The 55,690-nt window shown below is 74.1% G+C and carries 56 protein-coding genes and 1 pseudogene (2 of these 57 only partly in view); 12 read left to right on the top strand and 45 right to left on the bottom strand.

The annotated features are described in order from the left end of the window. Together CFP66_RS20915 and CFP66_RS20910 are read right to left on the bottom strand one after the other, a co-directional pair. Window positions 1–285 carry the 5' portion of a response regulator transcription factor gene (locus CFP66_RS20915; protein WP_094926845.1) on the bottom strand. The gene continues 372 nt to the left of window position 1, outside the view, so only the first 285 of its 657 coding nucleotides appear in the window; the start codon lies at window positions 283–285; its stop codon lies beyond the left edge, outside the window. A gap of 14 nt (window positions 286–299) precedes the next feature. Further along, on the bottom strand, window positions 300–1,754 hold the full coding sequence (locus CFP66_RS20910) for an ATP-binding protein (protein WP_094926803.1): 1,455 nt from the start codon (window positions 1,752–1,754) through the stop codon (window positions 300–302). A 57-nt stretch (window positions 1,755–1,811) separates the two neighbouring features. On the opposite strand from CFP66_RS20910, the gene CFP66_RS47290 reads away from it, so the two are divergent. Together CFP66_RS47290 and CFP66_RS20895 are read left to right on the top strand one after the other, a co-directional pair. Next, window positions 1,812–3,017, top strand: a complete 1,206-nt coding sequence (locus CFP66_RS47290; protein WP_158228160.1) for a PspC domain-containing protein — start codon at window positions 1,812–1,814, stop codon at window positions 3,015–3,017. After that, a complete protein-coding gene (locus CFP66_RS20895; protein WP_094926801.1) occupies window positions 3,010–3,222 on the top strand; it encodes a hypothetical protein in 213 nt (70 codons plus the stop codon). The genes CFP66_RS47290 and CFP66_RS20895 overlap by 8 nt, the downstream gene beginning before the upstream one ends. Before the next feature lie 119 nt (window positions 3,223–3,341). Here CFP66_RS20895 and guaA read toward each other — a convergent pair whose 3' ends face one another. Both guaA and CFP66_RS47285 read right to left on the bottom strand, forming a co-directional pair. Further along, on the bottom strand, window positions 3,342–4,892 hold the full coding sequence (gene guaA / locus CFP66_RS20890; RefSeq protein WP_094926800.1) for a glutamine-hydrolyzing GMP synthase: 1,551 nt from the start codon (window positions 4,890–4,892) through the stop codon (window positions 3,342–3,344). Window positions 4,893–4,999: 107 nt separating this feature from the next. After that, a complete protein-coding gene (locus CFP66_RS47285) occupies window positions 5,000–5,308 on the bottom strand; it encodes a hypothetical protein (RefSeq protein ID WP_143517324.1) in 309 nt (102 codons plus the stop codon). 96 nt (window positions 5,309–5,404) lie between these two features. Between CFP66_RS47285 and CFP66_RS20885 the strand changes: the two genes are divergently transcribed. Then, a complete protein-coding gene (locus CFP66_RS20885) occupies window positions 5,405–6,283 on the top strand; it encodes a DUF559 domain-containing protein (RefSeq protein ID WP_143517323.1) in 879 nt (292 codons plus the stop codon). A 568-nt stretch (window positions 6,284–6,851) separates the two neighbouring features. On the opposite strand, the gene CFP66_RS20880 is transcribed toward CFP66_RS20885, so the two are convergent. Both CFP66_RS20880 and guaB read right to left on the bottom strand, forming a co-directional pair. Continuing rightward, entirely contained in the window at window positions 6,852–7,976 is a 1,125-nt protein-coding gene (locus CFP66_RS20880; protein WP_094926798.1) for a GuaB3 family IMP dehydrogenase-related protein, read from the bottom strand. A 36-nt stretch (window positions 7,977–8,012) separates the two neighbouring features. Next, window positions 8,013–9,521: an IMP dehydrogenase gene (gene guaB / locus CFP66_RS20875; RefSeq protein WP_094926797.1), complete on the bottom strand. Its 1,509-nt coding sequence runs from the start codon at window positions 9,519–9,521 to the stop codon at window positions 8,013–8,015. A 167-nt stretch (window positions 9,522–9,688) separates the two neighbouring features. Between guaB and CFP66_RS20870 the strand changes: the two genes are divergently transcribed. Then, a complete protein-coding gene (locus CFP66_RS20870) occupies window positions 9,689–10,114 on the top strand; it encodes a DUF5319 domain-containing protein (protein ID WP_094926796.1) in 426 nt (141 codons plus the stop codon). A gap of 71 nt (window positions 10,115–10,185) precedes the next feature. Here CFP66_RS20870 and CFP66_RS20865 read toward each other — a convergent pair whose 3' ends face one another. The 6 genes from CFP66_RS20865 to CFP66_RS20840 all read right to left on the bottom strand — a co-directional run bounded on the left by CFP66_RS20865 (window position 10,186) and on the right by CFP66_RS20840 (window position 17,133). Next, window positions 10,186–11,379: an anti-sigma-D factor RsdA gene (locus tag CFP66_RS20865; RefSeq protein ID WP_094926795.1), complete on the bottom strand. Its 1,194-nt coding sequence runs from the start codon at window positions 11,377–11,379 to the stop codon at window positions 10,186–10,188. Then, on the bottom strand, window positions 11,380–11,952 hold the full coding sequence (locus CFP66_RS20860) for a sigma-70 family RNA polymerase sigma factor (RefSeq protein ID WP_094926794.1): 573 nt from the start codon (window positions 11,950–11,952) through the stop codon (window positions 11,380–11,382). It abuts the gene before it with no gap. Window positions 11,953–12,716: 764 nt separating this feature from the next. Next, window positions 12,717–13,313 carry a response regulator transcription factor gene (locus tag CFP66_RS20855; protein ID WP_075942692.1) on the bottom strand — a complete coding sequence of 199 codons (597 nt, stop codon included), beginning with the start codon at window positions 13,311–13,313 and terminating at the stop codon, window positions 12,717–12,719. A 489-nt stretch (window positions 13,314–13,802) separates the two neighbouring features. Further along, window positions 13,803–15,422, bottom strand: coding sequence for a chaperonin GroEL (gene groL, locus CFP66_RS20850; protein WP_094926793.1), 1,620 nt, complete (start codon window positions 15,420–15,422; stop codon window positions 13,803–13,805). A gap of 89 nt (window positions 15,423–15,511) precedes the next feature. Next, window positions 15,512–15,802: a co-chaperone GroES gene (groES, locus tag CFP66_RS20845; RefSeq protein ID WP_013677399.1), complete on the bottom strand. Its 291-nt coding sequence runs from the start codon at window positions 15,800–15,802 to the stop codon at window positions 15,512–15,514. 152 nt (window positions 15,803–15,954) lie between these two features. Beyond that, window positions 15,955–17,133: a macrolide family glycosyltransferase gene (locus CFP66_RS20840; RefSeq protein ID WP_094926792.1), complete on the bottom strand. Its 1,179-nt coding sequence runs from the start codon at window positions 17,131–17,133 to the stop codon at window positions 15,955–15,957. A gap of 112 nt (window positions 17,134–17,245) precedes the next feature. Here CFP66_RS20840 and CFP66_RS20835 point away from each other — a divergent pair, with 112 nt between their 5' ends. Then, window positions 17,246–17,827 carry a TetR/AcrR family transcriptional regulator gene (locus CFP66_RS20835; protein ID WP_094926791.1) on the top strand — a complete coding sequence of 194 codons (582 nt, stop codon included), beginning with the start codon at window positions 17,246–17,248 and terminating at the stop codon, window positions 17,825–17,827. 11 nt (window positions 17,828–17,838) lie between these two features. Then, window positions 17,839–18,771, top strand: a complete 933-nt coding sequence (locus CFP66_RS20830) for an aldo/keto reductase (protein ID WP_094926790.1) — start codon at window positions 17,839–17,841, stop codon at window positions 18,769–18,771. Between the two features lie 139 nt (window positions 18,772–18,910). Here CFP66_RS20830 and CFP66_RS20825 read toward each other — a convergent pair whose 3' ends face one another. The 9 genes from CFP66_RS20825 to CFP66_RS20785 form a co-directional block, all read right to left on the bottom strand. Next, a complete protein-coding gene (locus CFP66_RS20825; protein WP_094926789.1) occupies window positions 18,911–19,219 on the bottom strand; it encodes a hypothetical protein in 309 nt (102 codons plus the stop codon). A gap of 384 nt (window positions 19,220–19,603) precedes the next feature. Beyond that, on the bottom strand, window positions 19,604–20,644 hold the full coding sequence (gene tsaD, locus CFP66_RS20820; protein WP_094926788.1) for a tRNA (adenosine(37)-N6)-threonylcarbamoyltransferase complex transferase subunit TsaD: 1,041 nt from the start codon (window positions 20,642–20,644) through the stop codon (window positions 19,604–19,606). Continuing rightward, window positions 20,641–21,105, bottom strand: coding sequence for a ribosomal protein S18-alanine N-acetyltransferase (gene rimI, locus CFP66_RS20815; protein WP_198961568.1), 465 nt, complete (start codon window positions 21,103–21,105; stop codon window positions 20,641–20,643). The genes tsaD and rimI overlap by 4 nt, the downstream gene beginning before the upstream one ends. Beyond that, the gene (gene tsaB, locus CFP66_RS20810; RefSeq protein ID WP_094926787.1) at window positions 21,105–21,767 is read right to left on the bottom strand and encodes a tRNA (adenosine(37)-N6)-threonylcarbamoyltransferase complex dimerization subunit type 1 TsaB; all 663 of its coding nucleotides are present in this window, start codon (window positions 21,765–21,767) and stop codon (window positions 21,105–21,107) included. Before tsaB ends, rimI begins: the two co-directional genes overlap by 1 nt. 23 nt (window positions 21,768–21,790) lie before the next feature. Next, window positions 21,791–22,513, bottom strand: coding sequence for an HAD family hydrolase (locus tag CFP66_RS20805; RefSeq protein WP_094926786.1), 723 nt, complete (start codon window positions 22,511–22,513; stop codon window positions 21,791–21,793). After that, window positions 22,510–22,983, bottom strand: coding sequence for a tRNA (adenosine(37)-N6)-threonylcarbamoyltransferase complex ATPase subunit type 1 TsaE (gene tsaE / locus CFP66_RS20800; RefSeq protein ID WP_094926785.1), 474 nt, complete (start codon window positions 22,981–22,983; stop codon window positions 22,510–22,512). The genes CFP66_RS20805 and tsaE overlap by 4 nt, the downstream gene beginning before the upstream one ends. Continuing rightward, window positions 22,980–24,080, bottom strand: coding sequence for an alpha/beta fold hydrolase (locus CFP66_RS20795; protein ID WP_094926784.1), 1,101 nt, complete (start codon window positions 24,078–24,080; stop codon window positions 22,980–22,982). The genes tsaE and CFP66_RS20795 overlap by 4 nt, the downstream gene beginning before the upstream one ends. Beyond that, the gene (gene alr / locus CFP66_RS20790; RefSeq protein WP_094926843.1) at window positions 24,077–25,237 is read right to left on the bottom strand and encodes an alanine racemase; all 1,161 of its coding nucleotides are present in this window, start codon (window positions 25,235–25,237) and stop codon (window positions 24,077–24,079) included. Before alr ends, CFP66_RS20795 begins: the two co-directional genes overlap by 4 nt. Window positions 25,238–25,291: 54 nt before the next feature. Next, window positions 25,292–26,752 carry an NAD(P)H-hydrate epimerase gene (locus CFP66_RS20785; RefSeq protein ID WP_094926783.1) on the bottom strand — a complete coding sequence of 487 codons (1,461 nt, stop codon included), beginning with the start codon at window positions 26,750–26,752 and terminating at the stop codon, window positions 25,292–25,294. A gap of 211 nt (window positions 26,753–26,963) precedes the next feature. Between CFP66_RS20785 and CFP66_RS20780 the strand changes: the two genes are divergently transcribed. Next, entirely contained in the window at window positions 26,964–27,791 is an 828-nt protein-coding gene (locus CFP66_RS20780) for a dienelactone hydrolase family protein (RefSeq protein ID WP_094926782.1), read from the top strand. Between the two features lie 122 nt (window positions 27,792–27,913). On the opposite strand, the gene CFP66_RS20775 is transcribed toward CFP66_RS20780, so the two are convergent. The 9 genes from CFP66_RS20775 to eccCa all read right to left on the bottom strand — a co-directional run bounded on the left by CFP66_RS20775 (window position 27,914) and on the right by eccCa (window position 37,950). Beyond that, the gene (locus CFP66_RS20775; RefSeq protein WP_094926781.1) at window positions 27,914–28,312 is read right to left on the bottom strand and encodes a hypothetical protein; all 399 of its coding nucleotides are present in this window, start codon (window positions 28,310–28,312) and stop codon (window positions 27,914–27,916) included. Continuing rightward, window positions 28,309–28,584 (bottom strand): hypothetical protein, encoded by a 276-nt coding sequence (locus CFP66_RS20770; protein WP_143517322.1) that lies wholly within the window; start codon window positions 28,582–28,584, stop codon window positions 28,309–28,311. Before CFP66_RS20770 ends, CFP66_RS20775 begins: the two co-directional genes overlap by 4 nt. Before the next feature lie 619 nt (window positions 28,585–29,203). After that, window positions 29,204–30,547 carry a phosphoglucosamine mutase gene (gene glmM / locus CFP66_RS20765; protein WP_094926779.1) on the bottom strand — a complete coding sequence of 448 codons (1,344 nt, stop codon included), beginning with the start codon at window positions 30,545–30,547 and terminating at the stop codon, window positions 29,204–29,206. 4 nt (window positions 30,548–30,551) lie between these two features. Then, on the bottom strand, window positions 30,552–31,193 hold the full coding sequence (gene rpsI, locus CFP66_RS49275; protein WP_233159573.1) for a 30S ribosomal protein S9: 642 nt from the start codon (window positions 31,191–31,193) through the stop codon (window positions 30,552–30,554). Between the two features lie 23 nt (window positions 31,194–31,216). Beyond that, entirely contained in the window at window positions 31,217–31,660 is a 444-nt protein-coding gene (gene rplM, locus CFP66_RS20755; RefSeq protein WP_094926778.1) for a 50S ribosomal protein L13, read from the bottom strand. 245 nt (window positions 31,661–31,905) lie between these two features. Then, on the bottom strand, window positions 31,906–32,193 hold the full coding sequence (locus CFP66_RS20750) for a WXG100 family type VII secretion target (protein WP_094926777.1): 288 nt from the start codon (window positions 32,191–32,193) through the stop codon (window positions 31,906–31,908). 9 nt (window positions 32,194–32,202) lie between these two features. Next, on the bottom strand, window positions 32,203–32,514 hold the full coding sequence (locus CFP66_RS20745) for a WXG100 family type VII secretion target (RefSeq protein ID WP_198961567.1): 312 nt from the start codon (window positions 32,512–32,514) through the stop codon (window positions 32,203–32,205). Window positions 32,515–32,640: 126 nt separating this feature from the next. Continuing rightward, window positions 32,641–34,035 (bottom strand): type VII secretion-associated protein, encoded by a 1,395-nt coding sequence (locus CFP66_RS20740; protein ID WP_143517321.1) that lies wholly within the window; start codon window positions 34,033–34,035, stop codon window positions 32,641–32,643. Window positions 34,036–34,068: 33 nt separating this feature from the next. Then, complete coding sequence (eccCa, locus tag CFP66_RS20735; protein WP_094926774.1) at window positions 34,069–37,950, bottom strand: type VII secretion protein EccCa; 3,882 nt, start codon at window positions 37,948–37,950, stop codon at window positions 34,069–34,071. A gap of 149 nt (window positions 37,951–38,099) precedes the next feature. Between eccCa and eccD the strand changes: the two genes are divergently transcribed. Further along, window positions 38,100–39,479, top strand: coding sequence for a type VII secretion integral membrane protein EccD (eccD, locus tag CFP66_RS20730; protein WP_094926772.1), 1,380 nt, complete (start codon window positions 38,100–38,102; stop codon window positions 39,477–39,479). 76 nt (window positions 39,480–39,555) lie between these two features. Continuing rightward, the gene (gene mycP / locus CFP66_RS20725; protein ID WP_143517320.1) at window positions 39,556–40,965 is read left to right on the top strand and encodes a type VII secretion-associated serine protease mycosin; all 1,410 of its coding nucleotides are present in this window, start codon (window positions 39,556–39,558) and stop codon (window positions 40,963–40,965) included. Window positions 40,966–40,997: 32 nt separating this feature from the next. Here the strand turns inward: mycP and eccB are convergent, their stop codons facing one another. From eccB to infA, 13 genes and pseudogenes are all read right to left on the bottom strand, one after another. Continuing rightward, window positions 40,998–42,419, bottom strand: coding sequence for a type VII secretion protein EccB (gene eccB / locus CFP66_RS20720; RefSeq protein ID WP_158228159.1), 1,422 nt, complete (start codon window positions 42,417–42,419; stop codon window positions 40,998–41,000). A gap of 160 nt (window positions 42,420–42,579) precedes the next feature. Continuing rightward, window positions 42,580–43,533: an isopenicillin N synthase family oxygenase gene (locus CFP66_RS20715; protein ID WP_094926766.1), complete on the bottom strand. Its 954-nt coding sequence runs from the start codon at window positions 43,531–43,533 to the stop codon at window positions 42,580–42,582. Continuing rightward, window positions 43,530–43,991 carry a nucleoside deaminase gene (locus CFP66_RS20710; RefSeq protein ID WP_094926840.1) on the bottom strand — a complete coding sequence of 154 codons (462 nt, stop codon included), beginning with the start codon at window positions 43,989–43,991 and terminating at the stop codon, window positions 43,530–43,532. The genes CFP66_RS20715 and CFP66_RS20710 overlap by 4 nt, the downstream gene beginning before the upstream one ends. Beyond that, a complete protein-coding gene (locus tag CFP66_RS20705) occupies window positions 43,991–45,424 on the bottom strand; it encodes a cytosine permease (RefSeq protein WP_233159572.1) in 1,434 nt (477 codons plus the stop codon). Before CFP66_RS20705 ends, CFP66_RS20710 begins: the two co-directional genes overlap by 1 nt. Window positions 45,425–45,476: 52 nt before the next feature. Continuing rightward, window positions 45,477–45,731 (bottom strand): hypothetical protein, encoded by a 255-nt coding sequence (locus CFP66_RS49270; protein ID WP_233159571.1) that lies wholly within the window; start codon window positions 45,729–45,731, stop codon window positions 45,477–45,479. Window positions 45,732–45,904: 173 nt separating this feature from the next. Continuing rightward, window positions 45,905–46,684 carry a tRNA pseudouridine(38-40) synthase TruA gene (gene truA, locus CFP66_RS20700; protein ID WP_233159589.1) on the bottom strand — a complete coding sequence of 260 codons (780 nt, stop codon included), beginning with the start codon at window positions 46,682–46,684 and terminating at the stop codon, window positions 45,905–45,907. A gap of 386 nt (window positions 46,685–47,070) precedes the next feature. Further along, window positions 47,071–47,610 (bottom strand): annotated as a pseudogene (gene rplQ / locus CFP66_RS48585) (50S ribosomal protein L17); the annotation flags it as partial. A 2-nt stretch (window positions 47,611–47,612) separates the two neighbouring features. Beyond that, window positions 47,613–48,656, bottom strand: a complete 1,044-nt coding sequence (locus CFP66_RS20690; RefSeq protein WP_094926757.1) for a DNA-directed RNA polymerase subunit alpha — start codon at window positions 48,654–48,656, stop codon at window positions 47,613–47,615. 99 nt (window positions 48,657–48,755) lie between these two features. Next, window positions 48,756–49,361 (bottom strand): 30S ribosomal protein S4, encoded by a 606-nt coding sequence (gene rpsD, locus CFP66_RS20685; protein ID WP_094926755.1) that lies wholly within the window; start codon window positions 49,359–49,361, stop codon window positions 48,756–48,758. 19 nt (window positions 49,362–49,380) lie between these two features. Beyond that, window positions 49,381–49,788 carry a 30S ribosomal protein S11 gene (gene rpsK / locus CFP66_RS20680; RefSeq protein ID WP_094926753.1) on the bottom strand — a complete coding sequence of 136 codons (408 nt, stop codon included), beginning with the start codon at window positions 49,786–49,788 and terminating at the stop codon, window positions 49,381–49,383. After that, entirely contained in the window at window positions 49,788–50,168 is a 381-nt protein-coding gene (gene rpsM / locus CFP66_RS20675; protein ID WP_094926751.1) for a 30S ribosomal protein S13, read from the bottom strand. Before rpsM ends, rpsK begins: the two co-directional genes overlap by 1 nt. Window positions 50,169–50,353: 185 nt before the next feature. Then, a complete protein-coding gene (gene rpmJ, locus CFP66_RS20670) occupies window positions 50,354–50,467 on the bottom strand; it encodes a 50S ribosomal protein L36 (protein ID WP_010148647.1) in 114 nt (37 codons plus the stop codon). 34 nt (window positions 50,468–50,501) lie between these two features. After that, complete coding sequence (gene infA / locus CFP66_RS20665) at window positions 50,502–50,723, bottom strand: translation initiation factor IF-1 (RefSeq protein ID WP_028929190.1); 222 nt, start codon at window positions 50,721–50,723, stop codon at window positions 50,502–50,504. Between the two features lie 302 nt (window positions 50,724–51,025). Here infA and CFP66_RS20660 point away from each other — a divergent pair, with 302 nt between their 5' ends. Then, on the top strand, window positions 51,026–51,793 hold the full coding sequence (locus CFP66_RS20660) for a tetratricopeptide repeat protein (protein ID WP_094926749.1): 768 nt from the start codon (window positions 51,026–51,028) through the stop codon (window positions 51,791–51,793). A gap of 84 nt (window positions 51,794–51,877) precedes the next feature. Beyond that, a complete protein-coding gene (locus tag CFP66_RS20655; protein WP_094926747.1) occupies window positions 51,878–53,182 on the top strand; it encodes an MFS transporter in 1,305 nt (434 codons plus the stop codon). A gap of 717 nt (window positions 53,183–53,899) precedes the next feature. On the opposite strand, the gene CFP66_RS20650 is transcribed toward CFP66_RS20655, so the two are convergent. Then, window positions 53,900–54,829 (bottom strand): VOC family protein, encoded by a 930-nt coding sequence (locus tag CFP66_RS20650; protein ID WP_094926745.1) that lies wholly within the window; start codon window positions 54,827–54,829, stop codon window positions 53,900–53,902. A 30-nt stretch (window positions 54,830–54,859) separates the two neighbouring features. Between CFP66_RS20650 and CFP66_RS20645 the strand changes: the two genes are divergently transcribed. Continuing rightward, window positions 54,860–55,471, top strand: coding sequence for a TetR/AcrR family transcriptional regulator (locus CFP66_RS20645; RefSeq protein WP_094926743.1), 612 nt, complete (start codon window positions 54,860–54,862; stop codon window positions 55,469–55,471). A gap of 18 nt (window positions 55,472–55,489) precedes the next feature. Here the strand turns inward: CFP66_RS20645 and CFP66_RS20640 are convergent, their stop codons facing one another. Continuing rightward, window positions 55,490–55,690, bottom strand: partial view of a hypothetical protein gene (locus tag CFP66_RS20640; RefSeq protein WP_094926740.1) — the 3' portion only. 87 nt of this gene lie beyond the right edge of the window; 201 of the gene's 288 nt are visible here — the last part of the coding sequence; its start codon lies beyond the right edge, outside the window; the stop codon is at window positions 55,490–55,492.

Below are 55,690 nucleotides of genomic sequence, written 5' to 3'. Positions count from 1 at the left end.
GATCACGTCCTCGGCGGCGTCGGACACCGACAGCGCCAGGAACACCACGTCGGGCAGCTCGGGCCGCAGCTGCCGCAGCACTTCCGCGCCGCCCCCGTCGGGCATGTGGACGTCGAGCAGCACGACGTCGGGGCGCAGGTGCCGGATCGCGGCCACCGCCTCGTCGACGGACCCGGCCTCGCCCACCACCGTGACGTCCGGGACGTGCCGGTCCAGCTCGGCGCGCACACCGGACCGGAACAGCCCATGGTCGTCCACGAGGAAGACGCGGATCGGCGCTTCCATCGGCTCGCTGCTGTTCACTTCGCCTCCGCTTCGCTCCGGCGTGCGCGCGGGCCTTCTCGGCGCCGCCCTGCTCCTCCGGTGCTCGCTTCCTCCTGCGCCCGTTGCTCGGGCTCGTCCTGCTCGGCGGGACCTGCCGCCCGCCCGTCCACCGGCATCGTCAGGTGCACCTCGGTGCCCTCTCCCGGTGTGCTGCGCAGCCGCACGGAACCGCCGTGCCGGTCCATCCTGCCGTGCACCGAGTCGGCGAGGCCGTGCCGGTCGGTGGGAACCGCATCCGGCTCGAAGCCGACGCCGCGGTCCCGCACGAACACGTGCACCTCTTCCGGCTCCACCTCGGTGTAGACGCTGACCTCGCCCACCTGCGCGTGCTTGGCCGCGTTGACCATCGACTCGCGGGCGGCGAGCACGAGGGCGCGCAGCCCGTCGTCGAGCGGGCGGTCGCCCACCACGACCGGGCGCACGTCGATCGCGTAGGTGTCCTCCACCTCGGCCGCGGCGCTCGTGATCGCGTCGGCCAGTCCCGCGTCGAGCGCCGGGTCGCCGGACGCGCGCCCGGAGCGGCCGTACCCGGCGGGGCCGTACAACCAGTGGCGCAGCTCGCGCTCCTGGCCCCGCGCGAGCCTCAGCACCTCGCGAGGCTGGTCGGACTGGCGCTGGATGAGCGCCAGCGTCTGGAGCACGGAGTCGTGCAGGTGCGCGGCGATCTCGGCGCGCTCGGTCTCGACGATGCGCTCGCGGCGCTCCTCGCCCAGCTCGCGCATCAGGCGCACCCACCAGGGGATGGTGAGCACGCCGACCCCGAGCAGCGTGGCGAGCACCGCCAGCAGCCCGAACTGCACTTGCGAGAGGTCCAGGTTGCCCAACAGGAACACCCCGATCCCGGTGGCGACGAAGAGCGCGCCCGCGAGCACCCGCCACAGGGCCGCCCGGCCGGTGCCCGTGACGCCGGTGACGCCCGAACGCGCGCCGGCCGTCCAGCGCCTGCGCTGCGACTCGTCGGCCTCCCGCCAGACGACCGCGGCGCCCACCGCCGCCACGCCGAGCGGACCGACGATCCAGCCGACGACCGTGTTGCCCAGCGCGGCCGCCGCGAGACCCGCTCCGATGCCGAGCGCGGCGAGGCCGAGGGCCTGCTGGCGCTCGGTGCGCCCGAGCGCGCGCGGGACCTCCGTGGGCTCCAGGCGCACGAAGATCCAGAGCAGCCCGTAGGCGATCACTCCGGCCCCGTTCACCGCGGCCAGCACGACGAACGCCGCGCGCACCCACAGGACATTGACGCCGAGGTGGTCGGCCACGCCCCCCGCGACGCCGGCCACGAGCCGGCCGCCCCGCCTGCGCGCGAGCGGCGGTGTGCCCGACGGCGACACCGCGGGCGGCGGGACGGTGGCAGGAGCTGCGATCACACACCCATGGTCACACGCGGGGGAAGTGCGGACATCGGGGAAACCTCCGGGGCTTCTCGGGGCCATCCCCCATGCTCGGGGCGCGCCACGGCGGGCAGGCTGTGTTGCAGTGGAGGTGGGGACATGACTCGGACGGACGTCCAGGACACGCTGCGGGAGATGTGGGAGACGCGGCCCGCACGGCCTCGGAGCGACCGCCAGGTGGCAGGGGTGGCAGCGGGGATCGCGCGCCGCTACGACCTCGACCCGGTGCTGGTGCGGGTCGGGTTCGTGGTGGCGGCGTTCTCCGGGATCGGCGCGGCGCTCTACATCGCGGGCTGGATACTGCTGCCGGACGAGCCCGCCGGTTCTGCGGCACCGGCCCGTACCCGGCTCAGCAAGTTCCTCGTGGTCGGCTTCGCGATCGCCGCGGCCATCACGGTCGGCTCGCTGTTCGGGGGCAACGGCTCCGACGTGGTGCTCCCGCTGCTCGTCGTGGCCGGCCTGCTCTACCTGCTGCACCGCAGCCGGGGCAAGCTCGGCACCGGGGCCACGGCCTCCGAGGCGCCCACCGTGGCGACGCCGGCTACGGCCGGTGGCCCCTCGCTGGTCAAGGACCAGGCCTCCCCGCCCGCGTGGGACCCGCTCGGCGCGGCGCCGTTCGCCTGGGATCTCCCCGAGCCGTCGCCCGCACCCGCGCCCCCGCCACCGCGGCGGCTGCCGGTCACGTCGGTGACGCTGGGCCTCGCGCTGATCGCGGGCAGCGCCACCGCGGTGATCATGCTGTTGGCCGGCGTGCTCACACCGGCGAACCTGGGGGTGCTGCTGGGGGTCGTGCTCTCCGTGCTGGGCGCAGGGCTGGTCGTCGGGGCCTTCCTGCGGACCGGGCGCGGTCTCATCCCGTTCGCCCTGGTGCTCGCCGCCCTCACCTGGGCGGTCGTCGCCGCGCCGCTGGACCGCTGGCGGGGCGACGGCTGGGGCGAGCTGAGCGCCGCGCCCACCACCGTCGCCGCGCTGCAGCCGAGCTACCAGCGCACGGCCGGTGAGATCGACCTCGACCTGCGCAACCTGGACCTGAGCGTGCCGCCCGACGGCAACACCTCCCCGGTGCGTACGCGGGTCGAGCTGGGCGCCGGCGACGTCCTGGTCCAGGTGCCCCACACCGCGGACCTCACCCTGACCGGCAGGCTCGGTCTGGGCGACCTGTCCTTCGGGCCGCGGAGCGAGGAGGGGCCCGACGCGCACCTGCAGGTGATCGACGACCTCGGCAGCGACGGGGTCCGCAACGGAAGGCCGCTCGTCCTCGAGATCGAGGCGGGCGCGGGCGATGTGGAGGTGCGCCGTGGCTGACGGCACGGGTCAGGAGGTCCGCAGGCGCGGGCCGGACGTGATCACCCTGATCGTGGGGGTGCTCACGCTGGGCATGGCCACCAGCGCGTTCGTCGGCCAGGTGCCGACGCTCGCCGGCATCGACGCCCGGTGGCTGCTGGCGGCGGGGGCCGCCGCGGTCGGGCTGCTCCTGCTGGTCGGCAGCCTGCGGGGGCGCAGGCGTTAGACGACCGTGGCCGGTGCTGGGGAGCACCGGCCACGGTCACGGGCCGCTGCTGGGGAGCGAGCGGCCGGGAGGGCGGCACCGGGATCCGGTGCCGCCCTCCCGCACGTCCGACGGTCCCGTTACTCCCACTCGATGGTGCCGGGCGGCTTGCTCGTGACGTCCAGGACGACGCGGTTGACCTCGGCCACCTCGTTCGTGATACGCGTGGAGATCCGCTCGAGCAGGTCGTAGGGCAGCCGGGTCCAGTCGGCCGTCATCGCGTCCTCGCTGGACACCGGCCGCAGCACCACCGGGTGGCCGTACGTGCGGCCGTCACCCTGCACGCCCACGCTGCGGACGTCGGCCAGCAGCACGACCGGGCACTGCCAGATGTCGCGGTCCAGCCCGGCGTAGGTGAGCTCCTCGCGGACGATCGCGTCGGCGTCGCGCAGGGTGGCCAGCCGCTCGGCGGTGATCTCCCCGATGATCCGGATCCCGAGGCCGGGACCGGGGAACGGCTGGCGGTGCACGATGGTCTCGGGAAGGCCGAGCTCGGCGCCGACCCGGCGCACCTCGTCCTTGAACAGCGCCCGCAGCGGCTCGACCAGGGCGAACTCGAGGTCCTCCGGCAGCCCACCCACGTTGTGGTGGCTCTTGATCGTGGCCGTGCCCGACCCGCCGCCGGACTCGACGACGTCCGGGTAGAGGGTGCCCTGGACGAGGAAACCGACGTGTTCCTGCTCGGCGACCTCGGTGGTGGCCGCCTCGAACACCCGGATGAACTCGCGGCCGATGACCTTACGCTTCTCCTCGGGATCGGTGATCCCGGCGAGCGCGCCGAGGAAGCGTTCACGGGCGTCGACGGTGTGCAGCTTCGCACCGGTCGCCGCCACGAAGTCGCGTTCGACCTGCTCGCGCTCGCCCGAGCGCAGCAGACCGTGGTCGACGAAGACGCACGTCAGCTGGTTGCCGATCGCCCGCTGCACGAGCGCGGCGGCGACGGCGGAATCCACGCCGCCGGACAGGCCGCAGATCGCGCGGCCCTCGCCCACCTGCGCCCGCACCGCGTCGATCGTGTCGTCGATGATCGACGCCGTGGTCCAGCCGGGTGTGATGCCCGCGACGTCGTGCAGGAACCGGCGCAGCACCTCCTGGCCGTGCGGCGAGTGCCCGACCTCGGGGTGGTACTGCACCCCGGCGAGGCGCCGCACCGGGTCCTCGAACGCCGCAACAGCGGCGCGCTCCGAGGACGCCGTGACCGTGAAGCCCTCCGGCGCCTGCACGACCGAGTCGCCGTGGCTCATCCACACCGGGTGCCGCGCGGGCAACCCGTCGTGCAGCGTGCTCCCGCCACCGCAGAGCGTCAGCTCGGTGCGGCCGTACTCCCGCGTGCCGTCCGGGGCCACCTCGCCCCCGAGCGCCCGCGCCATCGCCTGGAACCCGTAGCACAGCCCCAGCACCGGGATGCCGGTCCGGAACAGCTCGGGGTCGACGCTCGGCGCGTCCGGCGCGTACACGCTCGACGGTCCGCCGGAAAGGATCAGCGCCGCCGGCTTGCGCGCGACGATCTCCGACACGGGCATGTCACCCGGCACGATCTCCGAGTACACCTGCGCCTCCCGCACCCGGCGGGCGATCAGCTGGGCGTACTGCGCGCCGTAGTCGACGACGAGGACGGTGGGAGGCTGCACCGCACCAGGGTAATCACCGCTCCCGCCGCGGGCCGCCGCCCGCCCGAGATCGCGGTGAGAAGCACACCACCGCTGTGCGGAGGACCACGACGTACGCCTCGCACCGATCACCGCCCGATGATCGAACCGAGCCGCACACCACCGCCGCCGAACGACACGGACGTGCGCCTCGCACCGATCACCGGCTGCCGATCGATCCGGGAAGCACACCACTGCGCGAGCACGACGCTGGCGCGCTTCTCGTACGGATCATGGCCGGTTGATCGGTTCGAGAAGCACACCAACGGGCCGGCTTCAGCGCACGTGTGCGGCTCGGACTGATCAGCCGCGGTGCCCGGCCGAACCAGCGGTCTCGTGGCGGCAGCATTGATGTACGGGTCGAGCCGATCAACCCCCACCTCGGGGCCCGAAACCACAGCGATGGTGCGCGAATCGGAACGATCATGTGTGCGAGTGCGAACGTTCCGGCCGGATCGGGAACCGCGGCGGCCGCGCTGCCGTCCATGCAGGCCATGAACCTCACCCAGCCCTTCCGCGGCTCCGAGGCCGTCGCCGCCGGCCTGCTCACCCACGCGATGCTGCGCGGCCCGCGCTTCCGCCGCCTGTTCCCCGACATCTACGCCCCCGCCGACGCCGAGGTCGACCTCGAGCTGCTTTCCCGGGCCGCCTACCTCCTCGTCGCAGGCCGCGGCGCGCTCGGCGGGTACTCGGCGGCCGAGCTGCTCGCGGCGTCCTGCGGGCCGCTCGGCGCGCCGGCGGAGGTCGTGGCGCCCCATCGCATGCGGTCGCGCCCGGGGCTGCTGGTCCGCCAGGACGAGCTCCCGCCCGACGAGATCGAGGAGGTCGGCGGCGTCCTGGTCACCACGCCCCAGCGCACGGCGTACGACCTGGGCCGTCGCGGCACGCTCCTCGAGGCGGTCATCGCCGTCGACGCGCTGAGCAACGTCCACGGGTTCGACCCCGCCGAGGTGCTGCTCCTGGCCCGCCGCCACCTGGGAGGGCGGGGCAGCAGGCGGCTGCCCCGCGTGGTCGAGCTGTCCGACCGCCGCTCCGGCTCCCCGATGGAGACACGCCTCCGTCTCGCCCTCGAGTTCGGCGGACTGCCGGAGCCGGAGCTGCAGCATCCGGTCGGCCCGTACCAGCTCGACCTCGCCTACCCGGCCGTGCGCATCGCCGTCGAGTACAACGGCGGCGACCACCTGGACCCGGACCGCGCGCTGCACGACCTGCAGCGCGAGGCGTACCTCACGGCTGCCGGGTGGGTCGTCATCCGGTTCGGCGCGTACATCGTCATCCGCCGACCGGATTGGGTTGCGGACAGGGTCCGCACGCGCCTCGTCGCGGCCGCGGCGTCCGCCGGCCTGCCCCTGGAGGCGCTCGGTGCGGCCTGATCGCCGCGAGTCGCACACCGGCAACCCCCAGCCGCACCCCTGATCGACGCGAGCCGCACGTCAGCGCTGCCACCGCCACGCTGAGGTGCGGCTCGGCACGGTCACCACACGTGATCTGTCCGAGCCGCACACCATCCCGGCCGCAACGACACTGCCGTATGTCTCGACACCATCAACCGGCTCGATCCATCCGACCCGTACACCAGCGCGGCGGCCGCCACCCGGACGTGCCTCTCACAACGATCAAGGCGGCGGCATCGGCCCGCCACCCGATCGATCCGAGCCGCACCCCGGGGCGGTGACGACCACCCTCGCGTACGGCTCGCCGTGATCACCAGCCGTGATCCGTCCGAGCCGCGCACCACAGCTGCCGCGACCGCCACGCCGTACGTCTCACGACGATCACAGCGGCGGGCGGTTGATCGATGCGAACCGCACCTCTGCGCGGTGACGACCACCCTCACGTACGCCTCGAACCGATCAACCACCGTGATCGGTCCGAGGCGCACGCCACGGCGGCCGCGACCGCCGCGTCGTGCGTCTCGGAAGGATCTTCTGGGTCGGCCGATCAGCCGCGGACCGTCAGGCCCACGCGCTGGAACTCCTTCAGGTCCGAGTAGCCCGTCTTGGCCATGGCCCGCCGCAGCGCGCCGAAGAGGTTCACCGTGCCGTAGGGGCTGGTGGCCGGGCCGAAGAGGACGGTCTCCAGGTTGCGCTCGCCGGGGGCGAATCCGGTGACCTCCGAGCGGGGCAGGGACGGGTGGGCCACCGAGGAGGTCCAGTACAGGCCCTGACCCGGAGCCTCGGCCGCCTCGGCGAGCTGCTCGCCGAGCATCACCGCGTCGGCGCCGCAGGCGATGGCCTTGGCCATGTCGCCCGAGCCGGCCATGCCGCCGTCGGCGAGCACGTGGACGTAGCGGCCGCCCGTCTCGTCGAGGTAGTCGCGGCGGGCGGCGGCGGCGTCGACGATCGCGGTGGCCATGGGCACGCCGATGCCGAGCACGTCGTCGGTGGTGGTGGCCGAGGACTCGCCGTACCCGACGATCACGCCGGCCGCGCCCGTGCGCATCAGGTGCATCGCGGTGCGGTAGTCGCCGCAACCCCCCGCCACGACCGGGACGTCGAGGGAGTTGATGAACTCCTTGAGGTTCAGCGGCTCCCCGTCGGACACGTGCTCGGCCGAGATGATGGTGCCCTGCACGAACAGGATCTCGACGCCACCGGCGAGCAGGTCGGGGGTGAGCTCCCGGGCGCGCTGCGGGCTCACGCGCACGGCCACCGTCACACCGGCGTCGCGGACGGTCTTCAGCGCCTCGGTGAGCAGGTCGGGCTGGATCGGCGCCGAGTGCAGCTCCTGCAGCAGCCGGACGGCCGCGGACGGGTCGTCGTCGGTGGCCGCGTCCAGGACGCGCTCCAGGGCGCCGTCCGCGTCGGCGTGACGCGCCCACAGCCCTTCGGCGTTGAGCACCGGCAGACCGCCGAGCTGCCCGATGCGCACCGCACTCGCCGGCGACACGATCGCGTCGGTGGGGTGGGTCACGAGCGGGATCTCGAACGGGTACGCGTCGAGCTGCCAGGCGGTCGAGACCGCCTGCGAGCTCCGCGTCCGCCGGGACGGAACGATCTCGACCTGCGACAGGTCGTAGCTGCGACGGGCCTCTCGGCCCATCCCGATCTCCACGAGGTCACGCACGGGTGACCACAGTAGAGAGCCTGCCCGGGGCCCTTGTTAACGGGCCGAGTAGTTGGGCGCCTCCACCGTCATGGTGATGTCGTGGGGGTGGCTCTCCTTGAGCCCCGCGGCGGTGATCCGCACGAGCTGCGCCTGCTGCAGCTCCTCGATCGTCTGCGCCCCGGCGTAGCCCATCCCGGAGCGCAGACCGCCCGCGAGCTGGTGCACGACCTGCGACAACGGCCCGCGGAACGGGATGCGGCCCTCGATGCCCTCGGGCACGAGCTTGTCCTCGCTGAGCACGTCGTCCTGGGCGTAGCGGTCCTTGGAGTAGGACTTCGAGTCGCCGCGCGAGCGCATCGCGCCGAGCGAGCCCATGCCGCGGTAGGTCTTGAACTGCTTGCCGCCGACCAGGATGAGCTCGCCGGGCGATTCCGCCGTGCCCGCGAGCAGGCTCCCGAGCATGACGGTGGACGCGCCCGCCACGATCGCCTTGGTGACGTCACCGGAGTACTGGATCCCGCCGTCACCGATCACCGGGACGCCGGCGGCGGCGCACGCCTGGGCCGCCTCGTAGATGGCGGTGATCTGCGGCGCACCGACGCCGGCCACGACGCGGGTGGTGCAGATCGATCCCGGGCCCACACCGACCTTCACCGCGTCGGCCCCGGCCTCGACGAGCGCCGCGGCCCCTGCCCGCGTGGCGACGTTCCCGCCGACGACGTCGACGCTGTGCCCCACCTCGGCCTTCAGCTTCGCGACGGTCTCGAGCACCCGGCGCGAGTGCCCGTGCGCGGTGTCGACGATGACCACGTCGACGCCGGCGTCGACCAGCGTCATCGCGCGCGCGTAGCCGTCGTCGCCGACGCCCACCGCGGCCGCGACGACGAGGCGTCCGTCCGGGTCCTTCGTGGCGAGCGGGTACTTCTCGGTCTTGTTGAAGTCCTTGATGGTGATGAGCCCACGCAGGATGCCGTCACCGTCGATGATCGGCAGCTTCTCCAGCTTGTGCCGGCGCAGCAGGCCGAGTGCGGCCTCCGCGGTGACGCCGACGCGCGCGGTGATCAGCGGCGTCGGTGTCATGACCTCGTGGACGGGGCGGGAGTGGTCCATCTCGAACCGCATGTCGCGGTTGGTGATGATCCCGACGAGGTGCCCGCCCGCGTCGGTGACCGGCACGCCGGAGATGCGGAACTTGGCGCAGAGCGCGTCGACGTCCGCGAGGTCGTCCTCCGGGGAGCACGTGACCGGGTCGGTGACCATCCCGGCCTCGGACCGTTTGACGACCTCGGCCTGCGCGGCCTGCTCCTCCGGGGAGAGGTTGCGGTGCAGCACACCGAGACCACCCGCACGCGCCATCGCGATCGCCATCCGCGACTCGGTGACGGTGTCCATCGGCGACGACACGATCGGCACCCGCAGCCGCACGCGGCGGGTGACCTGGGTGCTCGTGTCCACCGAGCTCGGCACGACGTCGGACTCCGCCGGGAGCAGGAGCACGTCGTCGAAGGTCAGGCCCACCATCGCGAACTTGGGGGGCAGTTGCGTTGCGGCCTCGGTCGTCATAGCCACCATCCTGTCTCTACCCGCACGCCCGGATTGCCCGCACGCCCGGATCGCCTGCACGACCGGATCCGCTGCAGAGACCCGTTCACCCATCGTATCGGCGGGCGAGCCTGCGACCGCGGGGTGAGGGGGAGGTCGTCACCACACCGATCCGGTGCCGACTCGCCATGCGCTCGCTCCGACCGGTCTCACGTGCGGGTATCGTGAGGTTCGTGTCACGTGATGCGCTGCCGCCGGACCCGTTCGCCGGGGATCCGCAGGACCCCGCGCTGTCGCTCGACGGCGGCCCCGAAATCGTCGACCAGGACGTGTTGAGCGAGGCCGAGCGCGACGAAGTGGTGGCCGACCTCGCCGACCTGGCCGTCTACCAGGCGTTGCTGGAGGCACGCGGAGTGCGCGGCATCGTCGTCGACTGCGGCGACTGCGGCGAGCAGCACTTCCACGAGTGGAGCCTCCTGCGCGCCAGCCTCCAGCAGCTGCTCGACGAGGGCCAGATGCGCCCGCACGAGCCGGCGTTCGACCCGGATCCCGCGAGCTACGTCACCTGGGAGTACTGCCGCGGCTACGCCGACGCGGTGCTCTCCGACTCCTGACGCCGCCCACCACGACGCGAAACGGCCCCCGATCCGCGGATCGGGGGCCGTTCTGCGTTGCGAGGCCGGACTCAGCCGCCGGCGGGCGGCGGCTCCGAGCCCGACGCCGTGGGCCGGTCGCCAGGAGCCGCGCCCCCGCCGCCTTCCGCCGGAGGAGGAGGCGGCGGCGTGGTCGTGGTGGTGGGGTCGGGACGGCCCTCGTTCGTGGCGCTGGGCCGGGTGCTGTCGGTGGGGTCGTCCGGTTCGCCTTCGCCGTGCCCGTCGGGCTGCGGACGACTGGTGGTGGTGCCGGCGTCGCTCTCGGGAGCGCCTTGGGCGCGGCGCGGGTCGTTGGTGGGCCGGGTGGAGCTGTCCGGCGCGGTGGTGTCGCCGTCGGGGGTGCCGGCGACGTCGGGCCCGCGGTCGGACTCCGGACGCGAGGTACCGCTCGTCGCGTCCTCGTCCTCCGGGGAGGTCGAGGTGTCGGACTCGGACGGCTCCGCGGGGTCGCGCGCGCCCTGGGGCACCGGCCGCGACGGATGCGTGGACAGCGGGCTGGCCGGGTCCGCGGACTGCCCCGGCGGGGTCTCGGCCGCCTTGGCCTCGAGGAAGTCCTGGGTCTCGGCGAGGTCGTCCTGGCCCTCCTGGGGGCGGACGGTCTGGAGGTCCTCCTGCGCCCGGGCGAGCTCCTGGGCGGCGAGCATCGGCTGCCCGGCGACGAGTGCCGCCTTCGCGGCCGCGATGCGGTCCTCCACCCGGGACGCCGCCACCACCGACTCGGCACGCTCGGAGTAGAGGACCTTCGACACCCCCCACAGGGCGTCGTCGGGCTGGGCGTTGTACGAGGTGACGGAGACGCCGCCGATGACCAGCACGAGGAACGCGGCGGCTGCGGCCACCGGCACCAGGTGGCGGGCGCGTGAGGACGGCGGGCGCGCGGCGACGACCGTGGAGACCGCCGTGTCGACGTCGACGAGCTCCGGGATCGGCTCGGCGTCCACGTCCGCCTTCCAGGCGGCCAGGATCGCGGCGACCCGGTCATCGGCGTCGTATCCGCCCAGCCCCGGGGAGGACACCGACATCCCTGCGGCCAGAGCGTTGATGAGCTCGTCGTCGGCCTGGACGGCGACCAGGTCGACGGGCTCGGCGAGGTCGTCGAACGGGACCGGCTGCGCGGACCTGCCGGAGGGCCGGACGCCGTTCGTACCGTTGTGAGGACGGCCGTCGTGAGGACGGCGGCCGCCGTCGAAGGGGCCGCTACCGGCCCCGAACGTCCTGTCAGGCACTCAGACCACCTCCTCCTCTGGCATCGACTTGCGCAGGCGGGCGAGCGCCCGGTGCTGGGCCACGCGCACGGCTCCCGGGGTGGAGCCGACGGCTTCGGCCGTCTCCTCTGCGGAGAGACCGACGACCACGCGCAGCACGAGGATCTCCCGTTGCTTGTCGGGGAGTGTGTCGAGCAGCTTGCCCATCTCGCCCGACAGCTCGACCCGGAGCGCACGCTGCTCGGGCCCGTCGGCGACCTCGATCGCGTCGGGGACGTCGGCGACCGGCTCCGACCGGTTCCTCGTGGCCGCCCGGTGCGCGTCGATCACCTTGTGAGAGGCGATGCCGTACACGAACGCCAGGAACGGTCGTCCCTGGACGCGGTACCCCGGCAGTGCAGTGAGCACGGCCAAGCACACCTCCTGCGCAACGTCGTCGGCCGAGACCGACGACCGGTCCACCCGGCCGAGCCGCGCCCTGCAGTAGCGCACGACCATGGGCCGGATGATGGCGATCACGGCCCCGACGGCCTGGGGGTCGCCCGTCATGGCGCGGGCCACCAGTTCGTCGGGTACCTCTGTCGTTTCACTCATCGCAGACCGTGGTGCGGGCGTTACGGAACATGTTCGGCATCATCCGTTCGTGAGGCTGCTCACGGAGAGTGCTCAACCGTGCCCTCATTCCGGACCACCGTAGCGAAGACGCGCGACGGTCCGGGACGGGCTCCTCCTCGGATGGGAAGACGAACGGGAGCGGGGTTCCGTTGCCGGGTCAGCCTGACGACCACCCGATCGGGGGCCTCTTCCGGGCCTCTATCGGGTGGTGCGGTCACCGTGGGGAGTGGACACCGCGGTGACGCGGGTGTGCGAGGTCGAGCAGGGTGAGGGGCCCGCCCGAACGGGTGTGCTGCCTGCCCGGGGCCGGAACCGGGACCACGGCGGGTGACGCACGGGGGCGCCGGTACCGTCGGGCGGTGGCTCCGCGGCGACGCGGATCCCCGTCCGGACCGGGCGCCCCGTGGCCGGCGGGAGCGGAAGGGCACGAGGCGACCACCGACAGCGACGACAGCCGCAGGCGCAGCACCTGCGCCGCACGCTCGGCATGCGGGTCGTCGCGGTGGTGTCCGCGGCCGGCCTGCCCCGACGTGCGGGGACCAGGCGGCCGCGATCCGCCGACGGATCGAGGGGCACCGATCCCTGGCGCCGCAGCGCCTGAGGTGGATCGGTCCGACGAGCCGGCGGACCGCCCACAGGGGCGAGATCGGTTGGTGTCCCGAGCCGGAAGTCCGGTGCACGGATCGGCGGATCCAGGGGAGCTGGGCCGTCGATCTATGTGGTGGACCTTCGGTTCGCCGACCCTAGGACACGAGCCCGCGGCGGAAGCCGTGGGCGACGGCCTGGGCCCGGTCGCGCACGCCGAGCTTGCGGAACAGCCGGCGGGCGTGGGTCTTGACCGTGTCCTCCGACAGGTAGAGCTCGCGGCCGATCTGGCCGTTGCTCTTGCCCTGGCTCATGCCGCGCAGCACCTGGAGCTCGCGCTCGGTGAGCTGCACGCCGGGATCCGTGGGCGCGCGGGGCGTGGGCACCGCCGTGCTCGCGAGCGTGTGCGCGAGCGCTGCCACCAGTTCGGGACGCGAAGCGTCCCACCGGAGGTAGCCACGCGCACCGCCTGCGATCGCGGCGGCAATGCTGCCCGCGTCGTCGGGGGCGCCGAAGACGATGACGTTGGCCTGCGGGTGGGCGGCGACGAGCCGCCGCGTGGCCTCGACTCCCGTGGGCACCGCCCGCTGGGTACCGACGAGAACCACGTCCACAGGCTGACGGGAGAACCTTGCCAACAGCTCGTCCCCGTGCGCAACGCAATCGATCCGGTGCACCCCCGGCACCGCGGACATCACGCGGGTCAGGCCTTCGCGGACGCTACGACGATCGTCGCAGATGAGTACCGTCGTCACGACGATTCCTTCCTGCAGCTTCCTGCAGCCGGGTGATGTGTCACCCCCCATATCGGCGGGTGACAGGTTCACCTTGACACGATCAGGGCCGTTTTGTGCCCTCCATTCGGGAGTGTTGCGCCGAGTGGCACTCGTCATGTGGGTGACGTAAGACCGAATGGCTTAACGAGGTTACCGGGAGCTGAGCGGAGGCACCCCCACCCTCCCTCATCGGGTGCCTCCCGACAGGGTCATGACGAGCAACGATGACGCTCACCGTGGCGATGGCGGCGTGTCGTCGGCGTGGCGCGTCGCTCGTCCATTCGTTCGCCGATCGCTGCGCCATCCGGGGAGCGTGCTCGTTTGCGCCAGGACCACCCTCCGAGGAGGGTTGCCACGCGGCGGTGCGCCGATCGCCGCGGTGCGGTGGAAGCCCCTCGACGAACGAACGGCGCCCCCGTCGGCTGGTGCCGACGAGAGCGCCGTTCGGAACTGCGGAGATGCGCTCGCTCAGTGGCCGTGACCGTGGCCGTGACCGCCTGCGGCGGGTGCCGCGGGCGGCTCGGGCTTGTCGACGACCGCGCTCTCGGTGGTGAGCACCATGCGGGCGATCGACGCAGCGTTCACCACGGCGGACCGGGTGACCTTGACCGGGTCGATGACGCCGTCGGCCAGCAGGTCGCCGTAGGTGAGGGTGGCGGCGTTGTAGCCCTGCCCCCACACCTGCTCGGTGACCCGGCCGACCACGACCGCGCCTTCCTGGCCGCCGTTGGCGGCGATCCAGAAGAGCGGCGCGCTCAGCGCGCGGCGCACGATGGCGACGCCCGTGGCCTCGTCACCGGTCAGGCCGAGGCCGTCCTCCAGGGCGTTGGCCGCCTGCACCAGCGCGGAACCGCCGCCGGGGACGATGCCCTCCTCGACCGCGGCCCGGGTGGCCGACACCGCGTCCTCGATGCGGTGCTTGCGCTCCTTGAGCGCGGTCTCGGTGGCGGCGCCGACCTTGATGACGGCGACGCCGCCGGAGAGCTTGGCCAGCCGCTCCTGCAGCTTCTCGCGGTCCCAGTCCGAGTCCGAGGCCTCGACCTCGGCCTTGAGCTGCGCGATCCGCCCGTCGATGGCGTCCTTGGTGCCGGCGCCCTCGACCAGGGTGGTGACGTCCTTCGTGACGACGACGCGACGCACCTTGCCGAGCAGGTCGAGCCCGGACTCGGACAGCTTCAGGCCGACCTCGGGCTTGATCACCGTGCCGCCGGTGGCGATCGCGAGGTCGTCCATGAACGCCTTGCGGCGGTCGCCGAAGAACGGCGACTTGACCGCGGCGACCTTGACGGTCTTGCGGATCGAGTTGACCACGAGGGTGGACAGCGCCTCGCCCTCGAGGTCCTCGGCCACGATCAGCAGCGGCTTGCCCTCGCCGAGGACCTTCTCCAGCAGCGGGAGCAGGTCGGCGATCGCGCCGATCTTCTCCTGGTGCAGCAGGACGTAGGCGTCCTCGAGCACCGCCTCCATCGACTCGGCGTCGGTGACGAAGTACGGCGAGAGGTAGCCCTTGTCGAACTGCAGGCCCTCGGTGATCTCCAGCTCGGTGGCGAGCGTGGAGCCCTCCTCGACGGTGATGACGCCGTCGGCGCCCACCTTGTCCATGGCCTCGCTGATCAGGGCGCCGATCTCCTCCTCGCGGGAGGCGATGGTGCCGACCTGGGCGATGGCCTTGCCCTCGACGGGGGTGGCCTTCTCCGCGAGGAAGGCGGAGACCTTGTCCGCGGCCGCGGAGATGCCCGCGCCGAGCGCGGACGGGTTGGCGCCCGCCGCGACGTTGCGCAGGCCGGCCGAGACCATGGCCTGTGCGAGCACGGTGGCCGTGGTGGTGCCGTCGCCGGCCACGTCGTTGGTCTTGGTGGCGACGGTCTTCGCGAGCTGGGCACCCAGGTTCTCGAACGGGTCTTCCAGGTCGATCTCACGGGCGATGGTGACGCCGTCGTTGGTGACGGTCGGCCCACCGAACTTCTTGTCCAGCACGACGTGGCGGCCACGCGGGCCCAGGGTGACCTTGACCGCGTCGGCCAGCTGGTTCACCCCGCGCTCCAGCGCACGGCGCGCCGTCTCGTCGAAGCTGATCTGCTTCGGCATGCCTGCCTCTCTCGTTCAGCGGAAACGACGCCGCCCCGGCGGCCCACTCGGTCGAGGGACCACCGGGGCGGCGGCGTGACGGGACAGCGTCAGTTGACGACCGCGAGCACGTCGCGGGCGGAGAGGATGAGGTACTCCTCGCCGTTGTACTTGACCTCGGTGCCGCCGTACTTCGAGTAGATGACGACGTCTCCGACGGCCACGTCCAGGGGGACGCGGTTGCCGTTGTCGTCGATCCGCCCCGGGCCGACCGCGAGGACCTTGCCCTCCTGCGGCTTCTCCTTCGCCGTGTCGGGGATGACGATCCCGGACGCGGTGGTGGTCTCGGCCTCGCTGGCCTGAACGACGATCTTGTCCTCGAGCGGCTTGATGTTCGCCACTTGATGACCTCCCCTTCCTGGGGTGCGTGCACTCGCCTGATGGGTTCTGCGGTGATGTGTACTGGTGGACAGCGCGCGGGCGCCCCGTCGTCGCGGGTGCCGGAACGTCCGGGCCGTGCCGATTGGCACTCTACCCATGAGAGTGCCAGCGCTCAAACAGTGGTCACGCGCAGCGCGTCCTCGATGAGTTCGGCTGCGCGCACGCGGCCGCCGTCCTCACGCAGCTCGCTGCGGATCGTCGCGCTCCGCTGCGTGACCTCGGCCGATCCGGTGAGCCCGAGCAGCGCGTCCCGCAGCCCCTCGGCCGTCACCGTCGCCGAGTCCACGCGGCGCGCCACACCCGCGGCGACCAGGGCGTCGGCGTTGCCGAACTGATCGACCGCCTGCGGTGCGGCGATCATCGGCGTGCCCGTGAACAGCCCCTCGACGGAACCACCCATGCCCGCGTGGGTGAGGAACGCGTCCGCCTGCTCGAGGATGGCCAGCTGCGGGACCCACCGGTGGACCTCGACCGACGCCGGCACCTCACCGAGCACGGCCGGGTCGACGAAGGACCCGATCTGCAGCACGACGTGCCATCCGGGCAGGTCGCCGAACGCCTCGATGCAGCGCCGGTAGAAGTCGGGGTGGTCGGTGTAGGCCGACCCCAGCGAGACGAGCAGGACCTTCTCGGCCTCGACGGGCCGCGCCCACCCGCCCTGCTCGGGACGCTCGGCGAGGCACGGGCCGACGAACGTGAAGTGCGGACCCACGCGGTCGGCGTGCGGCTGCAGGACGCGCGGCACGAGGACGAGCCCGCGCTCGGGCCGACCCATCCACACCTCGTCCACGGGAACGCCGTTGCCGGCCAGCCAGTCGTGCAGCTTGCGGTAGTAGTCCGCGCCCCGCGGGTCGGCCTTCATCTCGGCGACCGACTCGGCCATCTCCTCCTCGTAGCCCTCCCACGCCACGAACGTGGGCGAGAGCTGGACGGCCGGGATGCCCCACTGGGCGGCGAGGATCCGGGCCGCTCCGCCGGCGATGTCGTAGAGGAACAGGTCGGGTCGGTCGTCGTCGTAGGCCGCCCTGAGCGTCGGCAGCATCGCGATGGCGTCGTCGAGGAACAGGGTGAGCGCGTCGATCGCGTCGCCGGTGAACGACTCCTCCGTGTGGAACGGCAGCGTCGACACGCAGGGCACGAACTCGACCCCGAGGCCCCGCACGGTGTCGGCGTAGCTCGGGTCGTTGGCGTAGGTGACGCGGTGGCCGCGCTCGACGAGGGTCCGGATCACCTCGAGGCTCGGGTTGACGTGGCCCGGCGCCGGAATGCTGACCATGGCGATGTGCGCCATCGGAACTCCTCTCCTTCGCGAGACGAACCGTCTCGGCTCGGCATACTAAGCATCCCGGCACCTCCCTTGTCAAGACGGTTCGTCTCGTCTCGTTTGCGGTAAGGTGCCTGCCATGCCCGACGCCACCCGCCGCAGCGAACGCTCCCGCGACGCGATCCTCACCGCGGCGCACGAGCTCGTCGGCGAGGTCGGTTACCGGAAGCTGACGATCGAGGCCATCGCCGCGCGGGCGGGCGTGGGGAAGCAGACGATCTACCGGTGGTGGCCGTCCAAGGGCGCGGTGGTCCTCGACGCGATGCTCGCCGCGGTGAGCGACCCCGCCGCACTCGCCCTGCCCGACACCGGTGACGTCCACGCGGACCTGCGGGGAGTGGTGCGCGCGATCGTCGAGGAGCTCGCCGACCCGACGCTCTCGGGCACCAGCCGGGCACTCATGATCGAGATCCAGGAGGACCCCGAGCTCGCCGAGTCCATGGTCGAACGCCTCCTCGGGCCGAACCTCGCCGCGATCGCCGACCGCCTCCGCGCCGGTCAGGAGGCCGGTCAGCTACGCCGCGACCTCGACCTGCCCGTGGCCGTCGAGATGATCGTCGGACCGCTCTACCACCGGTGGCTGCTGCGCACCGCGCCGCTGACCCCGGCCTACGCCGACACCGTCACCGACCTCGCGATGCGCGCGCTGGCGCCCGGATAGGGTTGCGCCCCATGGTGAAGATCGGCTCGAGTGATCTCGACGTCTCCCGGCTCTGCCTCGGCGGCAACGTGTTCGGCTGGACGGCCGACCCGGACACCTCGTTCGCCGTGCTCGACGCGTACGTCGCTGCGGGCGGCAACTTCGTCGACACGGCCGACTCGTACTTCTGGCGCAAGCCGGGCAACTCCGGCGGGGAGTCCGAGGCGATCATCGGCGACTGGATGGCCTCGCGTGGCAACCGGGACGCGGTCGTGGTCGCCACGAAGGTGGGGTCGTGGCCGGAGCGGCCGGGGCTGTCCGCTGCGAACATCACCGCGGCGGTGGAGGACTCGCTGCGCCGGCTGCGGACCGACCGGATCGACCTCTATTACGCCCACAGGGACGACCCCGACACCGCCCAGGAGGAGACGGCCGACGCGTTCGACCGGCTCGTGCGGGCGGGCAAGGTGCGCGCGATCGGCGCGTCCAACTTCACCGCGGAGCGGCTGCGATCGGCGCTGGAGATCTCCGCGCGCGGCGGTCTCGCGTCCTACGTCGCGCTGCAGCCGCACTACAACCTCATGGAGCGCGACGAGTACGAGAGCTCCCTCGCCCCGCTGCTGGCGAGCGAGGGCCTGGCCGGGTTCCCCTACTACGCGCTGGCGAAGGGCTTCCTGACCGGCAAGTACCGGCCGGACACCGCGGTGGACAGCGTGCGGTCCGAAGGTGCGCTGGCCTACCTCGACGACCGCGGCCGCAGCGTCCTGGCCGCGCTCGACGAGATCGCCGCCGGGCACGAGGTGCCGGTGGCGGCGGTGGCTCTCGCCTGGCTCATCGCCCAGCCGACGGTGACCGCGCCGATCGCGAGCGCGCGCACCGTCGAACAGCTGGAAGACCTGCTCCCGGCGCTGGATCTGCAGCTGACGGACGACGAGCGCCGCCTGCTGGCCTACCTGTCGGCCTGACCCGTCCGGGAACGGCTCATCGCCCGGTCGCGGCCTGGAGAACCTCCCGCGCGCTCGCACACCGATCGTGGCGCTCACGCACCGACTGCAGTCGGTGTGCCGACGCAGAGATCGGTGTACGAGCGCGAGTTCGGGGGCGTCAGCGGCGCGGCAACCGCGGTCCGATCGCGGCGCCTACGGCGACGACCACCTGCCCGGCGAGCACCGTCCAGCAGCCTGCTTCCAGCTCGAACAGGTCACCGTAGAACGACTTGTTGATCATCAGCGCATGACCGACCGCCACCAGCAGCGCGTATCCCGCCATCAGCGCGCGCATCGGTCCGAGCCGTCCGGCCGCGACGCTCCTGCCGGGTGTGCTGAGGATCAGCTTGGCGGAGGTCCTGCCTCGCACCCCACCCGCGGTCCACCCGAGCACGTAGGCACTCCACACCAGGATGAAGGCGATCATGCCCCAGGTGACGTAGTGCTGGATCAGGACGTTGCCGATCAGCGAGCGGATCGTCCCATCCCCGAGGGCGAGGGCGTGTGCCTCCGAGTAGGCCAGCAGCGGCCCAGTTCATCGCCGTCGCACCCGCCAGCGAGAGGAGGGTGCCCAGCACCACGGGCACCGTTCCCCACCCGGCCCGGGTCCACGGCCGCTGCTCGCCGGACGAAAGCTGTCCGGCCTGTGGCGGCGGACCGTACGAGGAAGGGTGCGGCGGCGCCTGCGGAGGCCCCCCGGCCGGGCCCCGCGCCTGGTTGGGGTAGTTCACCCGGCGGAGTGTATGAGATCGATTTCAAGCCCGGGAGGCTGCTCGATCCGACGACCTGATCGCCCGGCTCGGCCGTCCGATCAGCCGACCAGCACCTCGGTGACCGGCAGCGACGAGTCGGCCGGCAGGTCCCCCGGGCTCGGCGTCGCCCCGCCCGCGAGCAGGTGCGCGCCCAGCGCGGCGACCATCGCCCCGTTGTCGGTGCACAGCCCCGGGCGCGGCACGCGCAGCCGGATCCCCGCGGCGTCGCAGCGCTCCTGGGCCAGGACGCGCAGCCTCGAGTTGGCCGCGACGCCCCCACCGAGCAGCAGGGTGTCCATGCCGCGCTCCCGGGCCGCACGCACGGCCTTCGCCGTGAGCACGTCGACCACGGCTTCCTGGAAGGAGGCCGCGACGTCGGCCACCGGGACCGGTGTGCCCGCCCGCTCCAGCGCCTCGACGTGGCGCGCGACCGCCGTCTTGAGCCCGGAGAAGGAGAAGTCGAACGGCGCGTCCCGCGGCCCGGTGAGGCCCCGGGGGAACGCGATCGCGGCGGGGTCGCCCTCGCGGGCCTCGCGGTCGATGTGCGGGCCGCCCGGGAACGGCAGGCCGAGCAAGCGCGCGACCTTGTCGAACGCCTCACCCGCCGCGTCGTCGATGGTGGCGCCCAGGGGCGTGACCGGCCCGGCCAGGTCCGGCACGTCCAGCAGGCTGGAGTGCCCCCCGGACACGAGCAGCGCGAGGCACGGCGGCAACGCACCGTGCTGCAGCGTGTCGACGGCCACGTGCGCGGCCAGGTGGTTCACCCCGTAGAGCGGCACGTCCCACGCGGCGGCGTAGGCCTTCGCGGCGGCGACCCCGACGAGCAGTGCGCCCGTGAGCCCGGGCCCCGCGGTGACGGCGACGGCCTCGACGTCGCTACCCGTGACGCCGGCCGCGGCCAGCGCGCGGTGCACGGCCGGCACCATCGCCTGCAGGTGCGCCCGCGACGCCACCTCGGGAACTACCCCGCCGAAGCGCGCGTGCTCCTCCACCGAGGACGCGACCTCGTTGGCCAGCAGCGTCGCCGTGCCGTCCGGCTCCCACCGGACGATCCCGACGCCGGTCTCGTCGCAGGACGTCTCGATCCCCAGCACGATCATTGTTTCGGCTCCCGCCGCATCGTGTGCGCATCCGCGCCGCTGGGCTGGTAATAGCGCTTACGCAGGCCGACGACCGCGAAGCCCTCGGCTTCGTAGAGCGCGCGGGCGGCGTCGTTGTCCGTGCGGACCTCGAGGAACACGGTGGCCGTCACCTCGTCGGCCACCGCGAGCAGCCCGCGCAGCAGCGCGCGCCCGATCCCCCGGCGCTGGTGGGCCGGGTCGACGCCGATCGTGTGGATCTCCGCCTCGGCCTGCGGCGGGCCGGCCACGAATCCGAGCCCGCCGTACCCGACGAGCAGCTCCCCGTCACGTGCGGCAACGTAGGGATGCCCCGCCCGCAGCTCGTCGAGGAAGGCCCGCTCGCTCCACGGGTCGTCCCCGGGGAACAGCAGCCGCTCCAGCTCGGCGCAGCGCGCCGCGTCCGGCTCCCGCAGCGCGTCGATCTGCACGGTGGACCGCATCAGACGTTCACCCGCTTGCGCGCCCCGGGCTCGGTGGCGTCGGGCCGGCGCAGGTAGAGCGGCTCGAGCGGGCCCGGGGCCGCGCCCGCGCGCAGGGCGCCCGCCGCCACCGTGACCAGGCCTGCCGGTGAGGGCGACTCCGGCGGGCGTGCGGGCAGCCCGACCAGGCCCGCCGACGCACCGGCCGCGGCGGCCACACCCAGCTCGGCGGCGCGGGCGGCGACCTCGGCGGGCGCCTGCACGTGCGGCCCGTCCACCCGGCGGCGCGCGGAGTCGTAGGCGGCCCAGTACACCTCGCGGCGCCGGGCGTCGGTGACGACGAGCAGCGGGCCGTCCCCTTCCGCGTCCGCGGCGATCGCGTCCAGCGAGCAGACCCCGTGCACCGGCACGCCCAGCGCGTCGCCGAGTGCTGCGGCGGTGACCATGCCGACGCGCAGCCCGGTGAACGGGCCCGGCCCGGTGCCGACGACCACGGCGTCGACGCCCGCCAACGGGGTGCCGGCATCGGCGCAGACGGCCTGCACCGCGGGCATCAGCAGCTCGGCGTGCTTGCGCGCGTCGTGCTCCACGCGGGCGGAGCGCAGCAGGACCGCATCGCCGGTCACCTCGACGAGCCCCGCGGTGACGGCGGGCGTCGCGGTGTCGATGGCCAGTACGAGCACGCCCCGAGCCTACGAGCGCGCGCTCACCAGCCCGCGATGAGGTCCGGCAGGTCGGCCAGGCGGTGGAGCACGGCGTCGGGATGCACGTCCACCGGCACCTGCTGGACCGCGGGGATGTCGGAGTGCGGCACGAGCACCGCCCGCATGCCCACACCCTTGGCGCCGCTGATGTCGTCGTAGGGGCGGTCACCGACGTACACGCAGCGGGCGGGGTCCGTGACGTCGATGGCGTCCATGGCCGCCCGGAACGCCGACGGGTGCGGCTTGGTCCACGCCAGGTCGCTGGACCACACGCAGCCGTCGAACAGGTCCAGCACCCCGTCCTCGCGGAAGCGGTCCTCGTGCCACTCCCGCGGCCACGACGTGGACGACAGGACCCCCAGGCGCAGCCCGCGCTCGCGCAGGGTCGTGAGCATCGGCCCGGCCTCGGGATCGGTGGGCAGCTGCCCGGTCCAGAACGCCCGGTGCGCCTCGAGGGCCGCTTCGTGCACATCCGCCGCCACCTCGGCCGGCTGGTGCGCCGCGGCGTCGGCCAGCACCTGTGCGACGGTGAACGCCCGGTGCTCCTCGCGCGCGGCGGCCCAGCGGGCGTCCTCGGCGGCCAGCAGGGCGTCGGCGAGCGCGGCGGCGCGCTCGGTGTCGCCCGCGTGCACCACGTCGGCGAACAGGCGCCAGCCCGCGAGGTTGTCCATGGCCTTCCACGGGCTGAGCGTGCCGCCCCAGTCGAAGATCACCGCCTCGATCACGACGCCTCCTCGATCCGCTGGACGGTGGCCGTGCGCACGTCGTCGGGGCGGCGGTGCAGGCGCACCAGCAGGTGCCGGCCCGACAACCGCTCCGCCACTCCCTCACCCCACTCGACGGCCACCACGGCCTCGCCGAGGTCGGTGTCCAGGTCGAGGTCGTCCAGCTCGGCGGCACCGCCGAGGCGGTACGCGTCGACGTGCACGAGCGGCACCCCCCGGCCCCCGGGCAGCGGCCGGTGCTCGCGGGCGATGACGAACGTCGGCGACGTCACCGGCCCGGCCACGCCCAGCCCGCGGGCGAGGCCCTTCACGAACACCGTCTTGCCCGCCCCCAGCGGCCCCGACAGCACCACGAGGTCACCCGGCCCCAGCGACGCGGCCAGCCGCTCGCCGAGCGCCTCGGTGTCGGCCGGCCCCGGCAGCTCCAGCTCCGGCGCACCGGTCGTGCCCACTCCGGCTCGGTCGGTCATGCACGCCGCCGGATCCGGCGCGGGGAACGGGCCGCGCTGCGGCGGATGAGGTCGACGAGCGCCTCGTCCATCCGCGCGGACTGCTCCAGCATCGGCAGGTGCCCCACCCCGGGGAACCGGAGCAGCGTGGCGTCGGGCAACTCGCCCGCGATGACGTCGCTGTGGGTCACCGGGATGACGCGATCGGCGTCACCGGCAGCCACGAGCACCTCGCAGGAGGCGAGCGCCGGCAGCGCGGCGATGCGGTCGTGGCTGTTCACGGTGTCGGTGAAGTCGATCAAGGCGTCCACGGCGTTGACGCCGATCATCGTGTCGACGAGGTCGACGAGCCACGGGGCGACGTTGCGGTCGCCGTAGGCGAAGCTGCGGGTGAGCGACCAGAGCACGTCGCCGAGCGCACGTCGCGCGGTCTCCACGAGCGTCGGCTGCAGCCTGGCGAGCAATCCGACGGTGCGGGTGAGCGGGTTGTGCCGCGACAGCAGCGTGCCGGGCAGCCCGGCGCTCGCGACCTCGCCCGCCGAGGTGGACACCAGCGCCACACCGGTCACGCGGTCGGTGAACAGCTCCGGGTGCTGCTCCGCGAGCGCCATGATCGTCATACCGCCCATGGAGTGCCCGACGAGCACGAGCGGACCCTCCGGGGCGAGCGCGCGGATCACCGCGTCGAGGTCGTGGCCGAGCTGCTCGATGGTGCAGCTCTCCCGAGGGGCGCGCTCGGAGCGGCCGTGGCTGCGCTGGTCGTAGAGCACCACCCGGATCGACGGGTCGGTCAGCGCGGGCAGCGACTGGCGCTGGAAGTGCCAGGTCCGCCGGTCCAGCGCGAAACCGTGCACGAGGACCACCGTGAGCGCCGGCCTGCCGTCCCTGGCCTCGATCTCCTCGCACGACAGGCGCACGCCGTCGTCTGCTGTGACGGAGGACGGCTCGCTCTCGGGCAGCCCCGCGAGCTGCGGCGGTTCCTCCGACAACTGCGCGGTGAGGCGCCCGCGCTCCGCCACGACCCGCGAGTGCTTCCGCGCGGCCACCCCGACGACGACCCCGCCGACCGCCGCCCCCGCGGCCCCGGCCACCGCTCCCCAGATCTGCCCGCGCTTCACCCGGCCGCCCCGGTGTACGTGCGCGGGACGCGCCTGTCGCTGACGCCGGTCACGATCTCGTAGTGGATCGTCCCGAGCTCGTCCGCCCAGTCCTGGGCAGACGGCTCACCGCCCTCGCCCGACCCGAAGAACACCGCAGTGTCACCTTCCTGGACGGTCGCGCCGTCCCCGCAGTCGACCACGACCTGGTCCATGCACACCCGCCCGACGACCGGACGCAGCGCGCCGCCCAGCAGCACCCGCATCCGCCCCGCCCGCCCGAGGCGGCGCGGCACCCCGTCGGCGTAGCCCAGCGGCACGAGGGCGAGCGTGGTGTCGCGCGGGGTGGTCCACTCGTGGCCGTAGGACACGCCTTCACCGGCCGCGACCCGCTTGACCAGCGCCACCCGGGCGCGCAGCGTCATCGCCGGCCGCAGCGGGGAGACGGCGGGCTGCCGGTCGAGCGGGTCCAGCCCGTACACCGCGATGCCCGGCCGGACGAGGTCGAAGTGCAGGTCGGGACGGGTGAGGGTGGCCGCCGAGTTGGCCAGGTGACGGATCGGGGACAGCCCGCGCTCCCGCGCGGCCTGCCATGCCGTGGTGAGGCGGGCGGCCTGCAGGTCCAGCGTGGGGTGCTGCGGCGAATCGGCTTGCGCGAGGTGCGACCAGACCGCCACGACCTGCGCGCACCCGTCGGCCACCGCCTTCGACGCGCCGTCGAGCAGGGCGCTCCAGTCGGCGGGCGACGCACCGTTGCGGCTCAAACCGGTGTCGATCTTCAGATGCAGCCGGGCGGGACGGTCGGCCCGCCGGGCGCCGTCGAGCACGGCCGCGAGGTGGCGCACCGACGACACCGAGAGGTCCACGCCGGTGGCCACGGCCTCGGTGAAGTCCTCGTCGGGGAGGTGCAACCACGACAGCAGCGGGGCGGTGATGCCGGCCCCGCGCAACTCCCGGGCCTCCTCGAGCGTGCAGACGCCCAGCCAGGACGCGCCCGCCTCGAGCGCCGCCCTGGCCACCGGGACGGCACCGTGGCCGTACCCGTCCGCCTTCAGGACGACCATCACGGCCGTGCCGTGCGCCGCCTGCCGGAGCACACCGACGTTCTGCCGCACCGCCGCCAGGTCGACGACGGCCTCGGCCCGCAGCCTGCCCGACGGTTGCACCACGGGGGTCATCATCGCATCCGCGCGCGGACACCCGACCGACGAGCGGCGCTCCGCCCGCCAGGTTCAGCGCCCGTTCGTCGGCCCCGTCCGCCCCCGCACCGCGCGGACGGCCTCCGGGATCGCGGCCTGCAGCAGTGACGCGGGGGCGGGCGCGCCCTTCGCGGCGATGCCGGCGGCGATGTCGTGCACGTAGGTGGCGCAGGCCGCGGCCCACCAGGGCTCCAGACCGGCAGCGAGGAGCGCGCCGGTCATGCCCGTCAGGACGTCACCGGAACCGGCCGTCGCCGCCCACGACGACGACGCGGGATGCACCAGGACCCGACCGCCGGGATCGGCGACGACCGTGGCGTTGCCCTTGAGCAGCACGGTCACGCCCAGGGCGGTAGCGGCCCGGCGCGCGGCACCGATCCGGTCCGGACCGACCTCGCCCGCCACCCGCGCGAACTCGCGGTCGTGCGGCGTGATCACCACCGGTCGGCCGTGCAGGGCCGCGCGCAGGTCGGCGTGCCGGGCCAGCAGCGTGATCGCGTCGGCGTCCACGCACAGCGGCACGTCCCGCGCGATCACCTCGGCGAGCACCCCGCGACCCGCGTCGTCGACGCCGATGCCCGGCCCGACCGCCCACGCCTGTACCTGCCCGGCGTCCTGCACGGACCCGGTGGTCACGACCTCCGACCAGTGGTCGCGCACCCCGGGTGCGGCACTGCCCGCGAAGCGGACCATGCCGCTCGTCGCGAGCGCCGCAGCGCCCGTGGCCAGCACGGCCGCGCCGGGATAGGTGGCCGAGCCCGCAGCGATGCCCACGACACCCTGGCTGTACTTGTCGTCGGCCGGACCGGGAACCGGCCAACGGGAGGCCACGTCGCCTGCCGTCGGCACGAACGCGTGTGGCTGGGGCAGGAACGGTCCGAGCCCGATGTCCACCAGGTGCACCGGACCGCACCGCGCGGCCGCGAGCGCGTGCACGGGCTTGAGCGCGCCGAACGTCACCGTCGCGGTGGCCGAGACCGCCGGGCCGTCCACCGCGCCCGTGTCCGGGTCGACACCGCTCGGCAGGTCGACGGCCAGCACCGGGACGCCCGCACGCTCGACGGCGGCCACGAGCCCGGCCGCGGGCTCACGCAGCGCCCCGCGCCCGGAGATGCCGACGATGCCGTCGATCACCAGGTCGGCACCGAGCTCCGCCACCAGCCCGGCCTCCGCGTCCACGACCCGCCCGCCCGCCCGGCGCAGCGCCGCGAGCCCCGCCGGGTGCGCCCGTGCGGGATCGAGCAGCACCGCCGTGACGCCCACACCGCGCCTGCGCAGCTCCACGCCCGCCCACAACGCGTCGCCCCCGTTGTTGCCCGCGCCGACGAGCAGCACGACACGGCGGCCCGCCACCCGCCCGCCCGCGGCGAGCATCCGGCGCGCGTGCACGGCGAGCCCGAACGCGGCCCGGCGCATGAGCGCACCCTCTCGCGTACGTCCCAGCAGGACGGCCTCGGCCGCACGCACCTGCTGGGCCGTCCAGACGCCCCTCATCGACAGTCCGTCGTCGGCATGCGGGCGAGACTAGACGGCGGCCACGACCGTTCGGCGGGTCCTGCAGCGGCGGGGGCACGACCGCCGCGGCGAGCGACGCACACCACGCGCCGCCCCACGAGCGGAGCCGGCGAACGTCTGTGGTCGACGCACTACGCGCCGCCGCCGCGCTTCCCCTTGTGCACCGGGGGCGCGCGGTAGCGTGCGCGGTGTGACCCGCACCCGCCCTGCAACCCGGCCGCCCGAGGTGCGCGGCGCCAAGGACGCCGTCGAGCACCTGTCCCGGCCCGGTCCGCACCCGGTGCTGCGTGGGGATCTCGGAATGGTCGGCCTCCCCGGGGTGGTCTTCGCCCCCGAAGAGGGCCTCGGGCTGCCCGCGGTCGCGTTCGCCCACGACTGGCTCCAGCCTCCCGAGCGCTACGCCGACCTGCTGCGCCACCTGGCGTCCTGGGGCATCGTCGCCGCCGCACCCGGGAGCCACCGGGGTGTGCTGCCCAGCCACGCGGGGTTCGCGGCCGACCTGCGCACCACGCTCGACGTCTGCGCCGGGGTGCGCCTCGGCGACGGCCGGATCAGCGTCGACTCCCGCCGCACCGCCCTCGCCGGCCACGGCATCGGCGGCGGGATCGCCCTGCTCGCGGCCCAGGGGCATCCGCGGGTCGCCGCCGTCGTGACGATCGCCCTCGCCCAGACCCGCCCGTCCGCGCTGGACGCCGCGCGCGCCGTCACCGTTCCGGTACTGCACCTCGCCGCCGGCCGCGACACCGTGGCGCCGGCGGCCGGTCACGCGGAGCCCGTGGCCGCCGCTGCCGGTGGCCCCGTCCAGCTCCGCACCCTCACGAAGGCCTCCCACACGGGCTTCCTCGCGGGTGTGCACTGGAGCGACTTCGTGCTCTCCGGCAGCCCGGACGCCAAGACCCGACGTCTCACCCGCGCCCTGGTCACCGCGTTCCTGCTGCACCACCTCTGCGACGAGGACCGCGTCGACGTCCTCGTGGACGGCAAGGTCCCCGGCACCACGCTCGCCGCCCACGACTGACCGCGCGACCCCGACACGACCACACCCACGCCCCGACTCGCGGGGCCCCCGCGAGTCGCGGCCCCACCCCCGCGAGTCGCGGCCTGACACCCGCGAGTCGCGGTCGGGGTGGGTGCCGGCGCTCAGCCGGACGGTGGCGTCGGCGGGAGCTCGGCGATCTGCATCCCCCGCTCGTCGTCCACGCGCTCGGCTTCGGTGCCCGCGAGCCGCGCCCCCGTGCGACGGCCGACGAAACCCGCGGGGCCGGTGAGCGGCGCGGCGGGAAAGCCGTACTGCCCTGCCTGCCGCGCGTGGGCCTCGGCCAGCTCCTGGGCAGCAGCCGATTCGCGGCGCAGCGCGCCACCCACCTCTGCGATGCGGTCCGCCCACTCCCGGCCGTGCGTGTCCGGCCAGTCTCCTGCGACCTGCTCGCCCAGCTGCGCGACCCGGCGGCCGACGTCGGAGAGCACCTCCGCGAGCCCGTCGTACCAGCGGGCGGCCTGCCGGGCGACGTCGTCGTCGGGCTGCGGCGATCGGTTCACACCCGGTCCGGATCGAGGATCGCACGCAGGGAACGCCCGACCTCCGTGTCCGCCGAGCCCGCCGCCTCGGCCGCCCCTGCCAGGGCTGCGCTCAGGTTCGCCAGCTCTCGCACCGCCCCGCCGACAACTGCCCGGATCCGCTCCTGCTCGGTGTCGGCGACCACTCCGTCCGGCGCCTCGTGCAAAGCCCCGCGCAGCTCCTCCGACATGCCGGCGGCCGCCGATGCGTGGGCGCGCAACCGGTCGGGATCCAGGTGCAGCTCGGGAGCCATGCACCGATGGTGCCCGACCGGGCCGTCCCGCACGCCCGAACGCGGGAAGTGGCCATCACCGCTGTCCGGCGGTGGGCAGTGCGCCGACCGCAGATGTGCGCCGGCATTGATCGAACTACGGGTCGCGGTGTGCACGGCACGTCAATGCCCTTTAGTGCCCTCGCGCTCACGTACATCTCGCACACCGATGCGCCGTCATGATCGCCAGGAGTGTTCCGGGGGCGACAGATCTGTCGCCCTGACACCACTCTCGCTGATCACGGCCGCCTGCTTCATGATCAGATCGACGTCAGGGGTTGCCGCCGGCGGATCTCACAGCCCTGGTGTCGATGTGACCACGAAAAACCTCCTGTGGGCGCGCCGTCCCGGCTCGCGACCACTGCCCCACGCCCCGGCCAGGCCTTCCGTGCAATCGGCCGAGTTCCCCCGATCCCTGCCCGGGCGACCACGCTATTCGTGGTTTGCGCCCAACCCGGCCGGGCTCGGCGAGGGGGGTCGGGCTCGGCGCCGTGCACCCCGACGACGGGGTCGTGGACGCAGAACGGCGCGCGTGGGCGGGCCTGCCGGTGATCGGTGGACCGGCCGTCGCATCAGCCCGTGGACGTTCGTGGCCGGCGCGCTAGCCGGCCGCGGCGACGACCTCCGCCAACCGCACGGCCGTGGCCTGCGCCTGCTCGGCGGTGGGGGCTTCGACCATCACCCGGACCATCTGCTCGGTGCCCGAGGGGCGCAGGAGCACCCGCCCGGAGCCGCCGAGCTCCGCCTCCGCCTTCCCGACCGCCTCACGCACGGCCTCCGACCCGGCCACCGCGGCCTTGTCGGCGACCTCGACGTTCTGCAGCACCTGCGGCAGCGGCGTGACGATCGCGGCCAGCTCGGCGAGGGATCGCCCGGTGGCCGCCATGCGCGCCATCAGCCGCAGTGCGGTGAGCAGGCCGTCCCCGGTGGTCGAGTAGCGCGGGAGCACGACGTGGCCGGACTGCTCGCCGCCGAGGCTGAACCCGCCCTCGCGCAGCTCCTCCAGCACGTAGCGGTCACCGACGGCCGTGGTGCGCACCGCGATGCCCGCCTCCTGCATCGCCAGGTGCAGGCCGAGGTTGCTCATCACCGTGGCGACGAGGGTGTCCTGGGCCAGCTCGCCCGCCTCGCGCATCGCGACGGCGAGCACGGCCATGATCTGGTCGCCGTCGATCTCGGCGCCGTCGGCGTCGACGGCGAGGCAACGGTCGGCATCGCCGTCGTGGGCGATTCCCAGGTCGGCGCCGTGCGCGCGGACGGCCTCGCGCAGCAGGCCGAGGTGCGTGGAACCCACGCCGTCGTTGATGTTGAGCCCGTCCGGCTCGGCGTGCACCGCGACGACGTCGGCCCCCGCGCTCCGGTAGCTCTGCGGGGCCACCGTGGATGCGGCACCGTGTGCGCAGTCGACCACCACACGCAGCCCGCCGAGGGTGGCGGGGGTGGCGGCGAGCAGGTGGTCCCGGTAGCGGGCGGCCGCATCGGGCAGGTCCCGGACGCGGCCGATCGCCGCTCCGGTGGGCCGCGCGCCCGTGGCACCGAGCTCGGCCTCGACCTCGCCCTCGACCGCGTCGGGGAGCTTGTGACCGCCCGCGGCAAACAGCTTGATGCCGTTGTCGGGCATCGGGTTGTGCGACGCGGAGATCATCACTCCGAAGTCGGCCCCGAGCTCGCCGACCAGGAAGGCCACTGCGGGCGTGGGCACGACGCCGACCCGCACCGCGTCGGCTCCGGCCGAGGACAACCCGGCCACGACCGCAGCCTCGAGCATCTCGCCGCTGGCACGCGGATCGCGGCCGATCACCGCGACCGGCCGGCGGGAGCCGTTCCGTTCACCCAGCACACGTGCGGCAGAGACGGAAAGAGCCACGGCGAGCTCCGGGGTGAGGAGCTCGCCGTTGGCCAATCCGCGGACGCCGTCGGTACCGAACAGACGCCGTTCGCTCAAGTGATCAGCGCTTGCTGTACTGGGGCGCCTTGCGGGCCTTCTTGAGGCCGTACTTCTTGCGCTCGATGACGCGCGGGTCACGGGTGAGGAAGCCGGCCTTCTTCAGCGGCGGGCGGTCCTCCGAGTCGGCCTCGATGAGCGCACGCGCGATGGCCAGGCGCAGCGCACCGGCCTGACCCGAGGTGCCGCCACCCTTGAGGTTGGCGAAGATGTCGAACCGCTCGGTCTTCTCGACGGTGACCAGCGGCTCCCGGATCAGCTGCTGGTGCAGCTTGTTCGGGAAGTACTCCTCGAGCGCCTTGCCGTTGAGCCGGAAGGCACCGGAACCCGGCATCAGGCGGACGCGGACCACGGCCTCCTTGCGGCGGCCGACGGTCTGGATCGGCCGGTCGCCGTAGCCGGACGGGACCTCGGGCAGCGCACCGAAGTCGGCGTCGACCTCGGCGTCGTACTCGTCGGTGTACTCGGCGTCGGCGGTCTCGCCGGACTCCGCGACCTCGTCGGTGTCGGCGTTCTCGGTGACGTCGGCGGTCTCGTCGGCGTCGGCGTCGGTGGCGTCGGCGATCTCGGTGGCCTCGGCGTCGACCGCGGCCTCCTCGACGGCCTCGACGGCCTCGATGTCGGACTCGGGCTCGGGCGTGGTCACGGGCTGTCCCTCTTCTGGCGTGGTCACTGGGCGACCTGGGTGATCTCGAACGCGGCCGGCTGCTGCGCGGCGTGCGGGTGGTCCGGGCCGGCGTAGACCTTGAGCTTCTTGGCCATCGCCCGACCGAGGCGGTTCTTCGGCAGCATCCCCTTGATCGCCTTCTCGACGAGCCGGTCCGGGTGCTTCTCGATCATCTCGCCGACCGAGCGCTGCTTCAGGCCGCCCGGGAAACCGCTGTGGCGGTAGACGAACTTGTCGTCGCGCTTGGTGCCGGAGACCGCGATCTTCTCGGCGTTGATGATGACGACGAAGTCACCGGTGTCCATGTGCGGCGCGTAGGTCGGCTTGTGCTTGCCGCGCAGGAGGGTGGCGGCGTGCGTGGCGAGGCGGCCGAGCACCACGTCCGAAGCATCGATCACGTGCCAGGCGCGGTTGATCTCGCCGGGCTTGGGGCTGTACGTGGGCACGGACCTACCTCGTCGCTGTCGTCTGCTCGTGGGAGCTGCCTCTGGTGCGCGAGTGCGGCATGCTGGGGCGCCGGGCCCGGTGACCGAGCCCTGCGTGCCGTGGTGGCACGGCCGCGGGTGTCCACCCACCGCACATCGAAGAACGAGCGTACCCGCCGCCTCGGCGGAGGGTCAAAACGCCCCCCACCCAGGCCGCGTTCACCCGCCGGTGTCCCGCGCCGGGCTCCCGGCGCGGGACGCTCCGATCAGCGCCAGCGCGCCGCGTTGGCCTGCTCGACCTGGCGATAGCTCTCGTTCGCCGTGCCCAGCGCGACGCCGATCTGGGCGAGCACCGCAGCCAGGTCGCCTGCCGCCACGTCCCACTGCCTCTGCCGTTCCCGGTACTCCGTGGCGGCCTGCCCCTCCCACGACGCGACCAGCGGAGCGAGGAACCGCTTCAGCTCCTCGAGCTGCCCCGAGATGCGGGTGGCCGTGCCTCCGACGTCGCCCCGTGCCGCCTCGAGCGCCCCGAACGTGACCTTGATCTCGGACATTGTGCCCCCTCAGCCCAGAGCCGCGCGGATGGCGGACAGGTCACCGGAGTGCTGCTCCTCCTGCGCCTGGTAGCTCGCTCCCGAACCCTGGATCGCCTCGCCGATCCCCCGCAGGGCCTCGCCGAGCGCCTTGGCGTCCGCGTCCCAGCGGCCCATCAGCGCGAGGAACGCCGTGGAGGCATCCCCGCGCCACGCGCCGGCGAGCGGCCCGAGCCGCGCCCGCAACGTGGCCAGATCGGCCTGCACCGTGTCGTTCACCGCGAGCACGTGCTTGCCCGCACGCTGCATCTCCTCGACGCTCGTGCCGAACCCCTCGGCCATGCCGATCACCCCTGTCCGTGCGTATCGGGAACCTGACCCCGGCACGCTCGCACCGCTGGTGCACGCCGTGGGGCGGAACGCGGGAAAACGTGTGCAGGTGTGAACGCCCCCGGCGCAGCGAGCGCGTCAGGAACCCCGCACCGACCCGACGACGACGGCGCACGCCGCACCCACTGCCGCGGCACCCGCCGGCGTGTGCCGGCACCCCACGCTGAGCTGCGCGTCGCCGTCGAGGACGACGAACCAGTCCACGACGGTCCGCCCGTCCTCCTGCCGGTAGGAGGTGACTTCGCGGCCTGCGAACCGCGCGTCCGGGTCGTAGTCCGCGAGCGCCGAACCGCGCGACACAGCTGTGTCGAAGACCCCGCGCAGCTCCGCCCGCGCGCGCTCGGGTTCGGCCGAGGCGTCGTAGCCGAGCGGGGAGCGCTCGACCGCGATCAGGTCGCTGCCCTCGGGTGCGGACACCGGGGTGAGCAGCACGCGGCGCCGCTCCGGCAACCCACCGGTGTGCTCCCAGCCCGCAGGCAGGTCGAGCCGGTATCCGTACTGCACCAGCACACCCGCGGCCACCCCGGCACCAGCCGGTGGCGCGAGGAGCCGTCCGGCGACGAGCAGCAGGACGACGGCGCCCGCCACCGCGATCGTGCGCAGCGCGGCACGCAGCGGGCGGCGCCGCCGCGGCGGGAGCGGCGGGAGCCGGGACGCGACCGGCTCGGGCGCCTCGCCACGCTCGGGACGGAGCTCGCCGGCGCGTTCCGCAGGCACCCGCGCGCCGCGTTCGTGGCCGCTGCGGCGCACGTCGTGGCCCGCGGGCGGCGCGAGCGCCCCGAGCACGGCCGCGGCGTCCGGGCGCGGTGCGACCACGGCACCCGCGATCCCGGCGTCGTCGACCACACGGGCCAGCAGCGGGCTGCGGGCCACGCCGCCCACGAGCAGCACCGGCGCCGGACCGGCGCCCGCCAGCACATCGCGCAACGCGTCCACCGCGGCGCCGAGCGGGGCGGCGAGCACCCGGTCCAGGTCCGCCGCGGCGATCCCCTCGACGGCGGGCAGCAGCGACAGGGCCTCGCGCACCTCCCGGGCGCCGTTGCGGCCACCCATCCCGTGAGCCGCCAGCAACTCGTCCAGCACCCGGCCGCCCACCTCCGCCGTGGCGATGGCGCAGACGCTGCCGTCGACGGCCAGCAGGGCGGCCTCCGCACCGGAAGCCCCGACGTCGAGCACCGCGCCGCCACCGCGCCCGGCGGCGGCGAGCGGCGCCGCGACGGCCCGTACCCGCGCGGCCAGCCCGGCGTGCCGGCGCACCCACTCCGCAACGCGGTCGGGCGGCCACCGGCCGGGGTGGACGAGCACGAGCTCCTCCGGCGCGGGACCCACCAGCTCGGCGAGCAGCGCCGCGGTTCCGGGCCCGGGCGCCGGCAGCTCGGCGAGCAGCCACGGCGCGCCCTCGGCCGCGGCCCCGGCGACCCGGACCGTCGCCGCGCCCGCCTGCACGGCCACCCGGACCGGCGTGCCACTCACCGCCCGCCCCGAACCTGCCTCGGCGCCACCCGGTCATCCATCGGTCGGCGGCAGCCAGGCGAGCTGGATGCGGCGCGTGCCGCGGCGCCGGTCGACGAGCACCGCACGACCCGGCGGGCCGGGCGTCGGCTTCACCGCGCCGACGAGTGCGCCCTCGTCGGCGTCGCCGTTCATGACGATCCCCGTCGCGGCCAGCTCGCGCAGCCGGCCGAGGACCGGGTCGAACAGGGCGCGGGCGGCCCCGCCGCAACGCCGGGCGACGACGACGTGCAGCCCGACGTCCTTGGCCTGCGGCAGGAACTCGACGAGCGGGAGCAGCGGGTTCGGCGCCCCGCCGCCCGGGGCGACGAGGTCGTAGTCGTCGACGAGGACGAACACGTCGGGTCCGCTCCACCAGCTCCGTTCCCGCAGGGCCCGCGGAGTGACGTCGGGCCCGGGGAGCCGCCTGCGCAACGACGCCGCCACCTCCCCCGCGGCCGCGGCCGTGGCCTCGGCGGTGCTGGCGTAGCCGATGAGGTGCGTGGCAGGAACCGCACCGAGCAGGGTGCGGCGGTGGTCGACCACCACGATGCGTGCCCGCTCCGGCGCGTACCGGGCGGTGACGCCGTGTGCGAGGAGCCTCAGCAGCGCGGTCTTGCCGCTCTCGGCGTCGGCGAAGCACAGCAGGTGCGGCTCCGCGGCCAGGTCGAGCTCGACGCGTGCCAGGTGCTCCTCGTCGACGCCGAGCGGGACGCCCACCGCGTCCGGCGCCGGGGGCGGCAGCCGGTCGAGCGCCACGCACCCGGGCAGCAGCCGGACCGGGGCGAACCCGGGGCCCGGCCAGCCCGCTGCGATCGCACCGGCGAGGACGGACGGCTCGGCGGCGCCCGCGCTCAGGCGCGGAGCGGCGACGACCGCGGATGCGCCGTCCGCGGCGAGCCCGTGACCCGGACGGTCGGGGACGGCCGCGGCCCGGCGGCGGTCGACCTCGGACTCGGCAGCCTCCCCCAGCCGCAGCTCGATCCGCCCGCCCAGCAGGTCCTTCAGCGCCGGGCGCAGCTCGCTCCAGCGGGTGGCCGACACCGCGAGGTGCAGCCCGTAGGACAGGCCCTGCGCGGCCAGTGGCAGCAACCTGGCCTCGAGGTCGTCGAACTCGCCGCGCAGGACCAGGTACCCGTCGACGACGAGCAGCACGTCGGTGGTCGGCTCGCCGGGGAACGCGCCCGCCGCGCGCCGCGCCCGGAACTCCTCCACCGTGCCGATCCCGGCCTCGCCGAACAACCGCTCCCGGCGAGCGAGCACGGCGGCGAACTCCGCGACCACCCGCCGGACGAGATCGGGCTGCTGACGGCCGGCCACCGTGCCGACGTGCGGGAGGCCGGCGAGCGCCCCGAGCGCGCCACCGCCGAAGTCGAGGACGTGCACGCCGAGCTCGTCCGGGGTGCAGGTCAGGGCGAGCCCGAGCACGGTGGTCGCCAGCGCCGTCGACTTCCCGCTCCGAGGCGCGCCGACGACCGCCAGGTGCCCGGCCGCGCCGGCCAGGTCGACGACGAGTGCGTCCCGACGCTGCTGGTAGGGCCGGTCGACGACGCCCACCGGCACCTGCAGCGTGGGCCGCCGCGGCGCGGACAGCCCACGCCCGGGCACCTGGAGCACGGCCCCCAGCACGGCGTCGAGCGGGGGCGGGGCGTCCATCGGCGGGAGCCAGACCCGGTGGGCGGGCGGTCCGCTGCCGGCCATCGCGGCGATGACGGCCTCGAGGACGGTGGACTCGTCCTCGGGGGCGGCCTCGGGCGCGTCGGGCGGTGCGGCGGGCAGCGGCCGGACCCGGAACGGGTAGGCGCGGGGTCGGCCCTGTGGAGGCCGCGGCGGGAGGGCCGTGTCGGGCCCCGACACGTACGCGGCCCGGAACCGGACGAGCTCGCCGGTGCCGGTGGTCAGGAACGCCGAGCCGGGCGCGGACGGCAGCTGGTGCGCGTCGGGCACCCCGAGGACGGCGCGCGACTCGGCGGCCGAGAACGTGCGGAGCGCGATGCGGTAGGACAGGTGCGACTCGAGCCCGCGCAGCCGCCCCTCCTCCAGCCGCTGCGAGGCGAGCAGCAGGTGCAGCCCGAGCGAACGGCCCAGCCGCCCGATCGTGACGAGCAGGTCGATCAGCTCCGGCCGCTGTGCGAGCAGCTCGGAGAACTCGTCGACCACCACGAACAGCGCCGGGAGCGGCGGCAGGTCGGCGCCGGCCCGGCGGGCGGCGGCGTACTCCGCGACGCCCACGAGGTTGCCCGCCGCCCGCAGCGCCTCCTGGCGGCGCGTGATCTCCCCGGCGAGCGCGTCGGCCATGCGGTCGACGAGGCCGATCTCGTCGGCGAGGTTCGTGATCACCGCGGACACGTGCGGGAGGCCTCCGAGACCGAGGAACGTGGCCCCGCCCTTGAAGTCGACGAGGACGAGGTTCAGCTCCTCCGACGAGTGCGCGGCGGCCAGGCCGAGCACGAGCGTGCGCAGCAGCTCGCTCTTCCCCGAGCCGGTGGCGCCCACGCAGAGCCCGTGCGGGCCGCTGCCGCCCTGCGCCGCCTCCTTGAGGTCGAGCTCGACGACGCCGCCGTGCTCGTCGACGCCGATCGGGACCCGCAGCCGGTCGGCCTCCGAACGGGCCCGTGCCGCCCGCAGCGCGGCGAGCCCGTCGGGGCCGGGCCCGAGCCCGAGCAGCGCGGGGAGCCCGGTCGCGGACCGGCCCGGTTCCCCGGTGTCGGCCTCGTCGGTGCTGCGGTGGCGGGCCAGCCTGCGGGCGAGCGCCGTGGCCTCCGCCACCGTCAGCTCGTCGGGCCTGCCGATGTCGGCCGGCTGCTCGCCGCCGCGTTGCAGCCGGTCCGGTGCCACCAGCAGCCGTACCACCGAGGGCGCCGCGCGCCTTCCCGGCGGCGCCCCCACCCGCAGCACGGTGACGCCCGCGACGCCCGCCCACGGGCCCGGGCCCTCGGTCACGTCGTCGACGACCACCAGCAGGTGCGGCTCGCCCGGCCCTGGTCCGGTGGGGCGGCCGGTCAGCTCCCCGAGCCACCAACGACGCACGTCGTCGGCGTCGGCGGTGACCATCCGCAGCGGCCCGACGACGTCGCGCCGGCGCGGGTGCGCGGCGTGCGGGAGCCACTTCACCCACTCCCACTCGTGGGCGAGCGAGGGTGGCGCCACCACCGCGAGCAGCGCGTGGGCGGGTGCGTGCCACAGCGCGTACTGGGCGACGAGGGCGCGTGCGAGGCCGCGCACCCGGTCCAGCCCCGCCCCGCCCGCAGGTTCGAGCCACACCGTGCTGCTGGCCGGCAGCGACAGCGCCACCGGCAGGTCCGGGACGACCGCGTGCCCGCGCAGGAAGCGGCGCAGGGCGAGGGCGGCGATCGGTTCCAGGCCGTCCACCGGGCCGGTCTGCGGGGCCACCAGGCGGGTGGCGAGGCGCTGGGTGCCGCGCCCGACCCGCAGGTGGGCGAAGTCGGGGTCGGCGGGGCTGCGTTCCCACAACCGCCCGGCGGCGAGCACCGCGGGCCATGCGGCCGGGTCCGGGTGCGCCCACTCGAGCGCTGCCCGCTGCTCCGCCGCGATGGCGCGCACGCGCCCTCGCAGTACCGAGAGGTAGCGCAGGTAGTCGCGCCGGTCCTCGTCGGTGCCGGCCGCGCGGTTGCCCCCGCCGCGGCCCGCACCCGTGGCCACCATGCCCAGCGTGGAGACGGCGAACATCCCCGCGAACAACCACGACGTGGGGTTCTGCACGCCGAGCACCGCGACGAACCCCACCGAGCCGAGCAGCATCACGAACGGGAGCAGCCGGGCGAGCACACCCGGCGGGACCACGCGCTCGGGCTCCGGCGGCGGTTCCAGGACGAGCTCGCCGCCGGGCATCGGCGGTGGCACCCGACGCGCGCGCCCGGCTCCGACGACCGTCATCGCCCTCCCCCTGACACCGCCGATCCACTCCGACGAGATCTGCGGAACGGCCCCGCCGGGGCCACCGCCGCTGCGATGCTAGGCAGCCGACGGCCCGCGCCGAGGCCGTTCGGCAGAACTCGTCGCGTCCGGCGTCGCGGAGGGGGCCCATGCGCAGCGCAGCCCAGCAGGCGCAGTACTGCCGGCTCACGGTGCTGGCACCGGGTGCCCGGGTCGACGTCGCGCTGCCCGTCGATGTACCCGTCGCCGAGCTCGTTCCCATGCTGCTGGAACTGGTCGGGGAACCGTTGTTCGGGCTGCGGCCCGAGCCCTGGCGGCTGTCCGGCGCGGCGGGCGCGCCGCTCCCGCCCGGGGCCACGCTCGCCCAGCTCGGCGTCCCCGACGGCGAGCTCCTCCGGCTCGCGCCCGACGCCCCGCCACCCCCACCACCGGTGTTCGACGACCCGGTCGACGCGCTCGCGGCCTCGGCGGGCGGCGCGGGCACGCCGGACCGGCGGTTCGCCGCGGCCGCGGTGCTGGTGGTGGCGGCCGTCGCCGCCACGTTGCTCGCCACCGGGCCGGCCGACGGCGCCGCGCTGCGGGTGGCCGTCTCCGCGGTCGCGGGCGCCGCCCTGGTGCTCCTCGCCGCCCGGTTCGCCCGGCGAGCACGGGCATCCACGGGAGGTCCGGCACAGCTCGCGGCCCGTGCCGCGGCGCTCGCAGCGGTGCCGTTCACGGCGGCCGCGGGCTGGGCCGCGCTGCCCGCGGCGTCCCCGGCCGGACCGCTGCTGCTCGCCACCGCGGCGGCCGGCGTAGTGGCCGCCGTCGCGCAGCTCGCGCTGCGCGTGGTGGCACCTGCGCTGGTCGCCGTCGTGGTCGCCGCCGTGCCCGTGGGGTCGGGCGCGGTCGCGGTGCTGCGGTTCGCCGCTCCTCCCACCGCCGTCGCGGCCGCGGTGGCGGCGCTCATGGTCGTCGTCGGACCGCTCCTGCCGCGGGCCGCGCTGCGCCTGTCCGGGCTGCCGCGCCCGGTCGTGCCCGCCGACGGCTCCGAACTGGCCGACGCCGACGACGCTCCCGACCTCCTGCCGCCCGAGGAGTTCGCCGAGCGGTCCGACCTCGCCCGCGGCTACCTCGCCGGGCTCGTCGGCGGCTGTGCCGCGGTGGCGGCGGCGGGGGCGCTCGTGGCGGCCACCGACGGCGGCTGGGCAGGTCCCACCCTCGCCGCCGTCGTCGTCGCGGTCCTCGCCCTGCGCGCGCGTGGGTTCGCCGACGCAGCCCCCTCGCGCACCCTGCTCGGCAGCGCGGTCATCGGCCTGATCGGGCTCGCCGGGCTCGCACTCGCGCGCCCGGAGCCGCAGGCCCGGATCCTCGCGGTGGGTGTGTTGCTCGTGGTGGTGGTGCCGGGCCTGCTCGCCGTCGCCCGCAGCCGGCCGGCGGGTTCTCCGGTGTCGCGACGCGCGGTCGACCTGTTCGACGGGCTCCTCTGCGCGGCCACCGTCCCGCTCGCGTTCGCGGCGATGGACCTGTTCCGGCTCCTTCGCGGGCTGTAGAAACGTGATCGATCCGAGATCGGGTTCCGCCGTCACGGAGGGCCGCATCGGCGGACGTCCGGGCGATCATGGCGCCATGATCGTCGCGAGGTCCGGCTCGAGGCCCCGGCGGGGACGATCGGGTGGACCTCGCATCGATCATCGACGCGTCGGTGTCGCGGTCGGGCTGGCCGCGCTCGTCCTCGCGACCGCCGCTCCGCCGGCGGTGGCCGGTCCCGGTGGCCCCCCGGCGACCGTCACGGACGGGGCGAGCGCGCTGCCGGAGCCGCCGGGTCCGCCGCCGGTGCGGGGCATCCCGCCCGCGGGCCGGCCACCCACCGCGGCGGACGGGCTGCGGGCACCCGCGCGGTGCACTCCCCCGCGCGCCGACACCCCGCCCACTGCGGTGGCTGCGGGAGCCGGGGGGCTCCCGCCGGCCGCGGTGCACCGGCTCGCCACCGGACGGGGTCAGCTCGTCGCCGTGATCGACACGGGGGTGGCACCGCATCCGCTCCTGGGCCCCCGGCTGCGCGGTGGCGGCGACTACCTCACCGGGGGCGACGGCCTCGACGACTGCGACGGGCACGGCACCGCCGTGGCGGGCCTGGTGGCGGCCGCGGCACCACCGGACGAGCACTCGGGCCCGCCGATCGGGATCGCTCCCGACGCCGGGCTGCTCGCGATCCGGCAGTCCAGTCCGTCGTTCGACGTGCCCGCGCCGGACGGGAGCCGTCGCCCGGCCGGTGACACCAACACCCTCGCCGACGCCGTGGTGCTCGCGGTCCGCGCGGGCGCCGACGTCGTGAACATCTCCGAGGCCGTCTGCCTACCGGCGCAACGGGCGGCCGAGGCAGGAGCGGCGCTGCACACCGCGCTGCGGTTCGCGGCCCGTGCCGACGTGGTGGTGGTCGCCGCAGCGGGCAACATCGGCACCGGTTCCTGTGCCATGGACGTTCCCGGCCAGGTCGCCCTGCCGGGGTGGTTCGACCACGACGTGCTCACCGTCGGCGCCGTCACCCCCACCGACGCCCCGGCCCCGTTCACGATGCCCGGCCCGTGGGTCGACGTGGCCGCCCCGGGCACGGGCCTGCGCTCGCTGGCGGTCGGCGGCGGCACCGTCGGGGGTCTCGACGGCACGAGCTTCGCAGCCCCGTGGGTGGCCGGTGTGGCCGCGCTCGTGCGCGAGCGGTTCCCCGAGCTGACCGCGGCCCAGGTCGTGGACCGCATCCTCGCCACGGCCCGCCCGCATCCGGACCGCAGCGACGCGCTCGGCCACGGCGTCGTCGACCCGCTCGCGGCGCTGACGACCCTCCCTGCCCGGCTCACCCCCGCACCCCCACCCGAGGCCGCGGCCGGCGCGGTGATGGCGGCACTGCCGGGCACCGACCCCCGGTCCGACTCACCGGCACCGGCCCTGCGACCCGTCGGCCTGCTGGCCGCCGGCGCCCTGCTCGCCGCGGCCGGCCTGACCGCCGCGGTCCTACGGCGCCGTGCCCGCCCGGGCTGAAGCCCCCCGAGGGCACCCGCTGACCACACCGGTCACCGCGACAGGACGTCCACCACCCGGTCCGCTGCGGCGGCGTCGAGGGTGGGACCTGTGGGCAGCAGCCGCAGGGCCGCCTCCGGTGCGGGCTCGGCGGCGGTGATCCCGAGCGCGGCGGCGGTGGCGTCACCGGCCACGCGGTGGGCCACGCCGGTGGCGGACACCAGCCAGAGCGCGCCACCGGGGTCGGGGCCGGCATCCGGGGTGGCGCGCACGGCGCCACCCGGGCCGACGGCCACGGCATCGACCCGCTCACCGGGCCCGTCGGCCTGTGCGAGCGCCACCGGCGACCACTTCCCGGCGGGCACCGCCGGGCCGGTCCACACCCCGCCCCCGGTACCGGGCGCACCCCACGTCCGGCAGACGACGGGCGCTTCCGCGGCCTCCCGCACCCGCGGCGCGCCCGCGGGCCAACCGCCGACGGCGAGCTCGTCGACGACCGCGGCGCCGGCGAGCTCCCCGGCCCCGACCGGGGTGGCCTGCGCCTGCCCCGACGCCACCCGCAGCAGCTCGGCCGGGAGTGCCGGCACCTCCTGCAGCCCGCCGGCGAGCACGACGTAATGCTGCACCCGGCCGCCGACCGGGTGCGCCACGAGCACGTCCCCGATCCGCCCGGGCAGGTCGCCGGGAGCCGGCTCACCCCGGCCCGCCACCACGGGTGTGACGAGCGGCGGCCCCTCGGGCAGCACCGTCAGCAGGGCGGGTGCCGCTTCCCGCGGGACGCGCCCGGTGAGCCCGAACGCGGCGACGAGCCGGCCGTCACCGACGTCGACGCGGTGCCGCTGCCCCGCCGTGACCAGCCACGTGTTCCCGTCGGGGCCGACGAGCAGCACACCGTCCCCGGCAGCCGCCGCCGCGATCGGAGCCGTCCCCCCGAGCACCGTGGTGGCGCTCAGCGCACCCTCGGGTGTGACCGTGTCGCACACCGCCCAGTGCGGCGGGACCGGGGGGCCGCCCGGCCGGACGGCCAGCGCACCCGGCACGGCGGCCGTGGGCGTGCGCGGCGCCCCGTCGAGCGCGGAGTCCGCGACGGTGACGGGTGTGGCCTCGGCCGGGTGGGCGTCCGTGCTCCCGCCGGCCCGCAGCGCCGCCAGCACCAGCCGGGCAGCGGGCAGGTTCGCCACCGGGACGAGACGGTCCGGCCCGTGCGCCACCACGTACATCGCTCCCGATTCAGCACCGATGACCACGGCCTGCCGGGTCCAGTCCGGGCGCGGGACCACGGCGGCGAGCACCGCGGCGACGCACAGTCCGAGCACGACGCCGGCGAGTGCGGCCCGGCGCTGCGAGCGGATCTGCTCGTGCATCGGCACGGGATCGCCGCGCACCAGCGCCGCCTCGAGCCGCCGCAGGCCGAAGCGGTAGGCATCCGCCTGGTCGCGGGTGGCGGGAGCCCGCACGCCGTTCGCTGAGGGCACGTGCCGACGGTAACGACGCGCCCGCTCCGTCGTGGGCGTTCGGCGGATCCCACCGAGGATTCACCGGCGCTGACCCCACCTCGGGGCACGAGCCGGCGCGCACCCGCCGCCCGGAACCGGCCCAGGCTCGCTGGATCTCGGGACGATCAACCGAGTACCGCTAGTCGTTGCCGCCCACCGAGATCGCGTCCAAGCGCTCCCGCAGGAACGGTGCGGAGACGACCGGCGGCAGGTCCCCCTGCCGCCCGAGGGGCGGTGCGAGCGGTGTGACCAGCGCGTCGTGGTCGAGCTCGAAGAAGAACACGAGCGAGATCAGCTCTTCGTGCGGTGCGTCCGGCTGCGGTGGGAGCACCCGGTGCCGACCGGAGCGCCAGCGCAATCCGGTCCAGTGTGCGAGCAGGTCGCCGATGTTCACGGTCAACGCTGCGGGCTCGTACGGCGCGTCGGACCAACCCGCGCCGTCGACGTCGACCTGCAATCCGCCGGCGCCCGGCTCCCGGTCGAGCACGGTGACCGTGCCGAAGTCCGTGTGCGCGCCGATGCGGAACTGCCCCGGCGCGGGCGCGCCCACCTCGGTGAGCGGCGGGTACCGGTTGATGTTGAACGTCCAGGTGGGGTGCCCGGCGAGCGCCGTGAGGGCGTCGCGCGGCAGGCCGAGCGCGTCGGCGCACAGTTCCAGCAGCTCCCGCGACACCGCGGTCATCGCCCCGACGTAGCGCTGCACGGCCGCCTGCAGCTCCGGTACCTCGGCCGGCCAGACGTTCGGCGGGAACCACACCGCGTCGACCGCGGCGTCGCCGGTGGGTGTCTCGGGCCCGACGGCGAACGACTCCTTGAGGTCCGGCGGTGTCTCGGCGCCCTCGACGTTGCCGTTGGCCTCGACGCCGGGCGCGAGCCAGCCCCGGCCCCCGATCCGCACCGCGTAGCGCTGCTTGACCTCGGCGGGCAGCGCGAAGAACCGCCGCGCCGCCGCGCGCACCTCGGCGCGCAGTGCGTCGTCGACGCCGTGCCCGGCGGCCAGCAGGAAGCCGGCCCTTTGCAGGGCGGCGTCGACCGTCGGGCCGGTCGTCGGGTCGCCGGCGCGCCACGCCGCCAGGTCGATCGAGGGGATCATGAGTGGACCTCTCCGATGTCCTCGTACCAGAGCTCGGGCCGGGCGGCGATGAAGTCGGCCATGAGCGCGGCGCAGCGCTCGTCGTCGAGCACCGTGACGGCGACGCCGTGTTCGGCAAGCCAGTCGTGACCGCCGGAGAACGTGCTCGCCTCGCCGACGACGAGCGTGCCGATCCCGAACTGGCGCACCAGTCCCGAGCAGTACCAGCACGGGGAGAGCGTCGTGACCATCACCGTGCTGCGGTAGTCGCGCTGCCGCCCGGCGGCGCGGAACGCCGCGGTCTCGGCGTGCGTCGACGGGTCGTCGTCCTGCACGCGCCGGTTGTGCCCGCGGCCGAGCAGCGTGCCGTCGGCGGCGAAGAGCGCCGCCCCGATCGGGATGCCGCCCTCGTCGAGGCCGCTGCGGGCCTCCTCGAGGGCGGTGTCGAGCAACGTGCCGGGGTCGAGAGCCACGGACATCACTCTGCGGGTCCCGCCGGGCGTGCCGCAACCCGCCGGAACAGCAGCGCGTAGACGAGCGCCGCGAGCACGAACCCGACGAGGAACGTCACGTCGCCGACGCCGGGCACCAGGCGCGGGACGAGCCCGGTGAACAGGACCTGGTTGGAGAACAGCGGCACGGAGACCACGATGCCCACCACGAGGGCCACCAGCCCCGCGTGGTTGCGGTGCGCGCGGTCGTAGAGCAGCTCGGCCGGCAGCCGCCCGCGCCGCAGGTACTGGTCGGTGAGCACGACACCGAGCCACGGCCCGATCCAGTACACGATGACGAGCAGGAACGCCTCGTAGCTGTGCGCGGCGTCGCCGAGCGCGAGCACCGCGATCACGAATCCGACCACGCCGAACGCGAGCGCCACCACGGCGCGCGCCCAGCGCAGCGGCACGTCCACGCCCGCGCTGAGGAAGGCCATCGCGCCCGAGTAGACGTTCAGCACGTTGGCGGCCACGGCGCCGAGCGCGATCGCGAGCAGCGTCAGCGCCGCGAGCGCGCCGGGCAGCACGCCGACGAACGCGGTGGCCGGGTTGTCCGACACGATCCCGGCCGCGGCCGTGGCACTCACCGACGCAGCGCCGACGATCATCAGCACGCTCGTCGAGCCGAAGAGACCGAGCCCGGCCGCCAGCCCGGTGCGCAGGCGCGAGGAGTCGGCCGGCAGGTAGCGGGCGTAGTCGGCCGCGTACGGGGTCCAGCCCGCGGTGTAGCCGACGACCGCGCCGACGGTGAGCAGGAACCCGCCGACGCCGCCGGTACCACCGCCCTCGGGCAGGAAGCCCGGGTCGGACTGCGCGAGCACGATCGCCGCGCCGATCGCGAACACGACAGCGAGCACCGGGAACGCGAACCTCTCGAACGCCTGCACGAGGTTGTGCCCGACGAACGCGACGCCGATCTGCACCAGCACGACCACGACCAGGCAGGCCGCCGCGGGGACCCCGGTCAACGCGTCGAGCGCGAACGCGGCGCTCACGCTGTTCACGGCGAACCAGCCGAACCCGGAGGTGATCGTCATCAGGGCGGCGGGCGCGGCGTTTCCCCGGTAACCGAACGCGAGCCGGCCGAGCACCATCTGCGGCACCCCGGCCGCCGGTGCGCGGGCCGACAGCAGGGCGTGCGCCAGCGCGGAGATCGCGTTCCCGAGCAGGACCGCCGCGACGGCCTGCGGGAACGTCAGCCCGAACGCCGACACCGACAGCACACCGACGAAGATCGTGGCGAACTCGAGGTTGGGCGACGTCCAGGTCCAGAACAGCTGACGGGGCCTGCCGTGCCGCTCGGCGGCGGGGATCGGTTCGTTGCCGCCCGGCTCGACCGCAACCACGCGGTCGCCGTACGCGCGATCCTGCGAGACCTCGGCAGGCGAGGGATCGGCAGGCGAGGGATCGGCGCTCACGCCACCACCCTCGGGGACCGTCGCCCGCCAGGGCAACGGGAGGCGAAAATAGTTAACGTCGATGTTCGTTGCGGCACTCGACCGTGAGGTCCAGGGCCCGCAGCACCGCCTGCATCTGCTCGGCCGCCGTGCGGCCCCGACGCTCCCGCAGCTGCACGACGGCGCAGTCGACCTGCTCCGGCGAGACCGTTCGCGCCGCGACGGGGGGCTCCGCGCGCACCTCGTCGCACCCGGTCTCGACGGCCGGGTACCGGCCGTCGGCATTGCGGAGGGGGTCGTCCAGCCGTACGTCTGGCGTCGCGGTCACGGCGTCTCCGTTCGGTCGTCGCGCAAGGGGAGCTGCTCCGCTCATCGGGTGAAGCAGAGCGGGCCGGGGTAACGGTACGTGTTTCGGGCCTTCGTGTGAATTGCGCGCAGGTGAACAGGTCCGTCGACAGGGGCCGCACCAGCGCATTCGTGCCCGAACTGGGCTCTCGGAAGTCAGGCGGGCGGGACGCGGAGACGCCGGGTGGCGTTCGCCCGGGCGGCGAGCTCGGGCACGGACGGGTAGTCGACCGCCGCCAGCGTCAGGCCGTGGGCCGGCGCCACCGGAACCTCGCTCGCCCGCTCGGTGCGATGCAGGAGCGCACCGGGCCACTCCACCCCGCGCCGACCCCTCCCGACGTCGAGCAGGGCCCCCACGAGGCTGCGGACCATCGAGTGGCAGAAGGCGTCGGCCGACACGGCTGCCTCCACGACGCCGTCGTCGCCGCGGGTCCAGGTCAGCTCCTGCAGCCCTCGCACCGTCGTGGCGCCCTCCCGCCGCTTGCAGTACGCGGCGAAGTCGTGCTCGCCGAGCAGGCCGTCGGAGGCGGCGCGCACGGCGTCGAGATCGAGCGGGAACGGCCACGAGAGCGTGTCGCGGGCGCGCAGCGGATCGGCCCCGTACGGCGCCGTGGCCACCCGGTAGCGGTAGTGGCGCCGCAGGGCCGAGAAGCGGGCGTCGAAGGCGTCCGGCACCGGCGTGACCGCCCGCACCCGCACGTCGGGCGGCAGCAGCCGGGCCAGCCTGCGCACCAGCCACACCGCGTCCAGCCCGGCGTGCAGGTCGGCGTGGGCGACCTGGCCGGTGGCGTGCACGCCGGCGTCGGTGCGTCCTGCCACGGTCAACGCGACCGGGGTGCGCAACACCGTGCCCAGAGCGCCCTCGAGCGCCCCGCAGACCGTCCGGCGGCCGGGCTGACGAGCCCACCCGGAGAACTCGGTGCCGTCATAGGCGATGTCGAGCCGGAACCGCGACGTCGGCTCCGGAACGCCGTCGAGCCCGCCGTCCGGATGGGCGGCGGGCTCGACGGGATGGTGCGTTCCCGCGATCAGGACTCCTCGGAGGAGGCGTCCTCACGCTGGGAGGCGGGCAGCTGGAACCCGGCGGCCTCGGCGGCCTCCGGGGTGGCGAACCAGACCTCGGCCACGGTGCGGTCGTAGTGCGACGACCCGGGAACGTGGTACAGCTTCGAGTCGTCGTTGCCCTTGATCGGGAAACCCTCCGGGGCCTCGGACGCGTCGTCCAGCGGGGCGTGGCTGCCCTCGCCGTACGGCGCGTCCTCGGTGGAGGTGCTCTCCGCGGCCTCGGTGGCCGCACCCGAGGCCTGCTCGGCCGACTCGGCGGCGTCGAGCGCCTTCTCCTCGGTTGCGCTGCCGGGCTCGGCAGCCACCGCGGCGTCCAGCGCCTTGGTCGAGGCCTCGTCGGCGGTGTCGGCTGCGTCCTGCGCAGCTTCCGCGGCCGGCTCGGTCTTGGCCTGCTGCGACGCGGCCACCCGGCGAGCGCGGTCGGCCTCGTCGGTGACGGTCTTCTGCGAGACCAGCTCGATCACTGCCATGGGGGCGTTGTCGCCCTTGCGCGGCAGCGTCTTGGTGATCCGCGTGTAGCCACCGTTGCGGTCGGAGAAGAACGGCCCGATCTCCTCGACGAGCCGGTGCACGACCGACTTGTCGCGGATGACCTTCATGATCTCCCGGCGGTTGTGCAGGTCGCCCCGCTTCGCCTTGGTGATCAGCCGCTCGGCGTACGGCCGCAGCCGGCGCGCCTTCGCCTCGGTGGTGGTGATCCGACCGTGCTCGAAGAGCGACGTGGCCAGGTTGGCCAGGATCAGCCGCTGGTGCGCGGGCGACCCGCCGAGGCGGGGGCCCTTGGTGGGCTGAGGCATGGCTACAGCTGCTCCGTTTCTGCGTAGTCCTGGCCGTCGTCCCCGAACGTCTCGGGGTCGAACCCTTCGGAGCCGTACTCGGCGGCCGCGGCCGACGGGTCGAATCCGGGCGGGCTGTCCTTGAGCGCGAGCCCGAGGCCGACGAGCTTCATCTTGACCTCGTCGATGGACTTGGCACCGAAGTTGCGGATGTCGAGCAGGTCGGCCTCGCTGCGGCCCACCAGCTCACCGACGGTGTGGATGCCCTCGCGCTTGAGGCAGTTGTAGGAGCGGACGGTGAGGTCCAGCTCCTCGATCGGCATCGCGAAGGCCGCGATGGTGTCGGCCTCCTGCGGCGACGGGCCGATCTCGATGCCTTCCGCGTCGACGTTCAGCTCGCGCGCGAGGCCGAACAGCTCGACGAGGGTCTTGCCGGCCGAGGCCAGCGCGTCCCGCGGGGAGATCGAGGGCTTCGTCTCGACGTCGAGCACCAGCTTGTCGAAGTCGGTGCGCTGCTCGACACGGGTGGCCTCGACCTTGTAGGTCACCTTCAGGACCGGCGAGTAGATCGAGTCGACCGGGATGCGGCCGATCTCGGCGCCGGTGGCCTTGTTCTGCATGGCCGGCACGTAGCCGCGGCCCCGCTCGACGACGAGCTCCACCTCGAGGCGGCCCTTGTCGTTCAGGGTGGCGATGTGCAGGTCCGGGTTGTGCACGGTGACACCGGCCGGGGGCACGATGTCGCCTGCGGTGACCGGGCCGGGGCCCTGCTTGCGCAGGTACATCGTCACCGGCTCGTCCTCCTCGGAGCTGACGACCAGCTCCTTGAGGTTGAGGATGATGTCGGTGACGTCCTCCTTGACGCCCGGCACGGTGGTGAACTCGTGCAGCACGCCGTCGATGCGGATGCTGGTGACGGCCGCGCCGGGGATGGAGGAGAGCAGGGTGCGCCGGAGCGAGTTGCCCAGCGTGTAACCGAAGCCCGGCTCCAGCGGCTCGATGACGAACCGGGAGCGGGTGTCGACGACCGATTCCTCGGCCAGACCTGGACGCTGAGAGATCAGCATGGGGTTGTGCCTCCTTCAGGCCTGCGGCAACCGCTATTTGATGCCGCAGTGAGAACCCCCGGCCCGTCCCTGCAGGGCCGGGGGTGTCGAGCGCTGCTCCTACTTGGAGTAGAGCTCGACGATCAGCTGCTCGGTGACCTGCGTGTCGATCTGCGCACGCTCGGGCAGCTGGTGGACCAGGATGCGCAGGGTCGACGGGACGACCTGCAGCCACGCCGGAACCGGTCGGTCGCCCTGGAGCTCCTTGGCGATGACGAACGGGTCCGTGTTCACCGACTTCGGCTTCACGTCGATGACGTCGTACTGCGACACCCGGTAGCTGGGGATGTCGACCTTCTGGCCGTTCACGACGAAGTGGCCGTGGTTGACCAGCTGCCGCGCCATCCGCCGGGTGCGGGCCAGCCCGGCCCGGTACACGACGTTGTCCAGGCGGGACTCGAGGATCTGCAGCAGGTTGTCACCGGTCTTGCCGGGACGCCTGTTGGCCTCTTCGAAGTAGCGGCGGAACTGCTTCTCCAGCACGCCGTACCCGTACTTGGCCTTCTGCTTCTCCTGCGACTGCAGGAGGAACTCCGTCTCCTTGATCCGGATCCGGCCGTGCTGGCCGGGCGGGTAGGGACGGCGCTCGAAGGCCTGGTCGCCGCCGACGAGGTCGACCTTCAGCCGGCGGGACTTGCGGGTCATGGGTCCGGTGTAACGAGCCATGTCTTGTTACTCCCTTTCCCTAGACCCGGCGCCGCTTGGGCGGGCGGCAGCCGTTGTGCGGCTGGGGGGTGACGTCGGAGATGGTGCCGACCTCGAGGCCGGCGGCCTGCAGCGAACGGATCGCGGTCTCCCGACCGGAACCCGGACCCTTCACGAACACGTCGACCTTCTTCATGCCGTGCTCGGCGGCCTTGCGCGCGGCGCTCTCGGCGGCCATCTGCGCCGCGAACGGCGTGGACTTGCGCGAGCCCTTGAAGCCGACGTGGCCCGCGGAGGCCCACGCGATCACGGCACCGGCCGGGTCGGTGATCGAGACGATCGTGTTGTTGAACGTGCTCTTGATGTGGGCCTGGCCCACCGCGATGTTCTTCTTCTCCTTGCGGCGGACCTTCTTGGGTCCTCCCGCAGCGCGAGTGCGAGGCGGCATTACTTCTTACCTGCCTTCTTCTTGCCGGCGACCGTCTTCTTCGGTCCCTTGCGGCCGCGAGCGTTCGTCTTGGTGCGCTGGCCGCGGACCGGCAGCCCCCGGCGGTGCCGGATCCCCTGGTAGCAGCCGATCTCGATCTTCCGGCGGATGTCGGCCTGCACCTCACGGCGCAGGTCGCCCTCGACGCGGAGGTTCGACTCGATGTACTCGCGCAGGGCGGCGAGGTCCTCGTCGGTCAGGTCCTTCGACCGCAGGTCGCGGTCGATGCCGGTGGCGGCGAGGATCTCGAGGGAACGGGTGCGCCCGATCCCGTAGATGTAGGTCAGCGCGACCTCCATCCGCTTGTCGCGGGGGAGGTCGACGCCGGAGAGTCGTGCCATGTGGCGGGTTCTCCTGTCGTGGTGTGCCAGGTCTTCCCAGCGCCCGTCCCGGATGGCTCACAGCCGACCTGCGTGCAGGTCCGGCCATCAGCACCGCCGGGCCCCGGCCTGGTTCCGGGGGTGGTTGCGCCCGTGTGGCGCGGTAGGTGCGCTGGGTTCCTCTTGTATCCGCGAGGTGCGGGAGATCAGCCCTGACGCTGCTTGTGGCGCAGGTTCTCGCAGATCACCATGACCCGCCCGTGACGGCGGATCACCTTGCACTTGTCGCAGATCTTCTTGACGCTCGGCTGGACCTTCACGTCCATCGCTCTCTCGTTGGCGGGTGGTGCGTTGTCACTTGTAGCGGTAGACGATGCGGCCGCGGGTCAGGTCGTATGGCGACAGCTCGACCACGACCCGGTCCTCGGGGAGGATCCGGATGTAGTGCTGGCGCATCTTGCCGCTGATGTGTGCGAGGACCCGGTGTCCGTTCTCCAGCTCCACGCGGAACATCGCGTTCGGCAGGGGCTCGACGACCCGGCCCTCGACCTCGATCGCCCCGTCTTTCTTGGCCATGTCCTCCGCGTTCCGTGACAGGTAGCCGTACTGTCGGGTGGCAGTACTCTTGTTCCGTGCGCAGGCACACCGTTGCTCCGGGACCGTGAGCTACGGGAGGCACGACGGAACCGGCGCAAGTAGGCGCGCCGAGAGTCCAGTGTACGACCGCGGCGCGGCGGCCTGCAGATGGGGCCCTACCAGATGCCGTGAACACGCTCACCTCCCGCAGCACACCCGACCGGCGCGCCGCTGCGGGTCGGACCTTGCACCGCCGCCGCCAGGCATGATCGGCTCGACGCCGGGGAGGTGGGGAAGGCCTGATGTGGACGCGCGGACGCCGACGTTCCGGCCGGTCACGCCGCTCGCAGGTGGCCGCGCGCGAGCTGGCGGCACACCACGGGGCAGGGGTGCAGCTCTGGCACGAGGGCCGCGCCGCGGAGGCGTCCACCGCCTTCACGGAGACGTTCGAGGGGTGCCGGGCCCGGCTGGGCCGCGGCCACCCGGCCACGCTCGCCGCCGCGGGGAACCTCGCCGCCGCGCGGTTCGCGTCGGGCGACTGGCAGACGGGCATCGAGCTGCTCGGGATCAGCGTCGCGGACCGCACCCGCGTGTTCGGGCGCACCGACCCGCGCACCCTGACCGCGGTCGACGCGCTCGCCACGGCCTACCGGCTGGTCGGCCGGATCGACGAAGGGCTCGCGCTCGCCGAACGGGTCGCCGAGGAGCGCGAGCGCCTGCTCGGGCCCGTCCACCTGGAGACCCTCACCTCGCAGCTGGGCGCCGCGCTGGCGCGCGCGGCGTTCGGCGACGTCGAGACGGCCATCGCGGTGCTGGAGCGGGCGCTGGCGGATGCGGAGCCGTTCCACGGGCCCCGGCACGAGCACGTGATCGCGCTGCGGTCGAACCTCGCACGCTGCTACGCCCTGCTCGGCCGCTCCCGCGACGCGCTCGCGACGTTCGACCGGGCCGCCGCCGACGCCACCGCGGTGCTCGGCAGGCAGCACCCGGAGACGGTGGCGCTGTTCGACGACATGACCCACGTGCACCAGCCGACCTGGTTCTACGCGATCGGCCGCTTCGGGCGCTGAGCGCACTGTGTCCGTTCTGTCGGCCCCCGGCGCTACCGTCGGCTTGACCTGCACTCCGGTTCACGTACTTCCGTAGGAAGAGTGATGAACGCCCAGTCCGGCTCCACCCGTCGCCTCCCCCGTCCGATCCGGCCGTTCCGTCACCGCGAGTACCGCCTGCTCGTCATCTCGATGGCGGCCTCGCTGTTCGCCAGCGGGCTGTGGCTCGTCGCGCTCGTCTACCAGGTCATCGCCCTCGGCGGGGGCCCGGCACAACTGTCGGTGGTGGCCACGGCGTCGGCAGTGGGCCTGCTGGTCAGCGTGCTCGTCGGCGGGGTCGCCGCCGACCGGCTGCCCAAACGCGCCGTCCTGCTCGGCGTGGAGGTGGTCCGCGTCGTCTCGGCCACCGCCGCGGGCACTCTCGCCATCACCGGCGTGCTGACGCTGTGGCAGCTGGCCGGCATCGCGTTCGTGCTGGGTGCCGCCGAGGCGTTCTTCTTCCCGGCCTACTCGGCGATCCTGCCCACGCTCCTGCCCTCCGACGAGCTGCTCGCGGCCAACGGCGTCGAGGGCACGCTGCGCCCGATCGCACAGCAGGCGCTCGGGCCTGCGCTGGCCGGTGTCGTGGTGGGCGCGTTCGCCCCCGGCGTCGCGCTGCTGCTCGCGGCCGGCATCTACGCGCTCGCCGCGATCACACTGGTGGTGATGCGCAGCGTCGCGGTGGTCCCGCCGTCCGAGGCCGGCTCGGTGCTCGGCGACCTCGCCGAGGGCTTCCGCTACCTGTTCCGCACCGGCTGGCTGTTCGCCTCGCTGGCGTTCGCCACGCTCTACGTGCTCGTGCTGATCGGGCCGATAGAGGTGCTGCTGCCGTTCGCGGTGCGCGAGCAGACCGGTGGCGGGGCGAGCAGCTTCGCGCTCGTGCTGGGCACGTTCGGGGTGGGCGGCGCGGTGGGCTCGCTCGTCGTCTCCTCGTGGCGGCTGCCGCGGCGCTACCTCACCGCGATGCTCCTGCTCTGGGGTGCCGGGGCCGCACCGCTGGCGCTGATCGGGCTCACCACGCAGCTGTGGGTCATGGCAGCCGCCTCGTTCGTGGTCGGCTTCACCGGCTCCGCGGCGATGGTCATCTGGGGCACGCTCCTGCAGCGCCGGGTGCCCCCGCACCTGCTCGGGCGCGTCTCCAGCCTGGATTTCTTCGTCTCCCTCGCCCTGATGCCCGTGTCGATGGCCGTGGCCGGACCCGTCGGCGAGGCGCTCGGCGTGCCGATGACGTTCGTGCTGGCCGGCCTCGTACCGGTGTTCCTCTCCGTCGCGGCCATCGTCGGCTGGCGACTGCCGGCCGACGAGATCGCCCACCCGCTCGACGTCACACCGGAGGGCGACGCACCGCAGGCACCGCTCCCGGCCGCGTGACCGGAGCTCCACACAAGCTCAGAACACATTCGCCGTCCATGATCGTCAGTCCGCGGGACCGCGCTTGCGATCCGCCTTCTTCCCGAGCGCACCAATGGGCGGAGGGTCACGACTGTCGGTCGTCCAGTTTCGCTTTTCTGCAGCGCCGGGTGACCTATTGCCGCTTCGGAGATCGACCGGTCACCATTTCCCTGTGATCGGCGGAGCCGGAGCCGGCAACACCCTGCACCTGGCACTCTCACACCACTTTCGCTGGTCACGGCCGCCCGCGTTCGCATTTTCATGATCAGATAGACCTGAGAGGGATTCGGGGAAGATCCAAAACCCTCACGTCCATATGGTCATGAAAACACCTGTGGGCGCGCCGTCCCCGGCTTTCGGCACGCAGGACGACCTCGACGCCGAACCGACTGCGCGTGAGACCTAGAAATGCGGGCGGGCAGGGAGTGTCGAGCCGGGACGGCGCGCCCACTACAACCCGGACTACGAGGCAGGGACAGGGGGAGGAGCAGCGGCGGGGCGCCGGTTCGAATGCTGCTCACGCACCTCGCGTCCGGCCACACCCCCGATTCGCGCCCAGGCACCCCGTCGATGGGTCGCTTCACCGCAGGAGTGGGGCGTCGACGGAGAGGGTGCGTGGACGAGGGGCGGCCCGGCCGCCTGCCGTGAGCGTCCGTGGTCACCACGGCGCCGCAGCGCACGTGGCGATCCCGGCGATCAGCCGCGCACCCCGTCCGGTGCCGACCGGAACACGACCGCCGCGCCGAGCGCCGCCTCCGCCGGTACGAACACCTCGCCGGCCGGCGTCTCGCGCACGGGGAAGCCGGCGTCGTCGAGCACGCCGCGGGTGGCATCGAGATCGCGCACCGTGACGACGTAGCCGGCGAACCCGGGTAGCTCCGGCACGCGCTCACCCGGCAGCAGGACGCCGAGGGCGTGCTCGCCGACGATCGTGATGCGGCCGCCGTCCAGCTCGAGGGTCCGTACCCGGCCGCGGCCACCCGCCGGGCGGCCCACGTAGCGCTCGTAGCGGCGGGCGTGACCCTCGAGCTCGGCGTCCGGGACGCAGAGGATCGACTCGACGATGTCGAGCGCGCCGTTGGGGTGTTCCGGCCGGTCCTCGTCGGCCAGGTCCTCCGCCAGCGCCAGCCGTCCCTCGGGGGCGCCGGGATCGAGCTCGAGGTAACCGATCGCCGTCGGTTCGCCGCCGGCGGCGTGGGGCCGCTGCAGCCGCTGCACGCCGTCGTGCGGCACACCCGCGGTGGTGAGCCGCATGGCGGCGGCATCCGCATCAGGGGGCTGCAGCACCAGGATGTGCAGCCCCTCGAAGCGGGCCAGCGCCGCCGAAAGGCGTGCGGTGGTGGCGGCGATGCCTGCGGCGAGCCGCTCCAGAGCTGCGGGTGGCGCCTCGACGGGCACCAGGGTGGCCCCGTCGGGCGGCTCCGCGCCGACGACGGCGACGAGCTCGACGAAGTTGCGACGCAACGTGGCATGAGTGTTCCCGGCGCCTGCCGCGCGCGGTGCTTCCCCCGGTGCGGGCGGGAGTGCGGGGAAGGCCGGCGGCGGGAGCACGAAGCCCAACCGCCGGTACAGGACGAGTGCCTCACCGATGTCCCGGACGACGTGCCCCACGTGATGCAGGTACATTCTGAAAGTGTACTAGCAAATGACAGTTGGATGGCAGAATCGGAGGCGGCTCCCGTGGCCGGACTGCGCGAACGCAAGAAGGCCATGACCAGGTCGGCCCTCCAGCGGGAGGCCCTGCGGCTGTTCCGCGAGCACGGCTACGCGGCCACCACCGTCGAGCAGATCGCCGAGGCCGCGGACGTCTCACCGAGCACGGTGTTCCGCTACTTCCCCTCCAAGGAGGAGCTGCTGGTCCTCGACGGGCACCACTCGCTCGCCGACGCCGTCGCTCGCGCATTCGCGGCGCAGCCGCCCCAGCTCGGCGCGGTCGCGGCGCTGCGCGCCACCCTCCGTGATGTCCTCGCCGATCTCCCGCCCGCCGACCGTGCCGCCCGGCTCGAGCGCGACGTCGCGCTGATCGCCGTACCGGAGCTGTGGTCGGCGAACCTCGGCCTGCTGGAACGCGCCCTCGACGAGCTCGGGAGGCTGGTGGCGCAGCGAGCGGACCGCGACCCGCGCGACGTCGCGGTTCGGACCCTCACCGGCGCCGTGCTCGGTGTCGCCGTGCGCGTGTTCCTCGATGCCGGTGACGACCCCGACGGCGATCCGGCGGCCGCGCTGGACGAGGCGCTGTCCCACCTGGAGGCCGGCCTCCCGCTGTGAGGGGCCCTGCCCGGCCGGTCAGGGCTGGCCGATGCGGTCCACGATCCCCGGCTCCACCGGCCGGTCCACCGGATCGGAGAAAATCACGTGGGTGTTCGGGTCGGCTTGGCTGAGCGCCCAGAGCCCCACGGCATCGGCGGCGGCGAACACGAGCGCGGCGATGATGGCGAGCACGAACCGCCTGCGACGCTCGCGCCGACGCCACCCCGCGCTCGCCCT

Origin of the sequence: Pseudonocardia sp. MH-G8, from assembly GCF_002262885.1 — a bacterium.
Taxonomy (GTDB): domain Bacteria; phylum Actinomycetota; class Actinomycetes; order Mycobacteriales; family Pseudonocardiaceae; genus Pseudonocardia.
Note: the sequence above shows the minus strand (reverse complement) of the source record. Positions and strands in the feature narration are given on the sequence as shown.

What these genes read in the sequence shown, in the direction of transcription:
- tsaE (WP_094926785.1), bottom strand. Translation starts at nt 22,983, where the DNA reads ATGACCGACCGAGCCGGAGTGGGCACGACCGGTGCGCCGGAGCTGGAG.
- CFP66_RS20860 (WP_094926794.1), bottom strand. Translation starts at nt 11,952, where the DNA reads ATGAGTGAAACGACAGAGGTACCCGACGAACTGGTGGCCCGCGCCATG.
- mycP (WP_143517320.1), top strand. Translation starts at nt 39,556, where the DNA reads ATGATCGTCGCGAGGTCCGGCTCGAGGCCCCGGCGGGGACGATCGGGT.
- CFP66_RS20910 (WP_094926803.1), bottom strand. Translation starts at nt 1,754, where the DNA reads ATGGCCCCGAGAAGCCCCGGAGGTTTCCCCGATGTCCGCACTTCCCCC.
- CFP66_RS20835 (WP_094926791.1), top strand. Translation starts at nt 17,246, where the DNA reads ATGCCCGACGCCACCCGCCGCAGCGAACGCTCCCGCGACGCGATCCTC.
- rpsD (WP_094926755.1), bottom strand. Translation starts at nt 49,361, where the DNA reads ATGGCTCGTTACACCGGACCCATGACCCGCAAGTCCCGCCGGCTGAAG.
- rpsK (WP_094926753.1), bottom strand. Translation starts at nt 49,788, where the DNA reads ATGCCGCCTCGCACTCGCGCTGCGGGAGGACCCAAGAAGGTCCGCCGC.
- CFP66_RS20825 (WP_094926789.1), bottom strand. Translation starts at nt 19,219, where the DNA reads ATGATCGCCTTCATCCTGGTGTGGAGTGCCTACGTGCTCGGGTGGACC.
- alr (WP_094926843.1), bottom strand. Translation starts at nt 25,237, where the DNA reads ATGACCCCCGTGGTGCAACCGTCGGGCAGGCTGCGGGCCGAGGCCGTC.
- CFP66_RS47290 (WP_158228160.1), top strand. Translation starts at nt 1,812, where the DNA reads ATGACTCGGACGGACGTCCAGGACACGCTGCGGGAGATGTGGGAGACG.
- CFP66_RS20750 (WP_094926777.1), bottom strand. Translation starts at nt 32,193, where the DNA reads ATGTCCGAGATCAAGGTCACGTTCGGGGCGCTCGAGGCGGCACGGGGC.
- CFP66_RS20645 (WP_094926743.1), top strand. Translation starts at nt 54,860, where the DNA reads ATGGCAGAATCGGAGGCGGCTCCCGTGGCCGGACTGCGCGAACGCAAG.
- CFP66_RS20770 (WP_143517322.1), bottom strand. Translation starts at nt 28,584, where the DNA reads ATGGCTCCCGAGCTGCACCTGGATCCCGACCGGTTGCGCGCCCACGCA.
- CFP66_RS20715 (WP_094926766.1), bottom strand. Translation starts at nt 43,533, where the DNA reads ATGATCCCCTCGATCGACCTGGCGGCGTGGCGCGCCGGCGACCCGACG.
- rpsM (WP_094926751.1), bottom strand. Translation starts at nt 50,168, where the DNA reads ATGGCACGACTCTCCGGCGTCGACCTCCCCCGCGACAAGCGGATGGAG.
- CFP66_RS20785 (WP_094926783.1), bottom strand. Translation starts at nt 26,752, where the DNA reads ATGAGGGGCGTCTGGACGGCCCAGCAGGTGCGTGCGGCCGAGGCCGTC.
- CFP66_RS20710 (WP_094926840.1), bottom strand. Translation starts at nt 43,991, where the DNA reads ATGTCCGTGGCTCTCGACCCCGGCACGTTGCTCGACACCGCCCTCGAG.
- groL (WP_094926793.1), bottom strand. Translation starts at nt 15,422, where the DNA reads ATGCCGAAGCAGATCAGCTTCGACGAGACGGCGCGCCGTGCGCTGGAG.
- CFP66_RS20650 (WP_094926745.1), bottom strand. Translation starts at nt 54,829, where the DNA reads ATGTACCTGCATCACGTGGGGCACGTCGTCCGGGACATCGGTGAGGCA.
- CFP66_RS20690 (WP_094926757.1), bottom strand. Translation starts at nt 48,656, where the DNA reads ATGCTGATCTCTCAGCGTCCAGGTCTGGCCGAGGAATCGGTCGTCGAC.
- CFP66_RS20655 (WP_094926747.1), top strand. Translation starts at nt 51,878, where the DNA reads ATGAACGCCCAGTCCGGCTCCACCCGTCGCCTCCCCCGTCCGATCCGG.
- CFP66_RS20830 (WP_094926790.1), top strand. Translation starts at nt 17,839, where the DNA reads ATGGTGAAGATCGGCTCGAGTGATCTCGACGTCTCCCGGCTCTGCCTC.
- rimI (WP_198961568.1), bottom strand. Translation starts at nt 21,105, where the DNA reads ATGCGGTCCACCGTGCAGATCGACGCGCTGCGGGAGCCGGACGCGGCG.
- guaB (WP_094926797.1), bottom strand. Translation starts at nt 9,521, where the DNA reads ATGACGACCGAGGCCGCAACGCAACTGCCCCCCAAGTTCGCGATGGTG.
- infA (WP_028929190.1), bottom strand. Translation starts at nt 50,723, where the DNA reads ATGGCCAAGAAAGACGGGGCGATCGAGGTCGAGGGCCGGGTCGTCGAG.
- CFP66_RS20840 (WP_094926792.1), bottom strand. Translation starts at nt 17,133, where the DNA reads ATGGCGCACATCGCCATGGTCAGCATTCCGGCGCCGGGCCACGTCAAC.
- eccD (WP_094926772.1), top strand. Translation starts at nt 38,100, where the DNA reads ATGCGCAGCGCAGCCCAGCAGGCGCAGTACTGCCGGCTCACGGTGCTG.
- CFP66_RS20870 (WP_094926796.1), top strand. Translation starts at nt 9,689, where the DNA reads ATGCGCTCGCTCCGACCGGTCTCACGTGCGGGTATCGTGAGGTTCGTG.
- CFP66_RS20885 (WP_143517323.1), top strand. Translation starts at nt 5,405, where the DNA reads ATGAACCTCACCCAGCCCTTCCGCGGCTCCGAGGCCGTCGCCGCCGGC.
- eccCa (WP_094926774.1), bottom strand. Translation starts at nt 37,950, where the DNA reads ATGACGGTCGTCGGAGCCGGGCGCGCGCGTCGGGTGCCACCGCCGATG.
- CFP66_RS20745 (WP_198961567.1), bottom strand. Translation starts at nt 32,514, where the DNA reads ATGGCCGAGGGGTTCGGCACGAGCGTCGAGGAGATGCAGCGTGCGGGC.
- tsaD (WP_094926788.1), bottom strand. Translation starts at nt 20,644, where the DNA reads ATGATCGTGCTGGGGATCGAGACGTCCTGCGACGAGACCGGCGTCGGG.
- CFP66_RS20660 (WP_094926749.1), top strand. Translation starts at nt 51,026, where the DNA reads ATGTGGACGCGCGGACGCCGACGTTCCGGCCGGTCACGCCGCTCGCAG.